The organism is Acinetobacter sp. YH12249, assembly GCF_013417475.1.
Lineage (GTDB): Bacteria > Pseudomonadota > Gammaproteobacteria > Pseudomonadales > Moraxellaceae > Acinetobacter.
The window spans coordinates 1-57,671 of record NZ_VPDX01000017.1; the positions used below are offsets into that span (position 1 = coordinate 1).

General features: G+C 42.2%; 55 protein-coding genes (1 of these 55 running past the window's edge). 28 read left to right on the forward strand and 27 right to left on the reverse strand.

Features of this window, described 5'->3' with window-relative positions:
• Positions 1–179 precede the first annotated feature (179 nt).
• The 3 genes from FTV25_RS09905 to FTV25_RS09915 are packed head-to-tail and all read right to left on the reverse strand — an operon-like array spanning position 180 to position 2,350.
• Positions 180–1,349: a cupin domain-containing protein gene (locus tag FTV25_RS09905; RefSeq protein WP_034170326.1), complete on the reverse strand. Its 1,170-nt coding sequence runs from the start codon at positions 1,347–1,349 to the stop codon at positions 180–182.
• A 24-nt stretch (positions 1,350–1,373) separates the two neighbouring features.
• On the reverse strand, positions 1,374–1,967 hold the full coding sequence (locus FTV25_RS09910) for a nucleoside triphosphate pyrophosphatase (RefSeq protein WP_180003182.1): 594 nt from the start codon (positions 1,965–1,967) through the stop codon (positions 1,374–1,376).
• Complete coding sequence (locus tag FTV25_RS09915; protein ID WP_034170328.1) at positions 1,967–2,350, reverse strand: DUF2237 family protein; 384 nt, start codon at positions 2,348–2,350, stop codon at positions 1,967–1,969. The genes FTV25_RS09910 and FTV25_RS09915 overlap by 1 nt, the downstream gene beginning before the upstream one ends.
• A gap of 141 nt (positions 2,351–2,491) precedes the next feature.
• Between FTV25_RS09915 and FTV25_RS09920 the strand changes: the two genes are divergently transcribed.
• The 4 genes from FTV25_RS09920 (at position 2,492) to FTV25_RS09935 (ending at position 6,205) form a co-directional block, all read left to right on the forward strand.
• On the forward strand, positions 2,492–3,679 hold the full coding sequence (locus tag FTV25_RS09920; RefSeq protein ID WP_034702596.1) for a phosphoglycerate kinase: 1,188 nt from the start codon (positions 2,492–2,494) through the stop codon (positions 3,677–3,679).
• 149 nt (positions 3,680–3,828) lie between these two features.
• Positions 3,829–4,107 carry a hypothetical protein gene (locus FTV25_RS09925; RefSeq protein WP_180003184.1) on the forward strand — a complete coding sequence of 93 codons (279 nt, stop codon included), beginning with the start codon at positions 3,829–3,831 and terminating at the stop codon, positions 4,105–4,107.
• Positions 4,108–4,227: 120 nt separating this feature from the next.
• Positions 4,228–5,265 carry a class II fructose-bisphosphate aldolase gene (gene fba / locus FTV25_RS09930; RefSeq protein WP_104426189.1) on the forward strand — a complete coding sequence of 346 codons (1,038 nt, stop codon included), beginning with the start codon at positions 4,228–4,230 and terminating at the stop codon, positions 5,263–5,265.
• A gap of 85 nt (positions 5,266–5,350) precedes the next feature.
• A complete protein-coding gene (locus FTV25_RS09935) occupies positions 5,351–6,205 on the forward strand; it encodes a DMT family transporter (protein WP_180003186.1) in 855 nt (284 codons plus the stop codon).
• Here the strand turns inward: FTV25_RS09935 and FTV25_RS09940 are convergent.
• The gene (locus FTV25_RS09940; RefSeq protein ID WP_004786112.1) at positions 6,168–6,395 is read right to left on the reverse strand and encodes a hypothetical protein; all 228 of its coding nucleotides are present in this window, start codon (positions 6,393–6,395) and stop codon (positions 6,168–6,170) included. The genes FTV25_RS09935 and FTV25_RS09940 overlap by 38 nt on opposite strands.
• A 107-nt stretch (positions 6,396–6,502) precedes the next feature.
• Entirely contained in the window at positions 6,503–7,156 is a 654-nt protein-coding gene (nfsB, locus tag FTV25_RS09945) for an oxygen-insensitive NAD(P)H nitroreductase (RefSeq protein WP_166136614.1), read from the reverse strand.
• A 245-nt stretch (positions 7,157–7,401) separates the two neighbouring features.
• On the opposite strand from nfsB, the gene hpaI reads away from it, so the two are divergent.
• The gene (gene hpaI / locus FTV25_RS09950; RefSeq protein WP_125278322.1) at positions 7,402–8,196 is read left to right on the forward strand and encodes a 4-hydroxy-2-oxoheptanedioate aldolase; all 795 of its coding nucleotides are present in this window, start codon (positions 7,402–7,404) and stop codon (positions 8,194–8,196) included.
• A 652-nt stretch (positions 8,197–8,848) separates the two neighbouring features.
• Positions 8,849–9,067, forward strand: a complete 219-nt coding sequence (locus tag FTV25_RS09955; RefSeq protein ID WP_004786100.1) for a hypothetical protein — start codon at positions 8,849–8,851, stop codon at positions 9,065–9,067.
• Positions 9,068–9,104: 37 nt separating this feature from the next.
• On the opposite strand, the gene FTV25_RS09960 is transcribed toward FTV25_RS09955, so the two are convergent.
• Together FTV25_RS09960 and FTV25_RS09965 are read right to left on the reverse strand one after the other, a co-directional pair.
• A complete protein-coding gene (locus FTV25_RS09960; protein ID WP_180003188.1) occupies positions 9,105–9,830 on the reverse strand; it encodes a UDP-2,3-diacylglucosamine diphosphatase in 726 nt (241 codons plus the stop codon).
• Between the two features lie 119 nt (positions 9,831–9,949).
• A complete protein-coding gene (locus FTV25_RS09965) occupies positions 9,950–10,459 on the reverse strand; it encodes a peptidylprolyl isomerase (RefSeq protein WP_004786097.1) in 510 nt (169 codons plus the stop codon).
• Between the two features lie 430 nt (positions 10,460–10,889).
• Here FTV25_RS09965 and FTV25_RS09970 point away from each other — a divergent pair, with 430 nt between their 5' ends.
• Both FTV25_RS09970 and FTV25_RS09975 read left to right on the forward strand, forming a co-directional pair.
• Positions 10,890–12,617: a glutamine--tRNA ligase/YqeY domain fusion protein gene (locus FTV25_RS09970; RefSeq protein ID WP_180003190.1), complete on the forward strand. Its 1,728-nt coding sequence runs from the start codon at positions 10,890–10,892 to the stop codon at positions 12,615–12,617.
• A gap of 66 nt (positions 12,618–12,683) precedes the next feature.
• Complete coding sequence (locus FTV25_RS09975) at positions 12,684–13,595, forward strand: bestrophin family protein (RefSeq protein ID WP_180003192.1); 912 nt, start codon at positions 12,684–12,686, stop codon at positions 13,593–13,595.
• Between the two features lie 106 nt (positions 13,596–13,701).
• Here FTV25_RS09975 and FTV25_RS09980 read toward each other — a convergent pair whose 3' ends face one another.
• From FTV25_RS09980 to putA, 4 genes are all read right to left on the reverse strand, one after another.
• Positions 13,702–14,265: a lecithin retinol acyltransferase family protein gene (locus tag FTV25_RS09980; RefSeq protein WP_125278319.1), complete on the reverse strand. Its 564-nt coding sequence runs from the start codon at positions 14,263–14,265 to the stop codon at positions 13,702–13,704.
• A 383-nt stretch (positions 14,266–14,648) separates the two neighbouring features.
• On the reverse strand, positions 14,649–14,873 hold the full coding sequence (locus FTV25_RS09985; protein ID WP_004786091.1) for a hypothetical protein: 225 nt from the start codon (positions 14,871–14,873) through the stop codon (positions 14,649–14,651).
• A 241-nt stretch (positions 14,874–15,114) separates the two neighbouring features.
• A complete protein-coding gene (gene trmA, locus FTV25_RS09990) occupies positions 15,115–16,197 on the reverse strand; it encodes a tRNA (uridine(54)-C5)-methyltransferase TrmA (protein WP_180003194.1) in 1,083 nt (360 codons plus the stop codon).
• A gap of 179 nt (positions 16,198–16,376) precedes the next feature.
• Positions 16,377–20,132: a trifunctional transcriptional regulator/proline dehydrogenase/L-glutamate gamma-semialdehyde dehydrogenase gene (putA, locus tag FTV25_RS09995; RefSeq protein ID WP_180003196.1), complete on the reverse strand. Its 3,756-nt coding sequence runs from the start codon at positions 20,130–20,132 to the stop codon at positions 16,377–16,379.
• A gap of 118 nt (positions 20,133–20,250) precedes the next feature.
• Between putA and FTV25_RS10000 the strand changes: the two genes are divergently transcribed.
• A complete protein-coding gene (locus tag FTV25_RS10000) occupies positions 20,251–20,748 on the forward strand; it encodes an Lrp/AsnC ligand binding domain-containing protein (RefSeq protein WP_004786082.1) in 498 nt (165 codons plus the stop codon).
• A gap of 54 nt (positions 20,749–20,802) precedes the next feature.
• On the opposite strand, the gene putP is transcribed toward FTV25_RS10000, so the two are convergent.
• Complete coding sequence (gene putP, locus FTV25_RS10005) at positions 20,803–22,317, reverse strand: sodium/proline symporter PutP (RefSeq protein WP_180003199.1); 1,515 nt, start codon at positions 22,315–22,317, stop codon at positions 20,803–20,805.
• A gap of 413 nt (positions 22,318–22,730) precedes the next feature.
• On the opposite strand from putP, the gene aspA reads away from it, so the two are divergent.
• From aspA to FTV25_RS10030, 5 genes are all read left to right on the forward strand, one after another.
• Entirely contained in the window at positions 22,731–24,179 is a 1,449-nt protein-coding gene (gene aspA / locus FTV25_RS10010) for an aspartate ammonia-lyase (RefSeq protein ID WP_180003201.1), read from the forward strand.
• A gap of 124 nt (positions 24,180–24,303) precedes the next feature.
• Complete coding sequence (locus tag FTV25_RS10015; RefSeq protein ID WP_034702570.1) at positions 24,304–24,663, forward strand: hypothetical protein; 360 nt, start codon at positions 24,304–24,306, stop codon at positions 24,661–24,663.
• Between the two features lie 124 nt (positions 24,664–24,787).
• Entirely contained in the window at positions 24,788–28,249 is a 3,462-nt protein-coding gene (mfd, locus tag FTV25_RS10020; RefSeq protein ID WP_180003203.1) for a transcription-repair coupling factor, read from the forward strand.
• 226 nt (positions 28,250–28,475) lie between these two features.
• Complete coding sequence (locus FTV25_RS10025; protein WP_180003205.1) at positions 28,476–28,910, forward strand: HIT domain-containing protein; 435 nt, start codon at positions 28,476–28,478, stop codon at positions 28,908–28,910.
• A gap of 57 nt (positions 28,911–28,967) precedes the next feature.
• On the forward strand, positions 28,968–30,458 hold the full coding sequence (locus FTV25_RS10030; RefSeq protein WP_159122747.1) for an adenylate/guanylate cyclase domain-containing protein: 1,491 nt from the start codon (positions 28,968–28,970) through the stop codon (positions 30,456–30,458).
• A 74-nt stretch (positions 30,459–30,532) separates the two neighbouring features.
• Here the strand turns inward: FTV25_RS10030 and fdx are convergent, their stop codons facing one another.
• The 8 genes from fdx to FTV25_RS10070 form a co-directional block, all read right to left on the reverse strand.
• A complete protein-coding gene (gene fdx / locus FTV25_RS10035; RefSeq protein WP_180003207.1) occupies positions 30,533–30,871 on the reverse strand; it encodes an ISC system 2Fe-2S type ferredoxin in 339 nt (112 codons plus the stop codon).
• Between the two features lie 15 nt (positions 30,872–30,886).
• Positions 30,887–32,746 carry a Fe-S protein assembly chaperone HscA gene (hscA, locus tag FTV25_RS10040; RefSeq protein WP_180003209.1) on the reverse strand — a complete coding sequence of 620 codons (1,860 nt, stop codon included), beginning with the start codon at positions 32,744–32,746 and terminating at the stop codon, positions 30,887–30,889.
• A 39-nt stretch (positions 32,747–32,785) separates the two neighbouring features.
• Positions 32,786–33,301, reverse strand: coding sequence for a Fe-S protein assembly co-chaperone HscB (hscB, locus tag FTV25_RS10045; RefSeq protein WP_004786065.1), 516 nt, complete (start codon positions 33,299–33,301; stop codon positions 32,786–32,788).
• A 131-nt stretch (positions 33,302–33,432) separates the two neighbouring features.
• Positions 33,433–33,753, reverse strand: a complete 321-nt coding sequence (gene iscA / locus FTV25_RS10050; protein ID WP_004786063.1) for an iron-sulfur cluster assembly protein IscA — start codon at positions 33,751–33,753, stop codon at positions 33,433–33,435.
• Positions 33,754–33,789: 36 nt separating this feature from the next.
• Positions 33,790–34,176, reverse strand: a complete 387-nt coding sequence (gene iscU, locus FTV25_RS10055) for a Fe-S cluster assembly scaffold IscU (protein ID WP_004786061.1) — start codon at positions 34,174–34,176, stop codon at positions 33,790–33,792.
• A gap of 104 nt (positions 34,177–34,280) precedes the next feature.
• Positions 34,281–35,498, reverse strand: coding sequence for an IscS subfamily cysteine desulfurase (locus FTV25_RS10060; RefSeq protein WP_180003211.1), 1,218 nt, complete (start codon positions 35,496–35,498; stop codon positions 34,281–34,283).
• A 1-nt stretch (position 35,499) separates the two neighbouring features.
• Positions 35,500–35,973 carry an Rrf2 family transcriptional regulator gene (locus tag FTV25_RS10065; RefSeq protein WP_179992330.1) on the reverse strand — a complete coding sequence of 158 codons (474 nt, stop codon included), beginning with the start codon at positions 35,971–35,973 and terminating at the stop codon, positions 35,500–35,502.
• Between the two features lie 111 nt (positions 35,974–36,084).
• Positions 36,085–36,735, reverse strand: a complete 651-nt coding sequence (locus FTV25_RS10070) for a hypothetical protein (protein ID WP_104426168.1) — start codon at positions 36,733–36,735, stop codon at positions 36,085–36,087.
• 205 nt (positions 36,736–36,940) lie between these two features.
• Between FTV25_RS10070 and FTV25_RS10075 the strand changes: the two genes are divergently transcribed.
• The 3 genes from FTV25_RS10075 (at position 36,941) to FTV25_RS10085 (ending at position 39,846) form a co-directional block, all read left to right on the forward strand.
• A complete protein-coding gene (locus FTV25_RS10075) occupies positions 36,941–37,420 on the forward strand; it encodes a phasin family protein (protein WP_179992331.1) in 480 nt (159 codons plus the stop codon).
• Between the two features lie 157 nt (positions 37,421–37,577).
• Entirely contained in the window at positions 37,578–37,850 is a 273-nt protein-coding gene (locus FTV25_RS10080; protein ID WP_004786051.1) for an HU family DNA-binding protein, read from the forward strand.
• Between the two features lie 130 nt (positions 37,851–37,980).
• On the forward strand, positions 37,981–39,846 hold the full coding sequence (locus FTV25_RS10085; RefSeq protein WP_180003213.1) for a SurA N-terminal domain-containing protein: 1,866 nt from the start codon (positions 37,981–37,983) through the stop codon (positions 39,844–39,846).
• 110 nt (positions 39,847–39,956) lie between these two features.
• Here FTV25_RS10085 and FTV25_RS10090 read toward each other — a convergent pair whose 3' ends face one another.
• The gene (locus tag FTV25_RS10090; protein WP_180003214.1) at positions 39,957–40,829 is read right to left on the reverse strand and encodes a DUF2797 domain-containing protein; all 873 of its coding nucleotides are present in this window, start codon (positions 40,827–40,829) and stop codon (positions 39,957–39,959) included.
• 35 nt (positions 40,830–40,864) lie between these two features.
• Between FTV25_RS10090 and FTV25_RS10095 the strand changes: the two genes are divergently transcribed.
• Positions 40,865–41,335, forward strand: coding sequence for a DUF6231 family protein (locus tag FTV25_RS10095; RefSeq protein WP_180003216.1), 471 nt, complete (start codon positions 40,865–40,867; stop codon positions 41,333–41,335).
• Positions 41,336–41,448: 113 nt separating this feature from the next.
• Positions 41,449–42,123 carry a YidB family protein gene (locus FTV25_RS10100; protein WP_180003218.1) on the forward strand — a complete coding sequence of 225 codons (675 nt, stop codon included), beginning with the start codon at positions 41,449–41,451 and terminating at the stop codon, positions 42,121–42,123.
• Between the two features lie 65 nt (positions 42,124–42,188).
• Here the strand turns inward: FTV25_RS10100 and FTV25_RS10105 are convergent, their stop codons facing one another.
• Genes FTV25_RS10105 through FTV25_RS10115 form a run of 3 tightly spaced genes read right to left on the reverse strand, consistent with a single transcriptional unit; the run spans position 42,189 to position 44,157 of the window.
• Positions 42,189–42,809 carry an OB-fold-containig protein gene (locus FTV25_RS10105; protein ID WP_180003221.1) on the reverse strand — a complete coding sequence of 207 codons (621 nt, stop codon included), beginning with the start codon at positions 42,807–42,809 and terminating at the stop codon, positions 42,189–42,191.
• Positions 42,810–42,829: 20 nt separating this feature from the next.
• Entirely contained in the window at positions 42,830–43,138 is a 309-nt protein-coding gene (locus FTV25_RS10110) for a Rieske (2Fe-2S) protein (RefSeq protein WP_373683627.1), read from the reverse strand.
• Between the two features lie 14 nt (positions 43,139–43,152).
• The gene (locus tag FTV25_RS10115) at positions 43,153–44,157 is read right to left on the reverse strand and encodes an adenosine kinase (RefSeq protein WP_180003225.1); all 1,005 of its coding nucleotides are present in this window, start codon (positions 44,155–44,157) and stop codon (positions 43,153–43,155) included.
• Between the two features lie 261 nt (positions 44,158–44,418).
• Here FTV25_RS10115 and FTV25_RS10120 point away from each other — a divergent pair, with 261 nt between their 5' ends.
• From FTV25_RS10120 to FTV25_RS10130, 3 genes are all read left to right on the forward strand, one after another.
• Positions 44,419–44,868, forward strand: coding sequence for a GNAT family N-acetyltransferase (locus FTV25_RS10120; RefSeq protein ID WP_034170350.1), 450 nt, complete (start codon positions 44,419–44,421; stop codon positions 44,866–44,868).
• A gap of 147 nt (positions 44,869–45,015) precedes the next feature.
• Entirely contained in the window at positions 45,016–47,955 is a 2,940-nt protein-coding gene (locus FTV25_RS10125; RefSeq protein ID WP_180003227.1) for an insulinase family protein, read from the forward strand.
• Between the two features lie 22 nt (positions 47,956–47,977).
• Positions 47,978–49,120, forward strand: a complete 1,143-nt coding sequence (locus FTV25_RS10130) for a phospholipase A (RefSeq protein WP_159122738.1) — start codon at positions 47,978–47,980, stop codon at positions 49,118–49,120.
• Positions 49,121–49,183: 63 nt separating this feature from the next.
• Here FTV25_RS10130 and FTV25_RS10135 read toward each other — a convergent pair whose 3' ends face one another.
• The 3 genes from FTV25_RS10135 to ilvA all read right to left on the reverse strand — a co-directional run bounded on the left by FTV25_RS10135 (position 49,184) and on the right by ilvA (position 52,879).
• Entirely contained in the window at positions 49,184–50,524 is a 1,341-nt protein-coding gene (locus FTV25_RS10135) for a TrkH family potassium uptake protein (RefSeq protein WP_180003229.1), read from the reverse strand.
• Complete coding sequence (locus FTV25_RS10140) at positions 50,521–51,177, reverse strand: TrkA family potassium uptake protein (protein WP_180003231.1); 657 nt, start codon at positions 51,175–51,177, stop codon at positions 50,521–50,523. The genes FTV25_RS10135 and FTV25_RS10140 overlap by 4 nt, the downstream gene beginning before the upstream one ends.
• Before the next feature lie 163 nt (positions 51,178–51,340).
• Entirely contained in the window at positions 51,341–52,879 is a 1,539-nt protein-coding gene (ilvA, locus tag FTV25_RS10145; RefSeq protein WP_180003233.1) for a threonine ammonia-lyase, biosynthetic, read from the reverse strand.
• A gap of 104 nt (positions 52,880–52,983) precedes the next feature.
• On the opposite strand from ilvA, the gene rpiA reads away from it, so the two are divergent.
• The 6 genes from rpiA to clpA form a co-directional block, all read left to right on the forward strand.
• Complete coding sequence (gene rpiA, locus FTV25_RS10150) at positions 52,984–53,655, forward strand: ribose-5-phosphate isomerase RpiA (RefSeq protein WP_159122734.1); 672 nt, start codon at positions 52,984–52,986, stop codon at positions 53,653–53,655.
• Positions 53,656–53,799: 144 nt separating this feature from the next.
• Positions 53,800–54,480, forward strand: coding sequence for a M48 family metallopeptidase (locus FTV25_RS10155; RefSeq protein WP_180003235.1), 681 nt, complete (start codon positions 53,800–53,802; stop codon positions 54,478–54,480).
• Positions 54,481–54,679: 199 nt separating this feature from the next.
• Positions 54,680–55,735, forward strand: a complete 1,056-nt coding sequence (argC, locus tag FTV25_RS10160) for an N-acetyl-gamma-glutamyl-phosphate reductase (RefSeq protein ID WP_180003247.1) — start codon at positions 54,680–54,682, stop codon at positions 55,733–55,735.
• A 76-nt stretch (positions 55,736–55,811) separates the two neighbouring features.
• The gene (locus FTV25_RS10165; protein ID WP_180003237.1) at positions 55,812–56,558 is read left to right on the forward strand and encodes a DUF6776 family protein; all 747 of its coding nucleotides are present in this window, start codon (positions 55,812–55,814) and stop codon (positions 56,556–56,558) included.
• A gap of 18 nt (positions 56,559–56,576) precedes the next feature.
• Positions 56,577–56,990: an ATP-dependent Clp protease adapter ClpS gene (clpS, locus tag FTV25_RS10170; RefSeq protein ID WP_034170359.1), complete on the forward strand. Its 414-nt coding sequence runs from the start codon at positions 56,577–56,579 to the stop codon at positions 56,988–56,990.
• A gap of 9 nt (positions 56,991–56,999) precedes the next feature.
• Positions 57,000–57,671, forward strand: partial view of an ATP-dependent Clp protease ATP-binding subunit ClpA gene (gene clpA, locus FTV25_RS10175; RefSeq protein ID WP_034702512.1) — the start only. Its footprint extends 1,605 nt past the window's final position; only the first 672 of its 2,277 coding nucleotides appear in the window; it begins with the start codon at positions 57,000–57,002; its stop codon lies off the right edge, out of view.

Here is a 57,671-nt window from a genome sequence, read left to right on the forward strand (position 1 = left end):
GAATAATTCAAGTGAATTTGTTTGAAAGAAAAACTTTAAAAGCTTTATTTTCACCCGATAAAATACCCATAAAACAAGAGGAAGCTCATTTGAGCTTCCTCTTGTGAAAAATTGTGGGACAGCAATGGATCATATGATCCTCTTTTTTTATAGACTTAAAATGACCGAGATATAAAAACTTACTCTTCTTCAGCCGGTGGCACTAGCATCAGTACAGAATCATTCAATAGCTCAGCAACATCCTCCAGTATATCTTCGTCAGCGAAATCTTCATCCAATAAGACACGCGCACCATCAGCAATCTGCTTCAGTTTTGAAGTAAATGCTTCAGAAATACAGATTCCCTCACCATTGGCCCAGAATAAGGTTTCACCATCTTCTTCTGTATAGAGTAAGCGTGAAGCGGGTTCAAGCATCAGGCTATAGCCCTGATCAAGTGCTTCTTCCAGATCACCTGTACCAATTTCTTCAGCTTCCGGAATATTCTCTTCATATTTTGGTTCTGACATCAGGCTCATGATGGCATCTTCAAGCACATTGGAGTTATGCAACTGCTCCATGATTTTGCCTTTCAGATATTCAAGTTCATTGCCTGTGACTTCACCCGCAGCACTGATATGATCGCGAATGATGTCAGTCAATGGATTGCGTAAGACTTCATTTTCCGAAAATTTATCGCCTACACGGTCCATCATGTCACTGACATTTGGCATACGGAAACCAAAAGAGAAAGTCAGACAGTCATCTTCTGCTACGCCGTAATGAGACAGACCGGGTGGAATATACAGCAAATCACCGGGTGCAAGAACTTCATCAAAATGCACATCCATTTCTGGCAATAATTTTAATGGCTGCCCCGGTACAAGTTCGGTCTCGGCATCACACATTTGCCCCAGTTGCCAGCGGCGATGACCATAGCCTTGAACCAGAAAAACATCATAAAAGTCGAAATGTTGACCGACTGAACCGCCTTGAGGTGCATAAGACACCATGATGTCATCACGACGCCATTGAGGGATAAAGGCAAACTTTTTCCAGAGTTCAGACAGGTCGAAAGAATAGTGATCCACAGCCTGAACCAGTAAAGTCCAAAGCTTAGGCATCTTCTGGAAGTCAGCTTTTAATAAAGGAGATGTCTTGACCGACCACTGATTTGGATCACGATCTTTCTGCTTGATCAGACGTGCAGTGACATTTTCTTCAAGTGCCAGCTCCATCACATCATCAGGCTCTAGCAGGCCTGCGATTTCAGGCATGGCATTACGTACCAGCAGCGGTTTTTTTTGCCAGTATTCGGCAAGGAATTGTTCAGCGGTAATACCGCCTAAAACGTCTAGAGGTAGGGACATAAATAAAGCCTAAAATAAAGGAGATTAAGGAACTAAAATCTTTAGCTCACGAAGAATATTACATAGCTGAATCATTGGCATACCCATCAGGGTAGTTTGATCCTGACCGATCATGGTTTCAAACAGACTAATCCCAAGGCTTTCACATTTAAAACTACCGGCACAATGCAGCGGCTGTTCGATCTCTACATAACGCTCAATTTCCGCTTGAGACAGTTTGCGGAATTTGACTTTATAATGTTCTACCAGCGTACGTTCAAAACCGGTAGATTTCTGCTGAACGCTGAGCGCCGTACTGAAATACACTATCTTGTCCGAATTGGCCTGTAGCTGGCGAATGGCCTTTTCTATTGTTAAAGGCTTACCCATAAAGATATCTGGTGCGCCTTCACGCCAGGCTACCTGATCAGAACCGATCACAATCGCATCAGGATGTTGCTCAGCGACATGACGAGCTTTTTCAAAAGCCAGGCGTTTGGCTAATTCATCCGCATGATTTTCACCTTGGGGTGATTCATCTATGTCCGGGACGACCGATATGTAATCAAGACGTAGACGGTTCATCAGTTCTTTACGGGTCTGGCTTGAAGAAGCCAAGATGATTTTTGCGGTATTCATTAGACAGCGTATTCTTCTAAAATATGGAGAGGAACGTAAGCAAGGACAGCTTTGTGACAGGCTTGCAGCTTGATCGGTGGTGCTTGTCCAGCTTCATAAGCTTCTACCCAGCGTGTGACGCAGATACACCAGAAATCACCAGGTTGCAGTCCAGGAAATCCCAGTTCTGGTAACGGTGTAATCAGGTCATTGCCCACTTTCTGGGAAAAATTCAGAAATTCAGAAGTCATCTGTGCACAGACAGTGTGCTGTCCCAGATCGGTAGGTGCGGTATGACAAAAGCCATTACGGAAATACCCAGTAATGGGATCAAAACAACAGCTCGCCAAAGGCTCGCCCAGAACATTAAGACGGTTAAGATTAGGATCAGGATGTATCGACATAGGTACTGAATCTGGAAGAAGCTTTTTTCTATCATAACAAAACTTTGGCATTCATAATGTTTTCTGCAAAAGATGCTAACCTTTTTCTGCATAATCATTTAAAATCGCCTCGTTTTTAATATCTATAAAGAGAGCTCTACAATGAACTTTCAGCGTATGACTGACCTTGACCTGACGGGTAAACGTGTTCTGATCCGTGAAGATTTAAATGTACCGGTTAAAAATGGTGTAATCACTAGCGATGCGCGTCTACGTGCTGCATTACCAACAATTAAAGCTGCAGTAGAAAAGGGCGCGGCTGTCATGGTGTATTCACACCTTGGTCGTCCAGTTGAAGGTGAGCCGAAGGCTGAACAGTCTCTTGCGCCTGTAGCAGCTTATCTGACTGAAGCATTGGGTCAGGAAGTAAAACTTTTCACAGACTATCTGGATGGTGTTGAAGTTCAGCCGGGTCAAGTGGTTTTACTGGAAAACTGCCGTTTCAACGTAGGTGAAAAGAAAAACAATCCTGAACTTGCAGCAAAATATGCAGCACTTTGTGACGTATTCGTGATGGATGCATTTGGTACTGCACACCGTGCAGAAGCATCAACTGAAGGTGTCGCTCGTTTAGCTAAAGTAGCAGCAGCAGGTCCTTTATTGGCAGCTGAGCTAGATGCTCTTGGCCGTGCATTGAAAACGCCTGAAAAACCAATGGTTGCGATCGTTGCAGGTTCTAAGGTTTCTACCAAGCTTGATGTTTTGACTTCATTGTCTGATATTTGTGATCAATTGATCGTCGGTGGTGGTATCGCAAATACGTTCCTTGCAGCTGCTGGCTACAATGTAGGTAAATCACTGTGTGAAAATGACCTGATCGATACAGCGAAAGCCATTGCCGCAAAAGTTTCAGTTCCACTTCCAACTGATGTTGTGGTTGCTGATGCATCTGAAATCAACTTTGATGACTTCTTGGGTTCATTGGCTGCAGCGAAAGCGACTGTAAAAAAAGTTGAAGATGTTGCTGACAATGACATGATCCTTGACGTGGGTCCAGAAACTGCAAAAGCATTTGCTGAAATCCTGAAAACGTCTAAAACAATTCTTTGGAATGGTCCAGTCGGCGTATTCGAAGTAGATCAGTTCGGTGAAGGTACTAAAGCACTGTCTTTAGCGATTGCTGAATCTGAAGGTTTCTCGATTGCTGGTGGTGGCGATACTTTAGCTGCAATCGACAAATACGAAGTTGCTGACAAAATTGGCTACATCTCGACTGGTGGCGGTGCATTCCTTGAATTCGTTGAAGGCAAAACACTTCCTGCAGTTGCGGTATTGTTAGAACGTGCTTAATCGCATGTCCTAATGTAAAAAGCTGGCTTGATGCCAGCTTTTTTATTTTTATCGCTTATTTATTCCAGATCTGTTCATCACTGATTCATTAAAGTGCAATAAAGCTGTCATAAGATGCAGACAATAGAGTATGGAGATGAGATCTTTTGATGAAACAGCACCTCACTTTAGCTGCATTGCTGGCAGCATCTTTTATTTTTACTGCCTGTACCCAGCAGGAAAATACACCAGCCGAGGACGTAGAAAATACAACAGCTGTAAATGAAGAGTTCATTAGTCCGGAACAGCAGGCCGCAATTGATGCAATTGATAAACCGGTTCTGGATGAAAAAAATACAGATGTTCCGGCTGAAATTGCCAATGCACCTGCAGATGCCGCAACTGTAGATCAATCTGTATCAGGTGCTTCTGAGCCTATGACACCATAACTCAGACTATGCAAGTAAAAATCCCTGCTTTTGCAGGGATTTTTTATAAAATATTGTATTTTTTGGCTGTATTGCAATAGTTGAACATGTAGAATATGGCCCATTACCTGGGAGGATATTATGGCTCTTATTTCGATGCGCCAGCTCTTGGATCACGCCGGCGAACATGCTTACGGCGTACCAGCGTTTAACGTAAACAACTTAGAACAAATGCGCGCAATCATGCTCGCAGCAGATGCAACGAATTCACCTGTAATCGTGCAGGCATCTGCAGGTGCTCGCAAATATGCAGGTGCACCATTCTTACGTCACCTTATCTTGGCTGCAGTTGAAGAATGGCCACATATTCCAGTGGTAATGCACCAGGATCATGGTACTAGCCCTGACGTATGTCAACGTTCAATCCAGTTAGGCTTTACTTCAGTCATGATGGACGGCTCACTGGGTGAAGACGGTAAAACACCAACTTCATATGAATACAACGTTGATGTGACTCGCCGTACTGTACAAATGGCACATGCATGTGGCGTTTCAGTAGAAGGTGAGATCGGCTGTCTGGGTAGCCTTGAAACAGGTATGGCAGGCGAAGAAGATGGTGTAGGCGCTGAAGGCGTACTTGACCATTCTCAACTGCTAACTTCAGTTGAAGAAGCTCGTCAATTCGTTGCGGATACCAATGTTGACGCATTAGCTATTGCAGTAGGTACTTCACACGGTGCGTACAAGTTTACTCGTCCACCTACAGGCGATATTCTTGCAATTGACCGCATTAAAGAAATTCATGAAGCACTGCCAAATACTCACCTTGTAATGCACGGTTCAAGCTCTGTGCCACAAGAATGGCTGGCTGTGATTAACCAGTATGGCGGCGACATCAAAGAAACTTATGGTGTTCCTGTTGAGCAACTGGTTGAAGCGATCAAGCACGGTGTTCGTAAAATCAACATCGATACTGACTTGCGTTTAGCGTCTACAGGTGCAATGCGCCGTATGATGGCTGAAAAACCAAGCGAATTCGATCCACGTAAATTCTTCAGCGCAACTGTAGATGCAATGAAGCAAATCTGTATCGACCGTTATGAAGCATTTGGTACTGCAGGTAATGCAGACAAGATTCGCCCAATCTCTTTAGAGAAAATGGTTGAGCGTTATAAATAATTCCTTGTGAATAATTTATAAGAAGAGCCCACAGCGAATGTGGGCTTTTTTATATTTAAATAAAGATGAAGAATAAGAGCAGCATATGGAACTGATTTTTATTGCAGCATTATGTAGTGTTGCAGTCTCGATACTCTTAAAAATTGCTAAAAATAGAGGCTTGAGCCCCATCCACATGATTAGCTGGAATTATGTTACAGCCAGCGTATTGTGTTTTTTCTGGTTCAAGCCAGACATCCAGCATATTTCCATGAGTCAGACTCCATGGCTACTGATTCTGGCGCTTGGCGTTTTATTGCCGAGCGTATTTCTATTTCTGGCCAAGTCATTACAGACAGCAGGAATCTTAAAAACTGAAATTGCCCAGCGATTATCGGTTGTACTATCACTGGCCGCTGCTTATTTCATTTTTCAGGAACAATTTAACCAGCTCAAGATGCTGGGTATTGTCTTAGGCATAAGTTCCGTACTGTGCATTCTATTCTCACACCGTCAGGCATCAGAAAGCTCCAGGCAGGGAATGTTTTTTCTGGGTCTGGTGTGGTTTGGTTATGCACTGATTGATGTCTTGTTGAAATATACCACCAGCCTTGGTCTACAATTTGCTGTGGCACTGAACTTGATGTTTATCTGCGCCATGATTCTGTCGATGATCTATCTGCTGCTGCAATATCGTCATCTAGGTTCTGGCAAGAATATTGGTTTCGGTCTGTTATTGGGTGCGCTGAACTTTGCCAATATCGCTTTTTACGTCAAAGCACACATGATGCTCAAAGATACGCCAGCGATTGTATTCGCGGGCATGAATATTCTGGTGGTGATTTTTGGTGTGATTGCAGGATTGCTCATCTTTAAAGAACGACTCAAACCTGCAAGTGTGATCGGGTTGATTCTAGGTGTGATTAGTGTTGTTTGCCTAGCATATGCAATGTCTGTTTAACATAGGAAGATGCAAATTCAAGCGGATAACGTAACAGGTCTTCTTTTTCAGCCCGTCCAAGCAATAAGCCTGCCTGTTTGCAGTCTGGACAATGCGGATAACGATGCTGGGCATTAGCATAGTGATGTAAATAGATCTTATCGCAGTGTTTGCATTCGAATTTTAAAGAGCTGGATGGTAAAACAGACATGGGTACCTCTAATTGTTATTCTAGTTGGATGTTTGGAGAATAAAGCAAAAATTAGGCCCAAATTGACAAGAAAAGGGGCACTAGACCCCTTTTATAACATAAAATGCTTACAGTTTGGTGAAAATATCTTCGGCTTGCAGACGAGATTTAGGCAATTTGGCATTGAAATCGTTTTCACTGCGATAACCTAAAGTAAGCAATACTGATGGAATCAGGCCTTGTTCAGCTAACTGTAATTCCTCACTCAGAATGTCTTCATCAAAACCACCGATCGGTGTGGCATCAATACCTTCACTTCCTGCAGCCAGTAAGATCTGTCCCAATGCAATAAAGGTCTGGTTTTCTGCCCAGCGCTGAATATCGCCTTTTTCATTACGATAATAATGTACATAACCGGTACGGGTATTCTTTTGACCTTCTTTGGCGCTCTCATCTTTAAAACGACCACTGAGATCATCACGATTTAACAGGTTGTCCAGATGTAACTCGTCAATATCGGCTTTGGTACAAAATAAAATAGTATGTGAAGAGTCCAGCACTTTGGGAGCATTGTAGGCATAAGTTCCAACTAGTGCTTTGGCAATACGCTGTTTAGCGGCATCATTGTCGGCAATAAAAAAATGCCAGGGCTGAATGTTAATCGAAGATGGCGTCAGGCGTAAGATTTCTAATAAACGTTCAAATTGTTCTGCTGGAACCTTCTTGTTAGGGTCATAAGCTTTAGTGGTATAACGGGTTTGAGCGATCTTGAGTAAATCCATTGATGGACTCCAATCTTTTGATAAGGCGTTTAGAAATATGCTTTAGGCATCTAGATTTTTCTGATCAAAAGATTATTACAATAAAAACATCATCGGCAAAGTTTATATTTATATAATCTTGAGTGAAATTTTATGAAAAACTAAGAGTTAAATCAGATAAAAAGCAAGCTTTTGTATATTGGCAGTTTCTGGTAACAGGAGTTTAATAAGGACTTCAGGCAATAGCATGCAAGATAGGTGGGCCGATGCAATATACCAATTACTTTAAACGTAAATTAAAGACGCAGCAGCAAATTGGCTTGTGGGTCGGACTGGCTGACGCGTATGGAACAGAAATTGCGGCAAATGCGGGCTATGACTGGCTCTTGATTGATGGTGAGCATGCCCCAAGCGATTTAAGAACAACGCTCTCTCAATTACAGAGTATCGCTGCTTATCCATCTCAAGCTGTAGTACGCCCACCAATCGGCAGTGTACAACTGATCAAGCAGTTACTCGATATTGGCGCACAGACCTTATTGATTCCTATGGTAGAAACTGTGGAGCAGGCCGAATTAATGGTCAAAGCAGTCCGTTATCCACCGGAAGGAATTCGTGGTGTGGGTGCTGCGCTGGCACGTGCGACACGCTGGAACAGTATCCCGAATTATTATCAGACTGCTCATGAAAATATCTGTTTGTTAATTCAGATTGAATCGGTGACAGGTCTGGAAAATCTGGATGAAATCCTTAAGATTGAGGGGATTGATGGTGTATTTATTGGGGCGGTAGATCTTTCAGCGACTATGGGTTATCAGGGGAATCCGAACCATCCTGAAGTACAAAAAGCAGTAGTAGACGCTATTCAGCGGATTCGTGCATCAGGTAAGGCTGCTGGGATTTTATCGACGCAGCATGAAGCTACCCAGAAATATCTGGCGCTTGGAACTGAGTTCGTTGCAGTAGGGGTTGATACCAGTGTTCTGATGAATTCGCTTCGTGAACTTTTGGCGAAATATAAACCTGATGCTGAAGTCATCAAGTCAGAAGGCGGTTATTGATTATAAAAATATCAGAGAGTCGTAAATTGTGGTTTCTCAATATTGATTACTTACATAGAAGATATTTTATAAAAGCTCTGATTTGTCAGAGCTTTTTTATTTACTTTAGCTATAGTAGTTTAAAAAATAAGATGGGTGGGATTGTAAAATGAAACCAGAAGAAATTGATATATTTTTTGAGCAGCAAAAACAGATCCATGAGCAAAAAAACAACAACGTTATCATTTAGGGCAACGTATCTTATTCGTCTTTAATGCTGACTTATACATTGCTTAGTGGATATCTGGCAGTTTTAAACTTTCTTGATTCAGGTGATTTGATCTCTGGCTTTAGTATCATGATGTTGATCGGTTTGTTTTATATGTTGAAATACTTCTTTACTGGACATTCAGATAGGCGAAAAAGCATCTGAAAAATACTACTCTTGACATATGTCATTACAATGTAATTTTGCTATTTGGTCAAAAAAGAGTTATAAGATAATTACTTTAAAGCGAATACTGTTTTCGCTGGTTTATTTTTAGCTGATTGTGATACACGAAAGACAGGTTTTCCTGTTAAAAAAACTCTAGCAAACCCAGAAATAAGATTTATTTTTAGTCTATAGCTCTCCTTGTTTAATCACAAAAAGCTCATATTATGAGTGAATATTTTGAAAAATTTAAATACATGGTCTATCGCGACCGCCATTAATGGTTGTGAAATTCAAGTTAAAGTTGTACCAATGCAACGTCAGCAAAATACCATCAATGGTATGATTATGGTCAATGTGGGCAAGATGATTGAACTTGAAAATGGTGAACAATATCCATTTAATCTGGATGGTAAAAGTTTCTATACTGGTTTTAACCAGTTATACCGTTTAAGTTAAATAAAATATAAAAAGCAACTGCTCGCAGTTGCTTTTTTTATGGGTAATACCAGATTTTTAGCTGAATGTTATGAATATCAATATCCGAGCTGCCCAGCTCTAAAATCTCAGCATAATCAGCTTTCCAATCTCCTAAAACAATTCTTTTTTTACCATTTACATCATGGATTGCAGCGCGGTGAGTATGTCCATGAATCAGCACATCTGCTTCTTTGAGTGCTGCTTCTACCGCAGATGGGTTTACATCCATAACCTCATAGCTTTTCAATTGCTGTGCTTCATGGCTTTTCTTGCGGAAACCGTTGGCGAGTCTGGCTCGAAAGCTAAGAGGCATTTTTCTTAAAAAACCTAACATCCAAGGATGGCGGATGATTTTTCTGAAACGCTGATAGGACACATCATCGGTACAGAGTGCATCACCATGTTCGATCCGATATTGGAGTGAACCTATATTTAAGCTGGTCATTTCAGGTAAAAGCTGTCCGGAAAATTGATCCAGAAAATCTTGGCCTAAGGCAAAGTCACGGTTACCGATAAGAAAATAGATCTGATTGCCGGCCTGGTTAAACTGTTTTAAAGCACTGACGATTTCATCCAGCCAGGGAGCAGTGTAGTCATCTCCAATCCAGGCATTGAACCAGTCGCCCAAAATATACAGTTGGGTATTTTTATGCTGATAAGCTGCCAATAAATCTAAAAACCCCCGAACGAGTCGAGGGTGATCAGGTGACAAATGTAAATCTGAGATAAACAGATAGGTCACAAATCTTTTCCTTATTTTTTAATCCCTCCCGACCTCCCTCTGCAAAAGAGATGAGAAAAACCATCTTTAAAAATGATGGTTCCCTCCTTTATTAAAGGAGGGGTAGGGAGGATTTAAAATTACTCAGAAATGATTTTTGCAGATTCGATCACAACGTTCTCTAGAGGAACGTCAGCGTGGTAGCCACGGTTACCAGTGCGAACGCCTTTAATTGCATCAACAACATCCATGCCTTCAACTACTTTACCAAATACGGCATAACCCCAACCTTGTGCAGTTTTACCAGTGTGGTTAAGGAAAGAGTTGTTTTTCACGTTAATGAAGAACTGAGCAGAAGCAGAGTGAGGTGCTTGAGTACGTGCCATTGCAATGGTGCCTACATCGTTGCTTAAACCGTTGTCAGCTTCGTTTTCAATCGCATCACGTGTTGCTTTTTCTTTGAAGTTTTCATCCATGCCGCCGCCCTGGATCATGAAACCATCAATAACGCGGTGGAAAATTACGCCGTCATAAAAACCGTCACGTACATATTGCAAGAAGTTAGCTACTGTTTTAGGTGCTTTTTCAGCGTTTAATTCAAGAACAATACGACCTTTATTGGTGTTTAATTCGACTTGAGGAAAACTCATTGTGTAATCTCCTAATCATGGACTAATGCCATGGTTTTTTCTGAATGAAGGAAGCATAAGCAAACTACAATCGACAAGGCAAGCAAAAACATAATTTTCTTTGTTAAAAACATAAAAATCGTATCTTATTTATGCATTGATTTACAAAGTCATTTCTTCTAGATCATGCGTCTTCATAAAGCTTGTCTGACCCTAAGAGCATGCACTGATCTGCTGGCTCAGTCAAAAGCGGATATTTTACGATTTGGTAAGCTATTGTATTTTCCAATTTGAAAATGAACGAATTGAAATCAAATACCTAAGTTAACGGTTGAGAGATCATTCACCTATAGTTAAACTAAAGAACCTTTATTTAGTGAATACAGTTAGACCGCGTGAGCTACTGCATATTCATTAATCCCTTTTTAACTTTAGAAGTGAATGATTAATCATGAAGCCAAATGATGTTGTGACGTCTCTGCCCGACAACCCGACCCAAAATAAGAATGCAGTCGATTCAGCGCAGCAGCAGGAACAACAACCAGGCTTAGACTTTGTACGTCAGGTGATTACTGATGATCTAGCAGCTGGCCGTACCCAGCAAGTGGTCACCCGTTTCCCGCCTGAACCAAATGGTTATTTGCATATTGGTCATGTTAAAGCGATCTGCTTGAACTTCGGTATTGCTGAAGAATTTGGTGGCCTGTGCAACCTGCGTTTTGATGATACCAACCCCGATGCAGAAGAGCAGGAATATGTGGATGGTATTGCCAATGATGTAAAATGGCTAGGTTTCCAGTGGAATGGTGAACCACGCTATGCATCAAGTTATTTTGACCAGTTATATGCATGGGCAATTCAACTGATTGAACAGGGCGATGCCTATGTGGATCTGCAAACTCCGGAAGAGATCAAGCTGAACCGCGGTAACTTTGTAGAGCCAGGTAAAAACTCGCCACAACGCGATGCGACTGTGGAAGAAAACCTCGAGCGTTTCGAAAAAATGCGCACTGGTGAATATGCTGAAGGCGAAGCGGTATTGCGTGCCAAGATAGATATGAACTCGCCAAATGTGCATATGCGTGATCCGATCCTGTATCGTATTCTGCATTCTGCGCATCACCAAACTGGCGATAAATGGAAAATTTATCCAATGTACGACTATGCGCATCCATTATCAGATGCGATTGAAGGCATTACGCATTCACTTTGTACACTGGAATTCCAGGATCACCGTCCATTCTACGACTGGGTGGTGGAAAAAGTTAAATCGCCATCAGTTCCACGTCAATACGAATCTAGCCGTCTGAATGTTGATTACACCATCACGTCTAAACGTAAGCTGCGCAAGCTGGTTGAAGGCGGTTATGTTAACGGGTGGGATGATCCACGTATGCCGACTGTTGTCGGTATGCGCCGTCGTGGTTTCACGCCTGAAGGTCTGCGTGATTTCTGTAAGCGTGTAGGAGTATCTAAAGTCGATGGCAGTATCGTTGATGTAGCAATGCTTGAATATTGCATCCGTCAATCTTTAGAAAATACTGCAGCTCGCGGTATGGCAGTATTGAATCCACTGAAAGTGACTTTAACCAATTTGCCAGCGGATATGGATCTGACTCATTCACGTCATCCAAACGTAGATATGGGCGAACGTATTATTCCGCTCACTTCAGAAATCTATATCGACCATAAAGACTTTGAAGAAGAGCCACCTAAAGGCTTCAAACGCCTAATTCCGGGCGGTGAAGTGCGTCTTCGTCATGCTTATGTCATCAAATGTGATGAAGTGATTAAAGATGCGAACGGTGAAGTGGTTGAATTGAAATGCTCAATCGATCCTGAAACTTTAGGTAAAAATCCTGAAGGCCGTAAAGTAAAAGGTGTAGTTCACTGGGTATCTGCAACCAAAGGTATTCCTGCCGAAGTTCGCATTTACGATCGTCTGTTCACTGAATCTGATCCAGAAACTGGGGATGACTTCCTGGCGAATCTGAACCCTGAATCATTGAAAGTGGTTCAAGCAGTTATTGAGCCTGCGCTGGCTGAGGCAAAACCGGAAGATCGTTTCCAGTTTGAACGTGAAGGCTATTTCGTAGCGGATCAATATGATCATTCAAGCGACAAACCAGTGTTCAACCGTATTCTAGATTTGAAAGACAGCTTTAAACCTGGCAAATAATTTAAGCTAAATCCCTAAAAAGCCCAACTCCGGTTGGGCTTTTTCAATCGTGGCAGGAAAGAATGAATGATTGTTCGTGATAAAAGTAATAGCTTTAGTCTGCTGTTTGCATGGCATGGCACAATTTTGCCTAAAGTTCTGCCTGCCTTGGGGCTGGTAATTTTTCTTTCAGGCTTGCTGGTCTATCTGCGTCAGGCGCATTTTTTTAGCTTTCCTGCAGTGCCGGCCATTGGCTTTACCATCTTCGGGGTGATTCTGTCAATTTTTCTCAGCTTTCGTAACACTGCCTGTTATGACCGTTGGTGGGAAGGGCGTAAGCTGTGGGGAGCGCTGATTGCTACCACACGTCATTTATGTCGTGATAGTTACGTGCTTGATGATCAGTCACGTGAAATCCTGTTGTATCGAATGATGCTCTTTACTCATTTATTACGTGACCGTTTGAGACAGCAACAGCAAAGTATTCAGCATTACCAGACCCACACTGGTTTTGAAGTTGCTGCATTTGAACAATTGCCCACGCATATCAATGCATCACAATGGGTACTGGAACAGATCCAGAAAGATTTGGTTTTGCTCTACAAACAAGGCAAGATTACAGACATTATTTATAACAATCTGAATCAGCATACAGTGGCTTTAGGCGATATACAGGCGGGTTGTGACCGGATCCTGTCGACGCCGTTACCCTTTTCTTATTCGGTGCTGTTGCATCGTGCTGTTTATTCTTTCTGCTTTATCCTGCCATTTAGTCTGGAAGCCAGTCTTGGTTTATGGACTCCGATTCTGGTCGGCCTGATTGCCTATATGCTGTTAGGGTTAGATGAGCTGAGTGCAGAACTGGAAGAGCCTTTTGGATTTCAGGATAATGATCTGCCTTTAGACTCTATTGTGAGACTGATCGAACGTGAAACCCTGAGTTCTTTAGGACAAGAATTACCTGAAGCGATTAAAGCTAAAAAAGCTTATTTAACTTAGGTTTAAATCGATTTTATCGACAAGTTAATTATTCAATAAATCAAATGAAAGTCATCTTATTTTTAAATAGCCGTCTTAAAAACTTTAATAGCAAGAAACTAAAACCTTAACGATGTTTTAAATGATTACCAAGATCTGGGCTATTGTTTTTAACCTGCTCATGTAGCTCACGATATTGCTCTAAACGTTGTTTGGCCTTGTCACGTAGCTTTTTCTTGATATAGAGAGCTAGAGCGAAACAGGTGGTCGTCAAGGTCAGGAAAAGGCTATTCATAAAGCTCATCATGGAGCTGATATAACCGATCGTCGTCAGGCGATTCATCATCTGAATGACTTGTGGGCTGCTTTCTACACCAGTGATTGCCCAGGTACAGAGATGTTCACAATTATTGATAATCAGGTGATAGTTATTTTCATGCATTCTGGAACGCATACGACGAACCACTTTACGGCCTTTGTATTTTGCTGAGGCATAATACTGGATCTGAATCGGTTTGCCGTTGCTGAATTTCTCAATTGAGGTGATTTCAATTGGATGCTTTTTAAATAAATGTGCAAAACCGGAATAGTGGATGACACGACCACGCCCGGCATAAATCCCGTGATGAGTATAACCGAAATGTTTAACCATAAGATGCGCACCTATGGGAAACCGTTTAGTTCGCTGCATGTAAAGATTAAGCCATTTAATAACAAGTGTATTTTAAACAGCAAGTGTACTGTTTTTTTGTGAATTAATCGATGTTTTAGGGTTCAATTCTATCCAGAATTCGTTGTCTAGACAGTCATCTTTAAATTTTTCGAACTTTATAAATGCTGTATGTGCACTGATTGAGGCAGATCTAAAATTATAATGTCTAAATAGTCTAAGCAAATATGATATGCAAAGTCATTTATCTGCATTGAAGAGAAATGAAGATATAGAAACCCAAGTTCAGATAGAAAGATTAGGTTCCATCTGATTAAGAGGAAATAAGGGTTGGCAAAAATCCAAATGATAGATATAAAAATGCATTTGCGTATGCAAATGCATTTTATCAAGACCTAAGCTGCTTATTGCAGCGGCAGGTGCTGAAGTTCATTGAGTTCTTTACGGCTGTAACCGCGAGAAGCTAGAACTTTTTTGATTCCGATAATGATATCTTCATCAGTTGCTTTAGACAGTGCTTCAAGGAGCTGTTCATTTGTCTTGCAAGAGCAATCATTTTCAACACAAGCAATCTGGTTCTTGTGTTCATTTTGTTGTTCATCTGAAAACAACTTCTGCCAGAAACTCATAGAGCCTTCATACACAACCTAACATAGGGTGAAATATATCCAATTTAATAAATAAAGCAATAGGACCTATGTGATAAAAGCAGCAGTCAGTATTTCAAATTTTCGATTGGAGATAAGATTTTGAACGATATTATTTGATTGAAACAAGATAATTCATGCATAAGTTACTAATTTTATGTATAAAAATGGAGCTAACAAAAGCTCCATTTATGTAACAAAAAAATAAATTGAAACAATATTTTTAGCGTTTTTCCAGCAGTACGCCTGACTCTACATGGTGGGTATAAGGAAACTGATCGAACAAGGCAAACTTGGTAATTTTATGGGTTTGGGACAATTGTTTCAGATTGTCGTGTAATGTGTCCGGATTGCAAGAAATGTAGATGATTCGTTCAAAGCGTTGCAACAGTTTCAGTGTTTCATTATTAATCCCTGCCCGTGGTGGATCGACAAATACCGTATCGAAGTCATAAGTTGACAGATCGATATTGGCTTCTTGCAGACGGCGGAAAGTACGATCACCATTAAAAGCTTGCGTAAATTCTTCAGCGGACAGACGCGCCACCTGAATATTCTCGATACCGTTCTGCTCGATATTCCATTCAGCCGCATACACAGATGACTTGGCCAATTCAGTTGCCAATGCACGACGGAAACGGGTAGACAATGGCAGGGTAAAGTTACCATTGCCACAATACAGCTCTAAGAGATCTTTGTCAGATTGCTGCGCGGCATTACATGCCCATTCCAGCATTTTCTGGCAGACTTGAGCATTCGGCTGGGTGAAGCTGCTTTCGATCTGTTTGTACTGATATTTACGGTCAAATACAGTGAGTTCTTCTACGACAAACTCATCGCTCAAGACAAATTTCTGGCCACGGCTACGACCAATCAGCTTGATCTTCAATTTTTCAGCCAGTGCTTTAGCTGCAGGTTCCCAGCTTTCATCCAGTTTACGGTGATAGATCAGGGAAACCAGTACTTCACCTTTTAGTGTTGCTAGAAAGTGGACTTCAAATAGGCGGTGGCCTAGAGTTGCATCGGCTTTGAAGGCTTCTAGCAATTGCGGCATTAAGTCATTAATACTGCGGTCAGCCACAGGGAATTCATCAATACGGATCACTTTCTTGTTATTGTTCTGATCACGTTCAAACATGGCATAGAACAGGTCATCTTCAGTATGCCAGATCCGGAATTCAGCACGCATGCGATAGTACTGTTCAGGCGACTCAAATACTTCAAGGGCAGGTGGTTGATATTCGGCAAATTGCGCGCTAATGCGTTCAACTTTGGCATCCAGTTGTTGCTGATAAGATGAGGTCATATGCAGTAAAAAATCGCAAATATTTTGAAAGCCAAGATGGTAGCAAAAATTTGCTGTTCTGACTAAGCCTATTCCCGGAAATAGGCTGGAAAAGCAATTAAAAAAAGGCCAAATCTGCAAAGGGGAGAGATTTGGCCGTAAGAGGAAAGGAATTAAAATAATCTCAGTACTAAAGCTTTTTACAGGTCTGACATGGTCATGAGGCTGGCATTGCCACCTGCAGCTGCGGTATTGATACTGATTGCACGTTCAATCACGAAACGCTCCACTGGAATATCATAATTTCCAGAGCTTAAATGCGTGATACCTACAATTGATCCTTGTCGTCTTGCAATACGTTGCTGCAAATCCATCAATGCAGATGTATCGCCATGATGCAGTACAGCCTCAAAATCACCTGATTCAATATCCTTGATGACTTTAATGGCTTTCACCACACTCGAGGGCATACTTTGCAGATACTTGAGTATAAAAGTATTGTCTGCCAGTACAGCCGGGCGGCTACCGACCGATAAAATTGCCAAGATTTGCTGAATCTGATCTACATCATTGTCTGCTAGAGAGAGCACACTCTCACGCGGCAAGATCATGTACTGATTCTCTTCACCCGTTGGACCTTGCAGGCTAAAGCTATGTCCCGTTGCAATCTGAGCTGGAGCATTCAACGAAATGCTTGAGAAAGTCTTGTTTACCCAAGTCTTAAAGTCCTGTATTACTGGATTTCCAAATGGTGCCTGAGCAGACTGCATTGCATAAGGCTGAGCCAGTTTCTTCTCAGACACCTGATGCATTAAACGGTAGATATAAAGTGGACCCCCGGCTTTAGGACCAGTTCCAGACAGACCTTCACCACCGAAGGGTTGTACACCCACCACAGCACCGACAATATTGCGGTTGATATACAAGTTCCCGACATGCGCTTTTGAAATCACGGTTTGCATGGTTTCATCGATTCGGGTATGTAGTCCCATGGTCAGGCCATAACCTTTGCTGTTGATCTGATCCAGAAGTTGTGGCAGCTCACCGGCTTTATAGCTAATCAGATGCAGCACTGGACCAAAGACTTCACGCTCAAGATCATTTAAATTCGGCAGTTCAATTAAGGTCGGTTGAATAAACGTCCCTTGAGCCAGATCAGCAGCATCTTGATTAAACATCAGCTGATGAACTTCATGACCTTTACTGCGCATCTGATCAATATGCTTCTGGATATTCTGCTGTGCTTCGGCATCAATCACTGGGCCAATATCGGTTTTGAGTAGGACTGGATTACCGACTCGCAATTGCTGCATGGCACCTTTCAACATATTACGCACGGTGTCCAGATTATCTTTCTGTACACAGAGCACACGCAGGGCAGAACAGCGCTGACCGGCACTATCAAAGGCTGAGTTAACTACATCCAGCACAACCTGTTCGGTGAGCGCTGATGAATCTACGATCATGGCATTCTGGCCACCAGTTTCGGCAATCAGCGTCACGCTTTCGCCAAACTGATTCAGTCGTTCTGCAACGGTCTTCTGTAGAATCTTCGCTACTTCGGTAGAACCGGTAAACATGATGCCTTGGATACGGGAATCTTGGCTGAGTTGAGCGCCAATGGTTTCACCACGACCCGGCAAGAGTTGCAAGACATCCTGAGGAATACCAGCTTCCCAGAGTATCTGCACAGCTTGAGCGGCAATCAATGGAGTCTGTTCAGCCGACTTGGCAATCACGGTATTACCAGCAACCAATGCCGCCGAAATCTGTCCGGTAAAGATCGCTAACGGGAAGTTCCAAGGACTAATGCAGAGTACAGTTCCTAAAGGCTGAATATGTACATCATTAGACAGGTCCAGCATCTGGCCAGCATAGTAGCGTAGGAAGTCAATTGCTTCACGGACTTCCGCAATCGCATTGGCATAAGTTTTACCGGCTTCACGAGACAGTAGAACCATCAGTGGCAGCAAACGTTGCTGCATCAGGTCAGCGGCCTTATTGAGACAGGCTGCACGTTCATCCTTCGGCAAGTTGCTCCAGAAATGTTGAGCATTCACTGCCTGAGTCAGGGCAATTTCTGTCTGTTCAGTGGTGGCTTCATATACGGTGCCGACCACATCTTGATGCTGGGCAGGGTTGATAATCTGTACAGGATGACTACTATTAATTTCTGAGAAAGCAGTACCCATTGCAGCAGCCTGGAATTGGCTATTCGCCAAGTCAGTTGCAACTTCATTTAAGGCTTGCAGGTCTGCGTCATTGGCCAGATCCAAACCAGACGAATTTGATCGTAAAGTACCATATAAATCTTTTGGATAAGGGATTTGCGGATGTTTAGCACCTAAGGCATTTTCCTGTTGAGCTGCTTTTAAAATGGTTTGACGCGGATTCTCAATCAGGTCTTCGACTTTTAAATTCTTGTCGGCAATGCGATTGACGAAAGAGGTATTCGCGCCATTTTCCAGTAGTCGACGCACCAGATAGGCCAGTAGGGTTTCATGGTTGCCGACTGGGGCATAGATCCGGCATGGAACACCGAGTTTTCCAGCAGCTTTGTCACCCACCACATTTTCGTATAGTGGTTCACCCATGCCATGCAGACACTGGAATTCATATTGACCAGCATAATAACGTTCTGGATTAGCGAGCTGATAAATCGTGGCAACAGTCTGCGCATTATGTGTCGCAAATTGCGGGTAAATATAGTCCGGCTCTGCCAGTAGTTTACGTGCGCAGGCAATATAGGATAGGTCAGTATGTACTTTACGGGTAAACACCGGATAATCAGACATACCTTCGATCTGGGCTTTCTTGATCTCGCTATCCCAATACGCACCTTTCACCAGACGAATCATCAGGCGTTTCTGGCTGCGTTTAGCCAGATCAATGATGTAATCCACGACATAGAAGCAGCGTTTCTGGTAGGCCTGAATCACAAAACCAATGCCTTTCCAGTTATTGAGTTCAGGTTCAAAACAAAGACGTTCTAAAAGCTCTAAGGAAATTTCCAGACGCTCAGTTTCTTCGGCATCAATATTCAGGCCGATATTATAGTTTTTCGCCAGAACTGCCAGATTCAGAACTTTGCTATACAGTTCATCATTGACGCGGTCCATTTGCGAGCGCTGATAACGTGGATGCAGTGCAGACAGTTTGATGGAAATACCGGGACCGTTATAAACATCCTTATCTGTTGATGCCTTGCCGATAGCATGAATGGCGTCTTGATAGTCCTGATAATAACGCTCCGCATCTGGATCGGTCAGCGCTGCTTCACCAAGCATGTCATAAGAATATTGGAAACCTTTATCTTCTAGTCGTTCTGCATTTTTCAGGGCTTCATCAATGGTTTCGCCAGTGACAAACTGCTCACCCATCATGCGCATTGCGACGTCCACCGCTTTACGGATGATGCCACGGCCACTACGTGCTAAAAGACCGGTTAATAAACTCGACAAGCTTTTCTGCTGTGGTGTTTCCATCAGTTTGCCGGTCAGCATCAAACCCCAGGCTGCAGCATTCACGAACATCAGTTGGCTTTGGCCGAGATGTTCTTTCCAGTTGCCCTGATTGATCTTGTCGCGGATCAGCAGGTCACGGGTTGCTGTATCTGGAATACGCAGTAAGGCTTCTGCCAGACACATCAAGGCAATTCCTTCCTGAGAAGAGAGCGAAAATTCCTGAAGCAATCCTTGTACGATACCGGCTTTACCACCAGAGCCTTTACGCTCGCGTAGGGAATGTGCCAGATCAAACGCTAGGCGCTGAATTTTATCCGTCAGTTCAGAAGAAATTTCACTATGTTCCAGCAGCGTTTCCACGCACTCGGACTCGGCGCGTCGCCATGCGGTATTGATGCGCTGCTCGTATTGGTTTTTATCCTTAAATTCAGCAATGTAATTCGATTGCTTCACTGCATTCGAGTGCGAATTCGGGCGTAATGTGGTGGACATAGTGACTTCCTGTACTGCGTCAATCGGTTCTTTGAGTTGAATGAGTTTTAATCTATAATCCCAAAATAATTGACGAATATCTCACTATAGTTTGTATCATTTTTAGAGAATAATTCTAATGAATAGCCCTTATTTAAGCCTTGACCGAATAGATATTCGTATCCTTGATTTGCTGCAGTCTGAATCGAAAATTTCCAATATTAAACTGGCGGAAATGGTGAATCTTTCACCAACTGCGGTGCTTGCTCGTGTACAGAAACTGACCAAGGAAGGATTTATTCTCGGTTATGAAGCGCGACTCAATCCAATCATGCTGAATAACGGTTTTGTGGTCTTTGTCGAAATTTTGCTGGATAAAACCACACCGAATGTACTGGAAGAATTTTCCGAAGCCGTGCAGCATATTCCGGATATTGTGGAATGTCATATGATTAGTGGAGGCTTTGATTTTGTTGTGAAAATTCGCTGTGCCAATATGGATGAATTCCGAAAAATCTCCGGTGATATTTTGTGGCAATTACCGGGGGTAAAGGAAACCCGTAGTTATCCGGTCATGGAAGTGATCAAGGAAACCCAGCAGATCAAGCTGAAAATGCCGGCTAAAGCCAAGGTATAAATTCAGACAAAACAAAAGGGACATAAAGTCCCTTTTTAATTTGAAATAGAAAGATTATTTATTCATTTCAGCCATTTCTTTCTGATATTCGGCTTTTGCCAGTTCAAAACGATTGACGACATCGTGGTTTGGCGCTTTATCCAATAGACTCACAATCACAATACTTAGCGCTGCCAGAATAAAACCTGGAATAATCTCATATAGACCGGTATCACCCATATAATTTTTCCAGGCAATTACGGTTACAGCACCGACAACCATTCCGACAATCGCGCCGTTGAGGGTCATGCGTTTCCAGAACAATGAGAAAATGATCAGTGGACCAAAGGCAGCACCAAAGCCAGCCCAGGCATAAGCCACCAGACCTAGAACTTTACTGTTTGGATTGATGGCCAAGGAGATTGCAATCAAGGCAATCACAATCACCATGCCACGACCCACCCAGATCAGTTCTTTTTGTGAAGCATTTTTACGTAGGAAACCCTTATATAAATCTTCAGTCAGGGTAGTCGAGCAGACCAGTAACTGGCAGCTCAATGTACTCATAATCGCAGCCAGAATTGCCGCTAATATGATGCCTGCAATCCAAGGGTTAAACAGGATTTTGGTCAATTCCATAAACACGGTTTCAGGATTCTGGTTGACGATTGCAGCAGCAGGAAGGTCAGGATTTGCTGCAAAATAAGCAATCCCGATATAGCCCGCCGACATTGCACCCACCAGACATACAATCATCCAGGTCATGCCGATCCGGCGTGCAGTAGGAATAGTTTTGACCGAATCTGCCGCCATAAAGCGCACCAGAATATGTGGCTGACCAAAATAGCCTAAGCCCCAAGCCAAGCTAGAAATAATTGCGACAAAACTTAGGCCTTCCAGCATATTGGAGGCATGTGGACGGGCAGTTTCCAGTAGGGTGCCCACCTGTTGAGCGTTATCACCCAATGCCAGATAGGTAATGATGGGTGTAATAAGCAACGCAAAGATCATTAAGCCAGCCTGAAAGGTATCGGTCCAACTGATTGCCAGGAAGCCGCCAATACACACATACAGAATCGTGGCCACTGCACCGAGCCAAAGTGCTGTCGTGTAATCCCAGCCAAACAGGCTTTCGAACAGACGCGCACCTGCGACCATGCCGGAAGCACAGTAAATTGCAAAGAATACCAGAATCACAATGGCTGATAGTAAGCGTAAGATTCGTTTCTTATCCGCAAAACGGCTGGTGAAATAATCAGGCAGGGTCAGAGCATTGTTCTGAAATTCAGTATGGGCACGCAGACGGCCAGCTACCAGTAACCAGTTCAGCCAGGCGCCAATAATCAGGCCAATCGCAATCCAGACTTCTGACAGACCGGAAAAATAGATGGCTCCGGGTAAGCCCATCAGCAGCCAGCCACTCATGTCGGATGCACCTGCGGAAAGCGCAGTCACGACACTGCCCAGACTTCGCCCACCCAGAATATATTCATCAAAATTGGATGTCGCACGATAGGCATATAAACCGATCCCAATCATGGCGACGATATAAAACATAAAAGTAATCAGTGTCGGGTTAAGCGAGCTCATAGGCAAAGTATCCTTAAATTTTAAACATCATCATCCGGGATGATTTTTGAACTGCATTCACAGGGCAGTGATTCAAACATGGTTTAAAAATTACACTCTGTAACAGTTGATCAGATTTTATGTATATTTTGTGTAAATTAAGAATTTTCTTATAAAAATGAAGAATTAGGAAAGGGTTGTAAAATGCAAACTTACACATGGTTTTGAAGAAAAATAAATAATTTTAATAAACAGTTAAATTCATTGAATTTTTGTATTTTAATTACACAATTTTACAAAAATAACAACAATCTCGAATTAGACATATTTTGTTTCAAATCCTGCTTAAATCACTTCTATTTGTTTTTACACCCTCTCTTCATAGTGGAGTAACGCCATTCTGAATGGTGCATCATCGCTAAGAGTAATATGACATGGACAATATGTTGCAAATAGAATCAAGCCGAATTGAACAGGATTTATTGGGTAAGAAGCAGATTCCCCAGCACAGCTATTATGGTATTCATACTTTGCGTGCGATTGAGAATTTTCAGATTTCAGGTCTGGCAGTAGGCCAGCAAGCACACTTCATTCGCGCATTGGCACAAGTTAAAAAAGCAGCAGCACAAACGAATTTATATTTTCAGAAAATATCAGAACAACAAAGTACTGCTATTCAACAAGCCTGTGATGAATTGATTCATCAACCTCAAGATTGGCAGGAAGCATTTCCGCTTGATCCTTATCAGGGTGGAGCCGGTACTTCTATTAATATGAATGCGAATGAGGTCATTGCAAATCGGGCGCTAGAATTGCTCGGGCATCGTAAAGGCGATTACCATATCTTGCATCCAAATGATCATGTGAATACTTCGCAATCGACTAATGATGTTTATCCCACGGCACTACGTCTAGCGACTTATACACGTCTGGATGAACTACTTCATGTACAAAAATCGTTGATTGATACTTTATATAGCAAGGCATCAGAGTTTCAATATGTGATCAAGATGGGGCGTACCCAGTTACAGGATGCAGTCCCAATGACTCTGGAACAGGAATTCCGTGCTTTCGCAACCTTATTAAAAGAAGACCTGAAGCTGATTGAGCAAATGCGTCAGTTATTGCTGGAAGTGAATCTGGGTGCGACCGCCATTGGAACCGGCGTGAATACTCCAGATGGTTATGCCAAACATGCAGTACAAACTTTAACGAAAATTACTGGCCTACCTTTAAAAGGCGCGGAAGATTATGTCGAAGCGACCAGCGATTGTGGCGTGTTTATTATTCTGTCCAGTAGTCTGAAACGTCTGGCTGTTAAGTTGTCCAAAATCTGTAATGACTTGCGTCTTTTAAGTTCTGGCCCGCGTACCGGTCTAGCGGAAATCCGTTTGCCAGAATTACAGGCGGGTTCTTCTATCATGCCAGCTAAGGTCAATCCGGTTATTCCAGAAGTAGTGAATCAGATTGCGTTTCGTGTGATTGGTAATGACCTGACTGTGACAATGGCAGCAGAAGCAGGGCAATTACAGCTTAATGTTATGGAGCCGGTCATTGCAGTATCCTTAAATGAATCCATCCAATTATTAACTCAAGGTATGCAGACCCTACAACAAAAATGTATCGCTGGAATTCAGGCCAACGAACAGAACTGTTTAAATGCAGTGATGCGTAGTATCGGGATTATCACCTTACTGGAGCCACTTTTGGGTCATGCCACTTGTGATGAAATTGGCAAGCAATGTATTCGTGAAAATAAAACTGTACCCGAAGTGGTGTTGGAGCTGGGTTTGTTGAGTGAAATTCAGCTGGATGAAATCTTTGCCTTTGAAAATCTGGTTTCAGAAGTCCCAATGATGAACCAATGGGAACAGGTATCCTGAAAGTTTAAGGATGAGTCCAATATAGACTCGTACTGATTTTAACCATTTGCCTCAAATCCCGTCTGTGGGTTTGGGGTATTTTCATCTAGACTATATCGATGACACAATGAATTGAGTGCATAGCATGTTTGATAAAATCAGCAACTTATTTAAATCAAATAAACCTGATCCGGCTCAGATTTTTCTGGAAGAGAATCATATCCAATATGTAGAAGGGATCGGCTATATTGTGGATGGGATTAATTTAAATGAGGAGCTGGGCGAGCGGCTGGAATATTTGTCTAACCGACGCATGAAAACTTTTGATGATTTAAAAGCGCTATATTCAACTGCAATGATCATTAATGAAAAAATTGATCTGGAAATTGCCAATCAGCGTTTTAATGCAAGATTAGGAAATACTGAAGAAAACCTGCTGCAATTCAAAGCAATTGTGAAAAAGTTGAATGACTATTATCGTAACTTTTTACGTGATAAAAAATAACTGAATCATAGGCTGATTTTATCCTATGCAGTCAATCTGTAACGACTGCATAAAAATAACGAAATAGCACCAGATCATCGTGATAGTATAAGCTTCATGTTGTTTAGACTTTAAAGCTATATACATGTTCCAACAAGAAATTTCCCAACTTAATTTAACAAAGTTCAAGGCAGGCGAGAAACGCTGGTTAGGCAATCTGCAAGGCTCGTCTACTGCATTATTGCTGAAAGAAATTATCAAGCAGCAACAATCGCGTCTATTTGTTATTGTTGCGCGTAATAACCAGCATTTGGGTCAACTGGAAAGTGAACTGGAATTTTATGGGATTAAACCGACCATATTTCCAGACTGGGAAATTTTGCCTTACGACCGTCTGTCACCGCATCAGGATATCGTTTCTGAACGTCTGGCAATTTTATCTAATATGCCCCAAGGTGGCGTATTGTTGCTGGCAGCTTCTACATTGGCACAGCGTGTTGCACCTACTTCATGGGTGCTGGGTGAACACTTCGATATTCGAGTCGGGCAAAAGCTGGATCTGGAACAGCAAAAGAAAAAACTGATTCAGGCTGGTTATCATCTGGTCGACACCGTTTATGACCATGGTGAATTTGCAGTTCGCGGTAGCATTATCGATATATATGCTTCAGGTCAGGATGCACCAATCCGGATTGACCTGTTCGATGATGAAATTGAAACCCTGAAATTTTTTGATCCGGAAACGCAACGTACTACGCAAACTCTAGAACAATTTACGGTATTACCTGCACAAGAATTTCCACTGAAGGAGGGTCGTGCTACTTTCCGTGACCGTTATGCAGAATTTTTCCCCACAGCTAATCCAAAGAAAAATCCAATTTATCAGGATGTAATGGATGGCATTGCTTCACCGGGAATTGAGTTCTACCTGCCTTTATTCTTTAGTCATGAAGCGATGCAAGGGCAAAGTACCTTAATTTCATACTTACCAAAGAATGGCATTGTCATTACAGATAAGGCGTTGGAGCAGAGTTTAGAACAGTTCTGGCAGGACGTAACTCGCCGTTATGAAGATCGCCGCCATAATATTGATCAGCCGATTCTGCCGCCTGAAGCACTGTTCTGTCCGACCAATCAGCTTTTAGAACAGCTAAATCAGTTTAGTCGCATCATTGCGGCACAAGAAGCTTTTGATGAGAAAGCCGGCGTGATTAATCTGGATACCCAGTTACCACCACGCTTGCCTGTTGATCCAAAACGTGAAAAGCCCTTTACCGAAGTCAAAAAATATATTGATGCGGCCGATCATCCGGTTTTACTGGTTGCTGAAAGTGCCGGTCGTCGTGAAACCTTAAAAGATGCGCTGCGCCCAAGTCTGGGCGATATTCCGACCGTAGAAAACTTTGATGCTTTTGTCGATTCTCTGCATGCGATTGCGATTACCAGTGCACCATTGGAACGTGGTCTGGTTCTGACAAATCGGATCAGTGTGATCTCGGAAAATCAGCTTTACGAACATCGTGTGGTCCAACGTCGTCGCAAGCGTCAGCAGGAAGTATCAGAAGAATTCCTGATCCGCAGTCTGACCGAGCTAAGCATTGGTGCACCAGTGGTACACATTGATTATGGTGTAGGACGTTATGCAGGCTTAATTACTTTAAGTATCGATGATCAGGACCATGAATTTCTGCAACTGGATTATGCTGAAGGCGCTAAAGTCTATGTGCCGGTGACTAACCTGCATCTGATCAGCCGCTATAGTGGTGGCGATCCAGATCTGGCACCTTTACATAAACTGGGTACAGATGCTTGGAATAAAGCCAAGCGTAAAGCTTTGGAACAGATTCATGATGTCGCAGCCGAGTTATTACATATTCAGGCACGTCGTTCATCTAAGCCGGGGATCAGTTTTGAGGTTGATCAAAGTCTGTATATGCAGTTTGCTAGCGGCTTTGCTTATGAAGAAACACCGGATCAGGCCAATGCGATTGAAGCCACACTATATGATATGCAACTGGCAAAACCAATGGACCGTCTGGTCTGTGGTGATGTCGGTTTTGGTAAAACTGAAGTCGCCATGCGGGCAGCCTTTGTCGCAGTTCAAAATAACCGTCAGGTTGCGGTATTAGTGCCTACCACTTTGCTGGCACAACAGCATTATGAATCTTTTAAAGACCGTTTTGCGGACTGGCCAGTTCGGATTGAGGTGCTTTCCCGTTTCGGTTCATCTAAAGCGCATACCAAAACGATTGAGGATTTAGCGGATGGCAAAGTCGATATTGTCATCGGCACCCATAAGCTTTTACAGGAAAATGTCCAGTTCCATAATCTGGGACTGATGATTGTCGATGAAGAACATCGTTTCGGGGTACGTGATAAAGAACGTATTAAGGCCCTGCGTGCCGATGTGGATATGCTGACCCTAACTGCAACGCCAATTCCACGTACCTTAAATATGGCCTTTAGCGGAATGCGTGATCTGTCCATTATTGCAACACCACCAGCACGCCGTCTGGCTGTAAAAACTTTTGTGCAGGAACATACCAGCGACACTATTCGAGAGGCGATTCTGCGTGAATTACTGCGTGGTGGTCAGGTCTATTTCCTGCATAATGAAGTGGATACCATTGAACGTGCTGCAGAAAATATCCGAAATCTGGTGCCTGAAGCACGTGTCATTGTGGCACATGGTCAGATGCGTGAACGTGAGCTGGAGCAGGTAATGCAACAGTTCTACCACAAGGAATACAATGTCCTGGTGTGCTCGACCATTATTGAGACCGGGATTGATGTGCCGAATGCCAATACCATTATTATTGAGCGGGCAGATAAGCTTGGTCTTGCACAGTTACACCAGTTGCGGGGGCGTGTTGGTCGTTCTCATCACCAGGCTTATGCTTATCTCTTGGTTCCATCGATCAAAGGCTTAAAAGGCGATGCAGAAAAACGTCTGGAAGCGATTCAACGTGCCTCGACTTTGGGTGCAGGCTTTATGCTGGCCACCGAAGATCTGGAAATTCGCGGTGCAGGTGAACTTTTAGGCGAGCAGCAAAGTGGTTCGATGCAGGCGATCGGTTATAGCCTGTATATGGAAATGCTAGAAAAAGCGACTAAAGCCATTCAAAAAGGTAAAACGCCGAATTATGATGCGCCACTGTCTTTAACTGCAGAAATCAACCTGCATATGCCAGCCTTGATTCCGGACGATTATCTGGGTGATGTACATCAGCGCTTGCTGTTCTATAAACGCATCAGTAATACCGATACTCAGGAAAAACTCGATAATATCCGTATGGAACTGATTGACCGTTTTGGCATTCCGCCGCAACCGGTGAAACAGTTATTTGCTGTGCATCAGCTACGTCTTAAAGCCGAGCTATTGGGCATCACCAAAATTGACATTGGTGGGCAGGGCGGCCATATCGAATTTGCACCAGATACGCCAGTTCAGGCCATGAGTATTATCCAGATGATGCAGAAACATCCGACCTATTTCAGGATGGAAGGCGGCCAGCGATTAAAAGTGATGGTAATGCTGGAAGACTATCAGAAACGAATCCAGTTCATCAGTGATTTACTGGATAGCCTATTAAAAGAGCTAAATTAATAGTTTTAGATTTTATAGAATATGAATATTCACGCTATATTTCATTTTTATAAATATAGTGTGAATATCAGCTTGTTTTCATATGAAATTATTTAAGCTAATAGTTTGCCGTTTTGTCCTTCACAATTCATACAAAATTGCCCTAAAGCACCCGCTTACAATACTCAGCCGCAATTGTATATGGTAGTATTAGCCATCATTCTAATTTTGCATCATTTATAAAGATATGTTTAGTTTGCATCCACAACTTGCTCAAGATACGTTTTTTGTAGGCGACTTTCCTTTATCAACATGTCGTTTGATGAATGATATGCAATTTCCGTGGTTGATTCTGGTTCCGCGTGTACCAGGCGTTACCGAATTATATGAATTGAGCCAAGCTGACCAAGAGCAGTTTTTACGTGAATCAAGCTGGTTATCTAGCCAGTTAGCGCGTGTATTCCGTGCCGACAAAATGAATGTCGCAGCTTTGGGCAATATGGTGCCGCAACTGCATTTTCATCATGTGGTTCGTTATCAAAATGATGTGGCATGGCCTAAGCCGGTATGGGGCACTCCAGCAGTTCCTTATAGCAGTGAAGTATTGGCACATATGCGTCAAACCTTGATGCTGGCTTTACGCGGTCAAGGGGATATGCCATTTGACTGGCGTATGGACTAAGCGTTGACATACATTTTATGGTCCATTCAGGATTTTGGACTTTAAGAGAGTAATTGAGTGCAATTAGACGACTGGATTCATCAGGAACCAAAACAGTTTGAATATTTCCATCGGATGATGGGATATATCATGCTGTCTCTGGTTCTGATCGTCTATCACTACACGGAACCGGACACCAATTACCAGATTTTTGTTCCGTTATTTCTGGCACTGGTTTTGGTGATCACACCGAAATTATCCCGGTGGATGATTTATAAATACGACTATAATTTAAAACGTAATTTCTTCTTTGTTCTAGATGTGATTATCGTATCGGTTGTACTTGCAGCTGTGCATCTGGATCTGGTGTTGTCTCTACTGGCAGTGGTCACATTGCTATATACCGCCATTAATAACAAGATTTCGTTCATGATGGTGTCACTGGCTGGCCTGATTGGCACCATGATCTTTTATCTGTCTACCATTGGCATTTTTGGGTTTACCAGCTATTTCAGTCCCACCAGTACCGAACTCACCGTACTAGGTTTCATCTGTTTGATTACTTATTTTGGTGTCGGAAATTTCTATCAAAGCGGTCGTATGCAATATATGACCCAAAAGAAAAATCATTATTTTGACCAGATGAACCGTTATATGGAATTTGCTAACCAGCTCAGCCGTTATGCGCCAGTGCAGTTATGGCAATCCATCATGAAAGGCGAGTCTGAAGCTAAGATCGAATACAAACGTAAAAAACTCACGATTTTCTTTTCGGATATTCAGGGATTTACAGAGCTTTCTGAAACTCTGATTCCGGATGACTTAGCTTTCCTGTTGAATGACTACTTAAGCCATATGACTGAAATCGCCAAGAAATATGAAGCAACGGTCGATAAGTTCATGGGGGATGCCATCCTGATCTTCTTTGGCGATCCGCACTCTGATGGTGTAGAGCAGGATGCTAAAAATTGTCTGGAAATGGCGATTTCAATGCGTCAGCAAATGAAATTACTACGCGAACGCTGGATTAAAATGGGTTATCCGCCATTACATATCCGTATGGGGATTTCAACCGGTTATTGTCACGTGGGGAACTATGGTGCCAATCACCGTATGGCCTATACCATTGTTGGTCGTGATGCTAATTTGGCTGCACGCTTACAAAGTGCTGCGGAAGTTGATGAAATCCTGATTTCTGAAGATACCCATAACCTGATCAAAAATGACTATCTATGTGCACCTAAAAAGCCAATTTTCCTGAAAGGGATTAAGGCACCGGTTCGCACTTGGCAAGTGATGGAAAAATATGCCTTCCAGAAAGTTGAATATCAGCGCTGGTTTGATTATGAATATAAAGGTTTCCATTTACTGTTAAATCTGGATGAAGTGCAAAACTATGATTATCCAGAGTTGCTGCATGTGCTGGAGAAAATGATTAAACGCATTCAAACCCAACAGCAACTGACCAACTCTCAAGGAATTGTGAAATTAAAACTTGAAGATGAAGTCATTGAACCTTTGTCTGCTGAAGAAGCATTTCGAGCAGCTGAACGATCAAAAGTCATCTAATTTTTATGATTCAAATAAATGATAAAGACCATAAAAAAAACCACGCCTAAGCGTGGTTTTTTGATTGCAGAATCTTAGTGATTTTCTGAAGCATGGTTGATGGTATATTTTGGAATTTCAACTTCCAGATCTTCATCCACAATCTTCACTTGGCAAGACAGACGAGAGTCGGGTTCTAATCCCCAAGCACGATCGAGCAAGTCAGCTTCGACATCATTCATTTCTTCAAGACTGTCAAAACCGTGACGGACAATTACGTGGCAAGTGGTACATGCACATGACATATCACACGCATGTTCAATCTTGATTCCGTTTTTTAGCATGCTTTCACATAGATTGGCATCTTGTTCAACTTCAAACTCAGCGCCTTCAGGGCAAATTTGCGCATGTGGAAGAACTTTAATACGTGGCATAGTCTTTACCTTAAATTAGTTTGAATTTGACCAATCGTCGAGTTTAGTACCTTTAAGGGCAGCATCAATATGTTGATTCATGCGCAGAGCAGCAAATGCATCACTATGTATTTTAAGCTGTTCTACTGCAGATTCAATGGCTTTGATATCTGTACCTTGTAGCTCGGACTCAAGTCGTGCTTGCGCAGCAGTCAGTTCTGCCAATTGCTTTTCATTCATCAATTGAGCATCTACTTTCAGTGCCTGAACCAGTGCTTCAAGTTCACGTTGTGCTTCCACCTTGGTTTCCTGTAGATGACGAAGATTTTTATCTTCTTCAGCAAACTGATAACCTTCTAACAGCAGACGTTCAGTATCTTCACTCGACAAGCCATAAGATGGTTTGATATCGATTTGTGCAGTCACACCTGAAGTCATTTCTTTGGCAGAAACGGTTAATAAGCCATCTGCATCCACTTGGAAAGTCACTTCAATGCGTGCCTGACCTGCGGTCATTGGAGGAATGCCATGCAGGACAAAACGGCCCAAGCTGCGGCAATGTTCTACCAGATCACGTTCACCTTGTACCACATGAATCAGCATAGCGGTTTGGCCATCCTGATACGTCGTAAATTCCTGGCGACGTGCGACTGGAATCGCGGTATTACGTGAAATCAGACGCTCAACCAGACCGCCCATGGTTTCCAGACCAAGAGAAAGTGGAGTCACATCTAATAATAATGATCCATCTTTGCTGTTACCAATGAGCTGATTCGCTGTAATTGAAGCACCAATCGCAACCACTTCATCCGGGTTAATGGTGCATAGAGGCTCTTGGTTAAACACATCACGTACTGCTTTTTGCACGGCGTACGAGCGGGTAGAACCACCTACAAGCACCACATTCTGAATATCATCAAGTTCCAGCTTGGCATCACGCATGACACGCTTACAAACGCTGATGGTTTTATCCAAAGCAACCTTGATGATTTCTTCAAAAGTCGGGCGATCTAAAGTCAGGCTTTGATCAAGCAGCTTTAATTCAACTGAGTCTGCATCAGATAATGCTTCTTTAGCTTTACGCGCAGCAGTAATGAAATGCGCATATTCAGCATCATCTAGGGTTTCGATATTAAGCTGTTTTTTAGCCCATTTTAAAATCAGACGATCCAGATCGTCACCACCTAGAGCAGTATGGCCACCAGTCGCTAATACTTCGAACACACCTTGAGAGAAACGCAGAATGGATACGTCAAAGGTACCGCCGCCCAAGTCATAAATCACATAGTTGCGATCTGTGCTCAAGTTGGTTTCCTGATCCAATCCATAAGCCACCGCAGCAGCTGTTGGTTCATTCAATAAACGCAGAACGTTTAAACCGGCCAGTTGCGCGGCATCACGTGTTGCCTGGCGTTGTGCTTCATCAAAGTATGCAGGAACCGTAATCACGGCACCATTAATCTCATTTTTTAAGCTGGCTTCAGCACGTTCTTTAAGCTGCTTTAAAATTTCCGCAGAAATCTCAACTGGCGTTTTACGTCCTTGCGCAGTTTCAAATGCCGGCATTTCATTCGCTTCGCCCACCAAGGCATAAGGATGCTGGAATTTAATATCTGCTTGGGAGCGACCCATAAAACGTTTTACGGATACAATCGTATTTTTAGGATCGGTGGTAATAAAAGGTTTGGCATCATCGCCATATTCAGTGCTTTGTGCTGCATAATGAACGATAGAAGGAAGTAACACACGACCTTGTTCATCTTTGAGTACTTTGGCTTGACCTGAAAGAACCGTGGCAACCAAAGAGTGGGTGGTGCCTAAATCGATACCAATCGCAATGCGGTGTTCATGTGGTGCACTTGATTGACCTGGTTCTGCAATCTGCAAGAGAGCCATAGTGTTACATCCTTTGCACGTTAAAATTAAATAGAAAAATTAAAATTCATCATCAAGATCAAAGCTGTCATCATCTAGGAAACGGTCTTCCGCTTTGTCGATGTCCGCCATGACTTTAACAAAGAAACGCAGTTTACGCACGGTATCGCGAGCTTCGCCCCAGTCTTCATCTTCATAGTCGATTTTGAACTCACGAACTAGACCATCAATCCATTGCTGAACTTCAACTTTCAGAGAAGAAAGATCTTCAGCCGATGAGGCTTCATCTAATTGCTCGCGAATTTCCAGCGCATCCTGAAGAAATTCAAAATCGCTAATAGACTGATCCAGATGATAGTCCTGTTTTTTTAAAGACAGTAAATAAGCTGCACGGCTATCAACCGCTGACAAAGCCTTGAATGCCTGATTGATCTCGCTTGATTTAATCAAAGCCTGATCTTTATCTTCAGCTTTATCGGGGTGATATTGTTGCTGCAACTTTAAAAACTCTGCTTTTAAAGTGGCTAAATCAATATCGAGTGCTACAGGAAGATTGAACAACTCAAAATGATTCATGGGAGATAGAGTCCGCGATTAATATGCAAAAATGATTAAGCTTGATGACAATTAAAATAACTGCCTAAATGCAATTAAAACAGTGTATTTCACACTGTTTTAATGCTGAAAAAAGAGAATTATTGCTGCAATCAGACAGTGAATGACTCACCACAACCACATTCGCCTTTTTTATTTGGATTGTTAAATTCGAAGCCTTCGTTCAAGCCGTTTTTTACGTAGTCCATTTCTAGACCTTCGAGATAAACCAGACTTTTTGGATCTACGAAAACTTTAACACCAAACTGTTCAAAGACCTGGTCATGAGTATCGACTTCGTCGACAAACTCAAGAACATAAGCAAGACCAGAACAGCCTGAAGTTTTCACACCAACACGAATGCCTTCACCCTTACCGCGACTTTTGAGGTAATTGCTGATATGAGTTGCTGCATTTTCAGTTAAGTGGATCATGAAAACTCCGTGAATCTTTCTTCAAAAAACGAATGATTAAGCTTTAGACTTCTTGTTGCGGTAGTCTTCAACAGCCGCTTTAATTGCATCTTCAGCCAGTACAGAGCAGTGTACTTTTACTGGTGGAAGAGCCAATTCATTTGCGATATCAATGTTTTTGATCGCTTGTGCTTGGTCTAAGGTTTTACCTTTTAACCATTCAGTCACTAATGAACTTGATGCAATTGCAGAACCGCAACCATAAGTTTTAAAACGTGCTTCTTCAATCACGCCTTCATCATTTACTTGGATCTGTAAACGCATTACGTCACCACAAGCAGGTGCACCGACCATACCAGTACCAACGTTTTCTGCATTTTTGTCTAAAACACCAACGTTACGTGGGTTTTCGTAATGATCAATTACTTTTTCGCTATAAGCCATGTTGCTTCTCCAAAACTCGGGGTCAGCCTTAATATAAATATGGGGATTAAAAATTTTTTATCAATGAGATAGCGGTATAAATACAGCTATCTCAGAGTCAAAAATTAGTGCTCAGCCCATTCAACTGTAGAAAGGTCGATACCTTCTTTGTACATATCCCAAAGCGGAGAAAGTTCACGTAATTTCTCAACAGCAGCTTTAGTGATATTTAAAACGTGATCGATATCTTCTTCAGTGGTGTACTTACCAAAGCTGAAGCGGATCGAACTGTGTGCAAGTTCATCAGAAAGACCTAATGCACGAAGTACATAAGATGGTTCAAGTGTTGCAGATGTACATGCTGAACCTGAAGATACGGCTGCATCTTTCAGTGCCATCATCAATGATTCACCTTCAACAAAGTTGAAACTTACGTTTAAGTAGTTTGCAACGTTTTGAGTTGGGTGACCGTTCAAGAATACCTGTTCAAGATCTTGTAAGCCATTCCAAAGCTTGTCACGAAGTACACGTAAACGAGCTTGTTCAGACTGTAAATTTTTGCCTGCAAGTTCAAATGCTTCACCCATACCAACGATCTGGTGAGTTGCAAGAGTACCTGAACGCATACCACGTTCATGACCGCCACCATGCATTTGTGCTTTTAGACGTACACGTGGTGAACGACGTACGAACAGGGCACCAATACCTTTAGGACCATAGATTTTATGTGCAGAGAAGCTCATCAAATCGACTTTCAATTGAGAAAGATCGATTTCAACTTTACCCGCAGCCTGTGCAGCATCAACGTGGAAGAAAATCTTTTTCGCGCGGGTGATTTCACCAATCGCAGCAACATCAGTTATCGTACCGATTTCGTTGTTTACCATCATCAGGGAAACAAGAATGGTATCCGGACGAATCGCTGCTTCAACCATTTCTGGGGTAATTAAACCAGTTTTTGGTTGCGGCTCAAGATAAGTAATCTCAAAACCTTCAGACTCTAGCTCACGACAAGTATCCAAAATTGCTTTATGTTCAATTTTAGAAGTGATGAGGTGTTTGCCTTTAGATGCATAGAACTGAGCCACACCTTTCAATGCAAGGTTGTCAGATTCAGTTGCACCTGAAGTCCATACGATTTCACGCGGATCAGCTTTTACTAAATTCGCCACTTGTTCACGGGCGTATTCAACTTTTTCTTCCGCTTGCCAGCCATAAGCATGTGAACGAGATGCTGCATTACCGAAGGTGCCTTCGAAAGTTAAGCATTCCATCATACGTTCTGCAACTTGAGGATCTACCGGAGTTGTTGCTGCATAGTCAAGATAAATCGGACGTTTCATGTCAAATACCTGTAACCGATAAAAGGGCTGAATCAATGTTTGCTGAATTTTGGCGTAATGACACGGTTTGTACGTTGTCACGGGCTACAAGGTCAGCAAGGGTGATTTTTGCGAGATAATCGGCAATGTGGTGGGAGAGTTCTTGCCATAAATCATGAGTCAAGCACATCGCGCCATTTTGGCAGTTGCCTTTATGGTCACAGCGAGTCGCATCAACTGTTTCGTTTACAGCTTCAATAATTGCTAACACAGTAATTTCATCTGCGCTGCGTGCTAAATGATATCCACCATTGGCACCGCGAACACTCGAAACTAGACCATAACGTTTTAGTTTCGCAAATAACTGCTCGAGATAGGCAACAGAAATAGTTTGACGTGCTGCAATTTCAGCAAGCGTGATCGTTTGTTCAGATGGCTGCAAAGCTAAATCAAGTAGAGCAGTCACTGCGTAGCGACCGCGAGTGGTTAGGCGCATGATTCGATACACATGGTTAGACTAGATGTGTAGATTTTATGAATCCCGACTAAATTAGTCAAGTTATTTTTGTGAATGGCGAGCGTATTTAATTTTCTGAAAATGAAAGAATTACGCGCTGATCCAATTATACACTAATAACGCAATCAAAAGTACTGTGATTATACTAAAGACCATATTGATCCGCTTTTGACGGCGTTCCATACGTTTAATGCGGTTGCGATACTGTTTAACTTCAACTTGCAGGCTATTAATTTTAGAACGCTGATCTTCAATTTTCTTTAATAAAGGCGCAATACGTTTTCTTGATGAAACAATATCGGTCTCATCTGCCGGTGGTTCAGATAACCAGTGTTTCCAGTCGGACAATACTTTAGGTAAGGCAAATAAAGTCAGTAAATCACGGAACTCGTCTTTTAAAACCTGATTGCCATCAATACGCATCGCACGAATGCTTCTGCGATTGCCAAAGATAAAGATCTTAATCAGATCCATTAAAGTAGTGCGAACATCCAGATCAATAACTCTGCCTGGTGCTTTATAGTCAAATAACAGCCCGTCTTTGGTAAACTGAACATAGAAATCAAAATATGGAATATAACTATTGATTTTTATTGTAATATTCTCATCTACAAACTTCTTCGCCTGAAGAGCAACAACACGGTCATGTTTGAGAATGAACGTGAATATTGTTTCTAAAACGATTAAAGTCATCGTAAGCAACAAATGTGGTTGATTTTGACTTTGTTGCGATTCACTCATATATACAACCAATCCTTACCTGAAAATTAAAATGAAAAAGCATCCTGCTGAGTAAAAGATTTCAGGGTTAAATCAAATTAGACTTGAAATAAAGTGCTTTGTAGAACAGTTTAGCAAATCTATCAAGCCCTAAATTTGCTATTATGCGGTGATTTTGTAGATAATTTTATGATATTTGCATAGAAAATAAGCAGGAGTCGTGTACATGGATAAAACAAAAACGACACAAGATACAGATCAGGAATTGATTGAAAAACCAGTGAAGAGTAAGTCAAAGTCTGCTTCAGAGCGACGTTCAATGCTGGACTTTCGTAAATATACCAAGCAGATCTGGTTGGCTGGCCTTGGGGCATTTTCCCGGGCAGAGGAAGAAGGCAATAAACTGTTTGACTCGCTGGTCAAGGTCGGAGAAGAGCTAGAATCCAAAACAGTCGATATTGCAGATCAAACTGTGGAAAAAGTCTCCGAAAAAGCACGCGAATCTGTGACAGATACCAAAGATAAGGTTGAAAAACTGATCGACAACTCTGTTCATCATTCCTTGAATCGTATAGGATTAGTCACACTGAAGGATGTACAACATCTGGAGCGTTTAATTCTTCAGTTGCATGCCAAGGTTGATGAATTGACCTTGCAGCAAGAAAAAATACAGAAAGAATTATCGAAAAAAATACACACAAAATGATTTTCTTCATAATTCAATGTTTTTTTCGCATATATTTTGAAAAAAAAGAGGTTTATAAGTATTGCGTTTATACCTAAAGCATTGCTATAAAGGCGTTATGGTAGTTTAAACAAATTCTTGGACCTTAAATAAACGATATTAAGAGGACGTAGTTTTCATGAATAAATCAGAATTAATTGATGCAATTGCAGAGAAAGGGGGATTATCTAAGGCTGACGCAGGTAAAGCTTTAGATGCTACAATTGCTTCTGTTACTGAAGCTTTAAAAGCGGGTGATACAGTAACTCTAGTTGGTTTTGGTACTTTCGGCGTTAAAGAGCGTGCTGCACGTACTGGCCGTAATCCACAAACTGGTGCTACTCTTGAAATTAAAGCAAGCAAAGTACCTAGCTTCAAAGCAGGTAAAGGCTTAAAAGACGCTGTTGCTTAAGCTGCTTCAATCCTAAAACGCGCCTTCTTTGGCGCGTTTTTTATTGATAGATTTAATTGTTTTGATTAACACATTCATTCAATGGGTTTTTTCGGTTAAAATCCTCTGCAAATAAAATATTGGAATACTTATGGAATCTTTTCGTAAAGTTATTAAGGGTTGGTTGGGCAAGGTCTTGCTCGTTCTGTTTTTAACCCCTTTAGCGCTTGTAGGTATTGAAGGATATTTTAGCGGCGGGAATTCTGATGCAGCAAAATCAGTCAATGGAACTGATATCTCTAAACAAGAATTAGAGTCACTGACAAAATCATTCAAACAACAATACTTAAGTTATGCCAATGGTGATGAAACCTTATTAAATCAAAGCTTCATCGATCAAAAAGCGATGGATACCCTGGTTGCGCGTACCTTGCTTTTGCAACAGGCTGAAAAACTGGGGATTAGCCTGAGTGACCAGCAAATTGCACAGATGATTTCTCAGCAGCCTTCTTTCCAGGAGAATGGCAAATTTTCTAATGCTTTATATGAAAATTACCTGAAATCAATCGGCATGACTAACAATGCTTTAGTAGAAAGTTTACGTAAAGACCATGCACTGAAAATGCTGTCTTCTACTTTTATGGATTATCCATTGGTCAGTCCGGTTGAAATGCAGCAAATTGCAGATCTGCAAACTGAACAGCGTCATATTCATATCGCTAGCGTGAATCTGGACAGCTATAAAAAAGCAGTAAAAGTATCAGAAGCTGATATTGCAGCATATTATGAAAAGCACAAATCCCAATTCAAGCAACCGACTAGCGTTGATGTGGATTATGTGGTGATCAAGCCGAGCAATATTGATACTGCCAATGTAGCGGTTACTGATGCAGAATTGCAGGAAGCTTATAATAAATTTGTGGCTGACCAGAAGCAGAATGTAAAACCAGAGGTTAAACATATTCTGGTGACTGCAGATAGTCGTAGCGATGCTGAGGCCAAAAAATTGGCAAGCGAAATTGCAGCTAAAATCAAAGCTGGTAGTACTTTTGCACAAGCAGCAGCTCAATATTCTGAGGATCCTGAATCTAAGTCTAAAGGCGGTGCTATTGCTGTCTATGAAAAAGGCGTGTTCGGTACTACCTTTGATCAGACTGTTGCATCTTTAAAATCTGGTCAAGTTTCAGCGCCTGTTAAAACGGATTATGGCTACCATATTATTTCAGTCCAATTACCTGATGTAGCAGTTCCATCGTTTGAATCTCAAAAAGCACGTTTATCTGAAGAAGTATTGGCAGCGAAAAAATCTAATGCATTCTCTGATACGGTAAACAGTCTGAATGACATGGTCGTAAGTGCGGACTCGCTAGATGTTGTTGCTCAGGAAGTGAAGGGTGTTCAGGTTCAGAAAGCAAATAGTGTGACACTTGCGACACGTGATCCATTGCTAAGTGATGCGGCTGTCAAAGTTAAACTGTTTAATGATGACGTGAAAAATGGCGACCGTAATGCATCTTCAAGCATTCAGTTAGCCAATGGTGATGTGGCTTGGGTAAAAGTTCGCAATTATCATGCAGCGGGTGAGCAGACACTGGCAGAAGCTAAACCAGCAGTAAAAGCAAAACTGATTCAAGATAAAGCATTTGTTGCGGCTAAAGCTGAAGTTCAAACTGCATTGAATGAATTTAAAACCAAGCCTGCAGCATCAGTTGCGAAAGGTAAACTGGTATTCGAAGATGCAGGCATTTATACACGCGCAGAAGGTCTGCTTAAGCGTGATGTACAACGTGCAGCATTTAGCGTACCAGCGCCTAAAGCAGGTCACTGGTCAGTAACGACAGCAAATATGCCAAATGAATTGGTGGTTGTGGCAGTTTCTGAAGTGAAGAAAAATCCGATCGATGTTTTAAGTGCAGAGCAACGTAGTGAGCTGGTGAAATTGTATCAACAGCTTCGTGGTCAACAAGAATTTGATGATTATACGCGTTACTTAAAATCTCACGCAAAAATCAAATAAGATTCGCTTTTAAAAAACCAGCCTACGGGCTGGTTTTTTATTTTCTTAAGTAAGAAATAATATCCAAAATAAGAAGAGAGCATATAACTCTCTTCTGAAATCCGGTCATTTTATTCCGCTCTAAAAATTAGCTCATAACCTGTATATTTACGGATATTAATCACACCAGTATCCAGAATCAGATATTGGCCTTTAATCCCTTGTAGTTTGCCTCGGATCACTGGAGTTTTATCTAAATTGTGAGATTTGATTTTTTCTGGATATTGCTCTACCGGATAGATGAACTCACGTGGTAATTCCTTATCCAAAACTTCAATATTCTCATTAAACTGCAAATTCTGATTAAACTCTTCACGGATAGTTTGGATTTTCGGTGCAAATTCTTCAATCAGCTGATCGCGAACCTCAATCAGATTTAAAGGTTCCGCTTCACCTTTGAGTAATTTACGCCAGTCGGTTTTATCTGCGACCTGAGTACCAAACATCACTTCCAGTTTACCGGAAAGACGGCGAGAACCCACTTTCATGATAGGAAGGGCTTGAGTTGCACCTTGATCCAGCCAACGAGTCGGCATTTGATTGATACGGGTAATTCCAACTTTCAATGCACTAGAATTGGCCAGATAAACAATATGGGGCTGGAAGCAGACATTCTGTGCAAACTCATCTTCCCGGCAAGTGCCTAAATGATAATGGCAGGTTTCCGGTTTCATGATACACATATCACATGAAGCTTTAGTTTTAAAACATTTAAAACAGTGGCCTTGTGAGAATGATTTAGAAGTTTTCTTGCCACAAGAAACACAATAGATATTTCCAGTCCATTCAATCTCGATTTCCTGACCTAACTGGAATGGAAGGTTAATTTCTGATCCATCTAATATTAATTTATATTCAACATTTGCCCGCTGGGTATTTTGATCAGTTACACTAAGGTCTGTAAGATCGACGTGCATTTTATGGCAAATGCCCTGAAGTTCCATAAAAAATTACTCACTTAAATCATAAGGATGCAGTCATGGTTGAACAGAATGTCATCACTTCAATGCTAGACGATTTCGCCAAGGAACAGCCAATTCATACTGCTATTTGTATCGGGCAGGATTTGACCCGATCTCAATTTCAGCAATCTATTCAATGGCACTATTTTAACGTATCTGAGGTTTTAAATCTGCCTTTTCAACAGCGTTATGACCTAGCAGTAGTGATGCTGGACACTCCTGAAACCTTAGCATTGTCAGAACAGCAGAAGAGTCAAATTCTGGTTAAAATGCGTGATTTATTTGCAAAACGTCTGGTAGTAGTGAGTCGCTTGCAGGATGAAAAACTGCTCAGGTCTCTAGGTCTGACCCAGCTGATTGACAAGACGGTTCATGAGGCAGATTTTGCACTCTGGCAATTCAATATTTTGACTTATAAACATGTGCCAGACTGGTTTAACTCTAAATTCTGGGCTAACCCTGAAAACTGGGATAAATATCGCTGGTAAAATTGGAAAGCTAGGAAGGACTTATATCAGTATTGCAAATATTAACAAAATCCTGCATGGAAAATATGAGCCCAGACTCTATTCTGTAGAGAAGGTGTATACAGGAATGAGTTATGACCAATCTTAGTAGTATTGTGGAAATGCTGGCCAAGCAAGCTTTAGGAAATAACCAAGCCCAATCCCAGCAGCGTTCATCCCAGCAAGGGGGATTGGCAGATATTCTTGGATCAGTATTGGGTCATATCAATAATGCCAATCAGCAAAACCAGAACCCAAATCAGCAGCATCAAAACTCACAACAGCAAAACAAGCAAAATGGCCTAGGTGCAATTTTAGGTTCTGTACTCAGCCAGCTCGGCGGTGGGAGCCAATCTTCCGCTCGACCAAGTTCTGGACTGGGTGGCAGTTCAACAACAAAGACTTTATTGATTGCTGTCTTGCCACTGGTCTTGGCCTGGATTCAGAAACAGGGCGGTTTGCAAGGAGCATTGGATAAGCTCAAAGGACAAGGTTTAAATAGCCAGGTTGATGACTGGGTCTCTACTGGCCCGGGTGAAAATGCCAATGTCGATCCGCAGCAGGTACAAAACCTGTTTGATGACCAGGAAGTAGAACAGGTCGCAGAACAGACCCATGTGCCTAAACAGGATGTCTATAGCGCCATTTCTCAGGTCTTGCCGCAGATTATTGATTCACTGACACCACAAGGTGAGCAAACCAGCAAGCAGGAAGCCAATAATGATATTCAGAATGTATTGAATATGGTCTCAGGCTTGTTTAAAAAATAAATCTATCTATCCAATAAAAAATCCCGACTTTTAGCCGGGATTTTTTCTATTGAACTGTATGAACTTTAAGCTTCTTCCAAATTCAGGCTAAAGAGTCGGTTGGATTTACAGATCTTCTTGGCCACATAGTGCGATTTTCTAAGACGGATTAAAATAATCTGAGACTGAAATTCCAGTTCGCCAAATTCAGGTTCAACCTGAACATAGTGCAACTGACCATACTCATCCCGAACTCGCGCTTGGGCAGAAAAGCCAGGACGGGCATTACCGCTCGAAATCGTGGCTAAACGGCCTAACAGGTTTACATCATTCTTTTTATATTTAGGTGGAATGACCTGATCCAGACAATGAATCATAAATACGGTAAAGAAAATCGCAATGATCAATGCCGGTAGAATGATGTAATAGGCAGGTAAGAAATGATATTCCTGTGAGTAGATCAGAAACTGAAGCAAATAGCCGGCAAAGCTAAAATTCATCAGGAAGAAAAATACAATCAGGGTTTTGGAAAATTTGACATTTAGCCATTCAACATTCTGAAAGTCATATGGGGAAATGCGTTTCAGGAGTTGACTGAGTTTAAGCTTAAAATAGAAGGCAACTGTTTTTGCCATGCCAAGCAGAATGATGAACAATAAACTGAGATGAAATGGCATCAGGTTATAGTCAAGTAAAAACTCAGGCATGGCAAAATCCGTTTTAGCTATTATTCTGAAAGATAAATTCCGCCATCAGAATGCACGGTAATATCAACTTTTTCAAGTAATTGACCTTGGCAAGGTCCAGAAATACATTCACCGCTTTCTACTACGAATAGCGCACCATGAGTAGAGCATTCAATAAACTCCTGATCACGGTCTAGAAATTGGTTTTCCAAAAATTCCAGTTCTACCTGTAAATGTGGACAAATATTCTGGTAAGCATAAAACGAACCATCACGCTGGGTGATAAAAATTGTATCCCCATTCGGAAGTTCAAAAGAGCGCGCTTCACGCTCTGGAATATCGTCAGTCATGCAAATTTTAAACATTAAGCACATTCCTTAAGAACATCTTTTAATAATGCTGCGTATTCTGAAACAGCCAGACGTGGACCAAATTGCGCTACCACTTGACTAGACACCAAAATTGCCAGTTCTGCTGCTGTTTTTAAACCAAGACCCGCATTAAGTGCATATAAAAAAGCACCCGCAAACGCATCGCCAGCACCATTGGCATCCACTGCAGTTACAGCACGACCCGGTACAGTGAAGGTTTCACCATTATTGGAAATAAGCGCACCCTCAGCTGACATTGTAATGACAACGTATTGACTTAATTCTTTAAGTTTAGCCAGAGCGGCTTCGATGGTATCTGTTTCGGTATACATCAATGCTTCTTGCTGGTTGCAGAACAAGAGATCTACACCATCTGCAATCATTTCATCCAGACCGGCACGGGCATATTGCACCATCGCAGGATCAGAAAGGGTAAATGCGATTTTAACCCTATTGGCTTTGGCAATTTCACGCGCCTGTTTTACGGCCTGACGTGCTGTTTCGGAAGTGGATAGATAACCTTCGATATAGAGCCATTTAGCAGTTGTTAAAGGCTGGAAGTCAATCTGTTCATCTGTGAGTTCAGCAGTAATACCTAAATAGGTATGCATGGTACGTTCAGAATCTGGGCTGACCAGAACCATACAGGTACCTGTTACGCCTTCACTAATCGATTGGGTTGTAGTTTTAATGCCAGCTTCATTTAAGCCATGCAGATAGATATGACCCAAATCATCATTACCGACACGGCAGGCATAGAATGCAGAGCCGCCCAAAGCTGCAAATGCAACTGTAGTATTGGCTGCTGAACCGCCTGAAGCCTGACCTTTATAAGTTTGAGTTGCTTTTAAGTTTTGATACAGAGTAGCCTGAGCTTCACCATCCGCAAGTTGCATGGTGCCTTTTTGCAAGTGATGTGCAGTTAAAAACTCATCAGAAACTTTAAATTCCTGGTCAATCAGCGCATTGCCAATCGCAAAAAGGTCAACAGTAGACATATCCAAATATCACATTAAAAATGAAAGTGCTAAGTTTACACGATTGCTCGGGTTTGCTGTAGTTCACTGAAACATTTTCAGAATACTTTAAAAAATACTGTAACTTATTCAGCTTGAATCTTTGGTCTAAGAATTGGTTTATTTTTAAACGGTAGCGAGTGCAGCCATTGATTTAAAGGTTGGATTTTATTTATAAGATTAGAGTACCAAGCAGTTATACTGGTGCGACATTTGAACAATCATCTAAAACAGTGTGGGTATATGGATATTAAGATTGTAACAGCCGAGCAGCTCCCTGATCAGATTGACACTTTAGCGACACTGGCGCGTAAAGAAGGTTATGACCTGATTGATAAGTTAATTGAAGAATACCGCACTGGAAAAAACTGTTTCAGTCAAAATAATGAATTTCTGGCCTGTGCCTATGATGGCAATAAACTGATTGCCTGTGGCGGCTTAAACCAGCAATGGGGCGATAACGGCATTGAAGAAAGAATTGGCCGGGTACGTCGCTTCTATGTGCATCCAAAATATCGTCAACATGGTGTAGGTAAGCAGCTTCTAGCTTATCTGGAGCAGTTGGCACGACCATTTTATTCAGCACTTTGTTTACAGACCGATACCAAACTGGCCGCCAGTTTCTATCAAAAACAGAACTATGTCTTTGTTGAAAACCACCCGAGTTATAACTATTTCAAGTATATGATCTAGAGATCATTGCCAAACCTGATCATTTAAAAATCAGATGATCAGGTTTACTTAATTCGATCAAAATCCTCGGTTTTCTGCGTGAATAATTCAAACAACTACAGCTATAATGCGAATAATAATTTTTTAATTTAAGCATTAGGAGATCGCATGACTGTAGATGTCACTGAAACCATTTCTCAAACTGTACATCCTGCGTTTCAGTTGGTACGTCAACAACATGTTGAAGCTTTAGACATTTTAGTGTCTGAATATAAGCATAAAGTGACTGGCGCCACCCATTATCATCTGGCGGCCAATCATGATGAAAATGTTTTTCTGGTTGCGTTTCGCACTCAGCCAATGGATTCGAAAGGTGAAGCGCACATTCTGGAACATACTGCACTGTGCGGCTCAGAAAAATTCCCGGTACGTGATCCGTTCTTCTTGATGATTCGCCGTTCGCTTAATACTTTTATGAATGCCTTTACAGCGGCAGACTGGACGGCTTATCCATTCGCAACTCAAAATGATAAAGACTTCCAGAACTTATTAGAAGTTTATATGGATGCGGCCTTTGCTGCGAACCTGAATCCGCTGGATTTTGCTCAGGAAGGTATCCGTATTGAGCTGGAAAATGGCGAACCGGTATATAAAGGCGTGGTATTTAATGAAATGAAAGGTGCAATGAGTTCACCTTCAGATCAGCTTTATCATACTTTGGCGCATCACTTATTCCCGGACACTACCTATCACTACAACTCAGGCGGCGATCCTAAAGATATTCCAAACCTGACTTATGAAGAGTTGGTGAATTTCTATAAAACGCATTATCACCCAAGTAATGCAGTATTTATGACCTTTGGTAATAAATCTGCTGCTGAGTTACAGGAACAGTTTGAAAATCTGGCACTGTCTAAATTTGGAAAAGGTGAAACACTTTATTCAACGCCAGAAACCCGTTTAACTGCGCCACTCAATGTAACAGAAACCTATGCAGTTGATGGGGAAGATCTGAAGGACAAGACTTATCACGTATTGTCATGGTTATTGCCAGAAGCGAGTGATATCAAGTTACGTTTAGGCTTGCGTCTGGTAGAAGGGATTTTGCTGGAAGATTCAGCATCTCCCTTACGTCATTACTTGGAAACCTGTGGTTATGCACAGTCAACTGGCCCATTCATGGGCGTAGATGATTCCAACTTTGAAATGACCTTCTACTGCGCGGTTCAAGGTTCAAACCCGGAACATGCTGAAGAATTCAAAAACGGAGTTTTCAAAGTTCTGGAAGATGTTGCCTCTAAACCTGTTGATCAACAGGCAGTAGATGCGATCCTGCATCAGATCGAATTGCATCAGCGTGAAATCAATGGTGATGGTACACCTTATGGCCTAAGCCTGATCTTGAGCGGTTTAAGCAGTGCAATTCACCATCGTGATCCGGTTGAAGTCTGGGATGTGGATTCTGCGATTGCTTCAGTAAAAGAAGAGTTGCAAGATCCAATGTGGCTGTCGAATCTGATTAAAGAGCATCTACTGGATAATCCGCACCGTGTTCAACTGACTTTAGTTCCAGATGCAACTAAATCTGCCAAAGAAGTGGAAGAAGAAAAAGCACGTCTGGCTGAAATTGGTAAAGCTTTAACTGAAGAGCAAAAAGCAGAGATCAATGCTCAAACTGAAGCGTTAAATATCCGCCAAGATACTCCAGATGATTTGAATCTGTTACCTAAGGTGGGTCTGGAAGATGTGCCTGCGGAATTGCAGATTGTTCAAGGCCAGTTGCGTGAGATTATCTGTAACCGCGTAGATACGCCGTTGAATCTTTATCATGCAGGTACCAATGGGATTTATTACCAACAGGTATTGGTGAAAATTCCAGATGAAGTGGTGCAATCACCGTATTTCAACCTGTTGTCTATTTTAATGGGTGAAGTTGGTGCGGGTGAATATGATTACCTGCAATTCCAGCAACTGCAAACAGCAGTCAGTGGTGGTCTGGGCATGGGCGCTTCATTGCGTTCTAAAGTGGATGACAAAAACAAGATCAGTGCGTGGTTAACTTTAACGACTAAATCTTTGGCTAGCCATCTGGATGCGATCCGTCTGTTAAAGATCGGTTTTGAGCAGCTACGCTTTGATGAAAAAGGCCGTATTATTGAGTTATTACAACAGCGTAAAACTCGCTGGCAATCACGTATTTCCGGTTCGGGTCATAGCTATGCGATGCAAGTGGCATCACGTCAGCATAGCGCTCTAGCCTTGCGTGATTATCATAATACCGGTCTGGGTGCTTTGAACTGGCTGATTAACTTGGTCAATCAGGCTGAAAAAGATCCAGCAGCTTATGATGCCATGATTGAGGAATTAAAACGCATTCATACAGTCTTGCTACAAGCACCAAAACAATTCCTGTTGGTGTGTGAAGAACAGCAGTCTGAGCGTCTGATTGAAGAAATTCAAAACGTGTGGGACAAACTGGAAGTGAATACTGCACCTGCAGAATTGACTCAGGTTGAAAAAGTTAATCATAGCAATGATGAAGCCTGGTTGATTCAGACTAATGTGCAGTTCTGTGCAGCAGCTTATCCTGCGGTAGAAGTTTCACATCCTGATGCTGCTGCCTTGATGGTATTGGCAGGCTACTTGCGTAATGGTTATCTGCATAGCGCAATCCGTGAAAAAGGCGGTGCTTATGGTGGTGGCGCAAGCTATGACGGAAATGCATGTTCTTTCCGCTTCTATAGTTATCGCGATCCACGCTTAGCAGAGACTTTCCAGGACTTTGATGCAAGTATCCAATGGTTGCTTAACGCACCTCAACAACCGCATCAGCTGGAAGAAGCCATCTTGGGTTTAATTGCCAGTATGGACAAACCGGGGTCACCAGCAGGTGAAGCGATTACTGCCTGTTATGCCTACCTGCATCAACGTACGCCAGCATTCCGTAAACAGCTTCGGGAACGTTTGTTGCATGTCACTTTAGATGATTTGAAACGTGTCGCACAGACTTATCTGGTTGAACAGCAAGCTTCAAAAGCGGTGGTTGCGCCATTTGCCAAACGAGAAACTTTAGAACAACTCGGCTTTACAATTCAGCAAGTTCAATAAATAAAAACAATGAGGATAGAGGATGGCGCTTAATTCTATTAAGCGCTCAACTTTGCAGCTGGGCGTTTTGCTTGGCTGTGTAGTTGGGACGCAAGTTAATGCGGAAGATAAAACTGTAGCGAGTAGTCCGATGCCGGCAACGGCGGAGGCTTGCTCTGCGGTTGAAACCAATTCAGAACGCTTGGCCTGTTATGATGCGGTATTTAAAATACCGGCCGATAGTAAGCCAGATATTGTTTCTGAACGGCGTGCAGCCATAGAAATTGCGCCCGAACCTGATAACCTCAAAGCAAAAATTGAACAAACCGTTTCCAATATCTATGCTTCAGAAGGATCAAAGCTGACTCCGACTTTATCCTTGCTGGATAGTCGTTGGGAATTGTCGCCGGAAAGTAAACTGGGTACCTGGAATATCCGTTCCTATCAGCCGATTTATCTGATGCCAGGATTCTGGACTTCCAAGAAAAACGAGTTTCCGCAAAGCGAAAACCCAAATAACACGGTTGAAGAAGACCAGAATTTGACCTCGATTGAGGGGAAATTCCAGTTATCTTTAAAAACCAAGGCGGTTGAAAATATTCTGGGTGATAACGGTGATCTTTGGCTGGGTTATACCCAGTCTTCACGCTGGCAGGTATATAACTCGGAAGAGTCCCGACCATTTCGTGAGACCAATTATGAGCCTGAAGCAAGCCTGATCTTCCGTACTAATTATGATCTGTTTGGTTTAAACTGGCGTATGCTGGGATTGACGCTTAATCACCAGTCTAATGGCCGTTCCGATCCATTATCTCGTAGCTGGAACCGGGTAATGCTGAATCTCGGTTTTGAAAAAGACAACTTCGCCATGATGCTACGCCCTTGGTATCGTATCGAAGAAGACCGGGCTGATGACAATAATCCCGAGATTAAAAACTATATCGGACGTGGGGATTTAACTGCATTTTATCGTCATAATGCCCACGATTTTTCCCTGATGTTGCGTCATACACTTAAAGGTGGTGATGATAACCGTGGTGCGGTACAGTTCGACTGGTCATTTCCGATCAGTGGGCGTCTACGCGGTCAATTCCAGCTCTTTGATGGTTATGGTGAAAGTCTGATTGATTATAATCACCGTGCAACTTATGTGGGCTTGGGTGTATCCTTAATGAATTGGTACTAATCTGTTTCATGTAAAAAACCACGCTTATGCGTGGTTTTTTGCTTATGTGAATTCATTTAAATCTTAACCAATCTGAATTTCTGAAGGCGGATGTTTAAGACGGCTCTTTTTCGGTGTTGCAATTAAATAGGCAAGGGTCAAAGGTCCTAGACGACCCGCATACATCATCAGCATCAGAATGATTAAACTCGCTGGTTGCAATTCTCCAGTAACACCACGCGTTAATCCGACCGTACAGGCGGCAGAAACCGCCTCAAACAGTAAATCTAAAAAATCATGATCGGGTTCTAGAATGAGTAAACTCATAAAACCGGTCATGACCAGACCTGCGGTAATACACACAACCGCTAAAGCCTTAAAAGTGGTTTTTTCAGAAATAGAATGATTGAACAAGCGAATTTCATCTTCACGGCGTAGAAAACTGATTACGCTGATCACCACAATAATAAAGGTGCCAACTTTAATTCCACCCGCCGTACTTAAGGAGCCGCCACCAATAAACATTAAAAAAATGGTGACTAGACTTGAGGCATCGCTCATCTGGTCCATGGGCAGACTATAAAAACCCGAAGAGCGGGGAACAGTGGCATGGAACCAGGCATTGAGTGCCTGATCACCTACACTCATCAGCGCTAAAGTCTGTGGATTAGAGGCTTCTAATAGCCAGAGTACAATAAAAGCACTCAGGTTAAGGCCCATAATCGTCGTTAGAATCAGCTTGCTATTCGGACTGAGCTTGCGCCAGCTTTTATTCTGTTTTACATCCATCAGAACCAGAAATCCGATCCCGCCAATGATATATAGCATACTGATCGTAAAGGTCACGAAATACTGGCCGGAAAAGCTCATTAAACTATTTGGGAAAAGAGAAAACCCGCCATTATTAAACGCAGAAACACTATAAAAAGCCGCATAAAACAGTGCTTCACCAAAAGGATAATCTTCCAGCCACGCCATGGTTAAAATTAGGGTGCCAATGGCTTCGAAAAACAGGGAATATAGAAATACCGCTTTAATGGTAAAACTGACTTTCTTCAAACTGGTCTGGCCAATAGATTCCTGTGCCATCACTTGCTGTCTTAAACCAAGTTTAGGTGACAGGCTCATAAAAGCGAGTATGGCAAAGGTCATAAAGCCGAGGCCACCACATTGCAGCAGGAACATAATCACGACCTGCCCAAAGGGTGTATAAGCTTCACCAACATTAACCACAGATAGCCCGGTAATCGTTACTGCAGAAGTCGCTGTAAAAATCGCCTCTAACCAGCTGATTTCAGTTTGATGGGCAAAGGGCAGCATCAGTAATAAAGAGCCAATAAAAATCAGTCCGAGAAAACCTAAGGCCAGCAGACTCGGTGGACTGAGATTGACAATCCTGTTCTGGTTTAAATGTGAACTTTTCATATGGCCTTAAAATGCTTGGATAAACGGCGTAAAGGTTCCAGCAATCCTTCAACTACCAGAATGTCACCTTCCTTAAGTAATAGTCCAAGATCTACGATATGTTGTATTTCAGTGCCACGTTTATGCAAAAGAACTTTAATTTCGGGAACCTGACTCATTAACTGGTGTAAGGGAGTGTCATGATGATCGGCATGAATCTCGATCTTGACAATATAATGATCATCTTCAAGTGACATATAACGGCTAACCATCGGGTAGCTGAGTGATTGTGCCACACGAACGCCCATATCTTCTTCTGGGTGAATAATTTTTTCGACATTCAGATGAGTCAAAATCATATGGTGGGCTTTGGATTTGGCTTTGGCCCAAATTTTCTTTACACCCATATTTTTTAGATGCAGTACACACAGAATGCTGGCTTCAATATCTTCACCAATCGCGACTACGACTGCTTCACAGCGCTGGATATCCAGTTCATCCAGGACATGCTCATCGGTTGCATCGGCAATCACCGCATGGGTAAGCTGATCGGAAATATTTTCCACATATTTTTTGTCGAGATCGATTCCAATCACATCATGTTTCAGGCTGATCAGTTGAGTCGCCACTGTTGCACCGAAGCTGCCCAGCCCAATGACTGCAAATAATGCCATGCATATTTCCCTAAATCTTTTTTATTTCAAATCAGTTCATGTCTAAGTACGTATCTTAAAGATTTTTATAGTTTTCAGCTATCTGGCCTTACATAAATACTTCATACATTTTTTTAGCTGGACATAAAAAAACCGCCTCGAAAGGCGGTTTATATCAAACTGATTATTTCAAGAAACGCTGATAACCTAGGTTGTTGGTGATTTCTTCATATGGATAAGTAATGCTTTCCAATGTCTCAATCAAACCATCTGGATTTTGCTGTGCATCTTCTGCTTCTAGGCCGACCAGTACGCGACCTTCTGCAGCGCCGTGGTTACGGTAATGGAACAGGGTGATGTTATGCGTTGGGCCAAGACGTTCTAGGAACATTAGCAGGGCACCTGGACGTTCCGGGAATTCCACGCGGAACAGGCGTTCATTTTCAATATCGGCATGACCGCCAATCAGGTAACGGATATGTAGTTTTGCGACTTCGTCATCAGACAGATCATCAACATCGTAGTCGAATTTCAGGTTTTCATAGATTTCCTGACGTTCTTTTTCACCATTTTTCAGGCTGATACCGACAAAGACCTGAGCTGCAGAAGCATCACTTGAACGGTAGTTAAACTCTGTGATATTACGGCCTTGTAGTGCACGGCAGAATTTCAGGAATGAACCTTTTTCTTCTGGAATAGTTACGGCAAAGATAGCTTCTTTGCGTTCGCCGAGTTCTGTACGTTCGGCAATATAGCGCAGACGGTCGAAGTTCATGTTCGCACCGCAAACAATCGATACGATGTTTTTGCCTTTAATGCCGTGTTCTGCTACATATTTTTTGATACCGGCCAATGCCATTGCACCTGACGGTTCTACGATGCTACGGCATTCATCATAAGTATCTTTAATTGCTGCACAGACTTCATCGGTATTGACCAGTACCACATTAGGTTCAACAATTGGGCCAGAATTATCTGATTTTTGCAGACGGATCACATCAAATGGTTTTTCACCAATTTGTGCCACCGCAGTACCATCGGCAAATAAACCGACAGATGGAAGAATCACACGTTCATTGGCTTCTAAGGCCGCTTTTAAGCACGCGGATTCATCATATTCCACAGGAATCACTTTGACATGCGGAGCCACATCTCCCAAGTACGCTGCAACACCGGCAATCAGGCCACCACCGCCAACTGCAACAAAAACATATTCTACATCACGCCATTGGCGCAGGATTTCATTGGCAATCGTACCTTGACCTGCCATCACCAGTTCGTCGTCATAAGGCGGAATGAACGTCATGCCATCTTCTTGGGCACGCTGAATGGCATATTTGTTGGCAACGTCAAATGAATCGCCATGTAATACTACTTCACCGCCTAAACGTTTTACCGCTTGGACTTTAATGTCGGGCGTGGTCTTTGGCATCACAATAATCGCGCGAATACCCAGCTTTTTCCCTGACAGTGCCACGCCTTGTGCATGGTTGCCTGCTGAAGCTGTGATAACGCCACGTTCGAGTTGTGATTTCGGTAATTGACTAATACGGTTATAGGCACCGCGTAGTTTAAATGAAAAGACCGGTTGTAAATCTTCACGTTTAAAGCGAATGTTATTATTTAAGCGTTCGCTAATTCGTGGCGCTGCTTCGAGTGGGGTTTCGATTGCAACATCGTAGACCGTTGCTTGTAAAATTTGTCGAACCAAACGAGACAGCATGTTAATTTTCCATCTAACAGTTTAAAATAAGACTCTATTGTAACAAACCACACGGCTTTGCGGTTTAAAATTACTGCAAAAGTCCAAATTAGTTGAGTGATGTCATGAGTCTATATGCAACCCAAGATGAGAAAAAACAAGCTGCAGCCAAAGCGGCTTTAAAACACTTACCGAAAGGGGGCATTTTAGGCGTAGGTACAGGTAGTACCGTTAACTTTTTAATTGACCTTTTACCAGAACTGCAATTGGAAGCTGCTGTTGCAAGTTCTGAAGCGACTGCACAGCGTCTGAAAAAATTAGGCATTGAAGTGGTTGATATGAATAGCGTGGGCGGTTTAGATGCCTATGTCGATGGTGCTGATGAAATTGACCGTCATATGCACATGATCAAAGGTGGTGGTGCTGCGCTTACACGTGAAAAAATCGTGGCGTCGATTGCGAAAAAATTCGTATGTATCGTCGATGATTCGAAATGGGTAGAGCAGTTGGGTCGTGATTTCCCATTACCTGTTGAAGTGATTCCAATGGCACGTTCAGCAGTCGCACGTAAGTTGGTGGCGTTAGGTGGTGATCCTGCTTACCGTGAAGGTGTAGTAACTGACAACGGTAACGTGATTTTAGACGTTCATAACCTGAATATTCTGAATGCGCTTGAGCTGGAAAAAACCATTAACGACATCCCTGGTGTAGTCTGTAACGGTATTTTTGCGATCAATAAAGCTGATATTGCGATTGTTGCGACCAATAACGGTATTGAAGAGCGTACAGCGATTTAAGAAATCCTCCCTGACCCTCCTTTTTCAAAGGAGGGAAAAGTCTTTAATTTGATAAAGCTCCTCGAAACTTCTATAAGTTTGAACTTCCCCCTTTATTAAAGGGGGATCGAGGGGGATTAGTAAAATAACGATTAAATATAAAAAATGACCCTAAACGACCTGCCCGAAATTCAAATCACCCGAAATGTTCGTTCAACACGCCTTAGACTGCGTGTAGAGTGTGATCAAATCCGTTTAACCGCACCTGTATTTTGTAGCAAAAAACAGATTCGGAATTTTATTGACCAAGCGGAAAGCTGGCTACTAAAAACATGGAAATTGCAGCAGGAAAAAAATCAAAGTATTGATAGATCTTTACCAGCAGAATTGCAGCTTTTTAATCAGACTTCACCCATTCAGATTGTTTATCAAAGTCAGAAGCAGAACTTCCTTTTTGATGCTAAATTATTACAGCTATCGATCAGTGACCGTCATCCTGAAACCTATTTAAAAGCCTTTGCCATTTCTTATGCTAAAGAACAGTTGCCTGTTTATCTGGACAAAGTAAGCCAAGAAACAGGATTATCATTTAACATTTGTAATGTTCGCCAACCGAAAACACGATGGGGCAGTTGTTCTGCCAAACATGACATCATGCTAAATAGCGGCATCATTCTGTTTCCTGAAAATATCGTGCGTTATTTATGTGTGCATGAACTGGCCCATACCCGGCATTTTGACCATAGTCCTCGTTTCTGGGCGGAAGTGGCAAAGCATGATCCAAACTATTTAACTCACCGCAAAATTCTGAAAAATACCGTAATACCATATTGGTGGACAGCTTAAGAATATCTTTAGAGGAACTCGGATAGTATTTATTCACTTCCAAATAGCCTAAGCAATAGACATAATTCTCTTAAAGTTCTTAAAATCTCTCAAAATAAAAGGGGTAAATAAAAAACCATCAATCCCTAGTGAAACAGTTTAGAAAACCTCAAGTTCCTGTCATACTACAGCCCATAAAGGAAACATCTAGTTTGAGGTAATCATCGTGATTTCAGTGGGTATTGTGGGTGGTACAGGTTATACAGGCGTTGAACTTTTACGTCTATTACTGCGACATCCGAATGTAGAGGTTAAAGCACTGACATCACGTACTGAAGCAGGCCGCCGTGTCGATGACATGTTCCCGAGTCTGCGTGGACATACGGATCTTCAGTTTTCTGACCTCAGCCTTGATCTTTTAAAAGCATGTGATGTGGTATTTTTCGCGACACCACATGGGGTTGCCATGAAACATGCTGAAGAACTTGTCGCAGCCAATACCAAGGTAATTGACCTTGCAGCTGATTTCCGTTTGCAAAATCTGGCACAGTTCGAAAAATGGTATGGCATGGAACATGCTTGCCCAGAAGTGTTAAAAGATTCTGTTTATGGTCTGTCTGAACTTAACCGTGACCAGATCAAACAGGCGAGTGTGATTGGTAATCCGGGCTGTTATCCAACGACGGTTCAGCTTGGTCTGGCACCAGTATTAAAATCAAGTGAGGCCTTGGTAAAACCAGAAAGTATTATTATCGATGCAAAATCAGGTGTATCAGGTGCAGGTCGTAAAGCCAGCCTGGGCATGATCTATTCTGAAAATGCTGATAACTTTAAGGCTTATGGCGTTGCGGGCCACCGTCACCATCCTGAAATCGTAGAAGCATTAGAAAACATTTCAGGTCAAAAAGGCGTGTTTGACCATATCCTGTTTGTGCCGCATCTGGTGCCGATGATTCGTGGGATGTTATCAACGATTTATATCGATTTGACTGAAGCAGGTCAGGCAGCTGACTTGCAGTCACTGTACGAGCAGTTCTATGCCAATGAACAGTTTGTTGATGTAATGCCAGCAGGCAGTTCACCAGAAACCCGTTCGGTGCGTGGTGCTAACCAGTTGCGTATTGCACTATACAAACCACAACCAACCAAGCTGGTGATTCTGGTGGCTCAGGACAATCTAGTCAAAGGTGCAGCTGGTCAGGCAGTACAGAACATGAACCTGATGTTTGGCTTTGCAGAAAATGCAGGCTTGAATAATATTGGTTTATTACCATAAAAAACGTATTAGAACTTCACACACATTTAGATTTGGATTTAAATGTGTGTCTTGAACAAAGTATACAGAGATCAAAATGCCGAATAATGAGTCAAACATGACGATCCAGGAACCCTCTACAAAGAAACCATTGATGAAAGGCAATACACCTTTGGTAATCGGTGCTGCTGTGTTGATTCTGGGTAGTGGCTTGCTGGGCTATACGGTCGGGCATCGGCAAGGTTTGACTGCGGTGGGCTTTGAGGCGGATGCAGAACAATTGGTTGAAGTAGTACAAAAACAGAAAACCAGTCTGGAAACACTGAATAAATCTCTGAATACAGCGGTACAGGAACGTGATCTGGCCGTTAGCAATGCTAATGATCTTTATCTGGCTGCAAATAAGGCGCGTGATGCCCAGGAGCAGGCTGAAAGCGTTGGTACGATCTACCGCGAGATCTTGCGTCAACGCGGTGGTTTAGCACTAACAGTTCAACATCTGGGGATTAAGGCATTGCCTGATAATGCCTTTGAATACCAGATTGATCTGGTTCAGGTCAGCCCGGGCAAAAATCGTGCTTCTGGTACAGTGGAACTGCGCTTGATTAAGGGTACTGAAATTCTGGTCGTGCCGCTTGAAGATAAAAACTTTAATTTTGACAATTACGAACGTTTGACTGGTCGCTGGACCATGCCTAAAGGTTTTAAACCAGAATTTATTGAAGTGCGCCTCTCAGGGACTAAGCCTGTGATTCGCCGTTTTAGCTGGGATCAGGGGAATGCTGTTGAAAGCCAGTCAACAGTCCTGTCAGAGATTCCAAAAACTGAAGCAAATGCAAATTAAGTGTGAAATAGAAATCGTATGCCAAGCAATAAACGTCCAAAATGTTTAAGTGAGATCAAAAATTCTTTTTACGAGTCCGGCATGGTTGATTGGCATATTAGCCCGCGTTTAACAGACGAGCCTTTTCACGATGATGACGCTGACCTTGCAGTCCAGACTGCACCTCCTGAACTGAAGCGTCCACCGATGTATGCAGTGGTATTATTGAATGACGACTACACTCCAATGGAGTTTGTAATTGAAATTTTACAACAATACTTTGCAATGAATCTTGACCAAGCTACACAAGTAATGCTAACTGTACATTATGAAGGAAAAGGTGTAGCTGGGGTCTATCCTCGAGACATTGCGGAAACCAAAGCGAACCAAGTCAATAATTACGCTCGATCTCAAGGTCATCCTTTACTTTGCCAGATTGAGCCGAAAGATTAAGGGGGTTGCATGCTCAGTCGTCAATTAGAAGTATCACTACGTTTGGCTGTCAGCATGGCTCGTCAAAAGAGACATGAGTTCCTGACCGTAGAACATTTATTATTAGCTTTACTCGACAATGATTCTGCCGTGAATGCCTTAAAAGCATGTGGTGCAGATATTATCGTTTTGCGTAAAGAATTAGAAGAGTACGTAGAACAACATACCCCTAAACTCGGTGAAAATAGTGATCAGGCACCTCATCCTACAGAAAGTTTTGACCGGATTTTGCAACGTGCAATTTTCCATGTTCAATCCAGTGGCGGTGATCGTACTGTAGAAGGCGCCGATATTCTGGTTGCGATGTATTCTGAGCGTGATTCTTTTGCAGTTTATCTGCTTAAACGTCATCAGATTAACCGTCTGACTTTAACCCAGTATCTTTCTCATGGTACACGTAAAGACGAAGTGCAGTCTGAAGAAGAAATTGAAGAACTGGACGGTGAATCGGCCTCTTCCAATAATTCTGGTCCGCTAGAGTTATATACGACAAACCTGAATCAGGAAGCTCAACGCGGCAAGACAGATCCATTGATTGGCCGTGAAAAAGAAATTGAGCGGGCAGCGCAAATTTTATGCCGCCGTCGTAAAAATAATCCCTTACTTGTTGGTGATCCAGGTGTAGGTAAAACTTCAATTGCT

Coding starts and splice junctions, on each gene's coding strand:
- FTV25_RS09905 (WP_034170326.1), bottom strand. CDS start 1,349: ATGTCCCTACCTCTAGACGTTTTAGGCGGTATTACCGCTGAACAATTC.
- FTV25_RS09910 (WP_180003182.1), bottom strand. CDS start 1,967: ATGAATACCGCAAAAATCATCTTGGCTTCTTCAAGCCAGACCCGTAAA.
- FTV25_RS09915 (WP_034170328.1), bottom strand. CDS start 2,350: ATGTCGATACATCCTGATCCTAATCTTAACCGTCTTAATGTTCTGGGC.
- FTV25_RS09920 (WP_034702596.1), top strand. CDS start 2,492: ATGAACTTTCAGCGTATGACTGACCTTGACCTGACGGGTAAACGTGTT.
- FTV25_RS09925 (WP_180003184.1), top strand. CDS start 3,829: ATGAAACAGCACCTCACTTTAGCTGCATTGCTGGCAGCATCTTTTATT.
- fba (WP_104426189.1), top strand. CDS start 4,228: ATGGCTCTTATTTCGATGCGCCAGCTCTTGGATCACGCCGGCGAACAT.
- FTV25_RS09935 (WP_180003186.1), top strand. CDS start 5,351: ATGGAACTGATTTTTATTGCAGCATTATGTAGTGTTGCAGTCTCGATA.
- FTV25_RS09940 (WP_004786112.1), bottom strand. CDS start 6,395: ATGTCTGTTTTACCATCCAGCTCTTTAAAATTCGAATGCAAACACTGC.
- nfsB (WP_166136614.1), bottom strand. CDS start 7,156: ATGGATTTACTCAAGATCGCTCAAACCCGTTATACCACTAAAGCTTAT.
- hpaI (WP_125278322.1), top strand. CDS start 7,402: ATGCAATATACCAATTACTTTAAACGTAAATTAAAGACGCAGCAGCAA.
- FTV25_RS09965 (WP_004786097.1), bottom strand. CDS start 10,459: ATGAGTTTTCCTCAAGTCGAATTAAACACCAATAAAGGTCGTATTGTT.
- FTV25_RS09970 (WP_180003190.1), top strand. CDS start 10,890: ATGAAGCCAAATGATGTTGTGACGTCTCTGCCCGACAACCCGACCCAA.
- FTV25_RS09975 (WP_180003192.1), top strand. CDS start 12,684: ATGATTGTTCGTGATAAAAGTAATAGCTTTAGTCTGCTGTTTGCATGG.
- FTV25_RS09980 (WP_125278319.1), bottom strand. CDS start 14,265: ATGCAGCGAACTAAACGGTTTCCCATAGGTGCGCATCTTATGGTTAAA.
- FTV25_RS09985 (WP_004786091.1), bottom strand. CDS start 14,873: ATGAGTTTCTGGCAGAAGTTGTTTTCAGATGAACAACAAAATGAACAC.
- trmA (WP_180003194.1), bottom strand. CDS start 16,197: ATGACCTCATCTTATCAGCAACAACTGGATGCCAAAGTTGAACGCATT.
- putA (WP_180003196.1), bottom strand. CDS start 20,132: ATGTCCACCACATTACGCCCGAATTCGCACTCGAATGCAGTGAAGCAA.
- FTV25_RS10000 (WP_004786082.1), top strand. CDS start 20,251: ATGAATAGCCCTTATTTAAGCCTTGACCGAATAGATATTCGTATCCTT.
- putP (WP_180003199.1), bottom strand. CDS start 22,317: ATGAGCTCGCTTAACCCGACACTGATTACTTTTATGTTTTATATCGTC.
- aspA (WP_180003201.1), top strand. CDS start 22,731: ATGGACAATATGTTGCAAATAGAATCAAGCCGAATTGAACAGGATTTA.
- FTV25_RS10015 (WP_034702570.1), top strand. CDS start 24,304: ATGTTTGATAAAATCAGCAACTTATTTAAATCAAATAAACCTGATCCG.
- mfd (WP_180003203.1), top strand. CDS start 24,788: ATGTTCCAACAAGAAATTTCCCAACTTAATTTAACAAAGTTCAAGGCA.
- FTV25_RS10025 (WP_180003205.1), top strand. CDS start 28,476: ATGTTTAGTTTGCATCCACAACTTGCTCAAGATACGTTTTTTGTAGGC.
- fdx (WP_180003207.1), bottom strand. CDS start 30,871: ATGCCACGTATTAAAGTTCTTCCACATGCGCAAATTTGCCCTGAAGGC.
- hscA (WP_180003209.1), bottom strand. CDS start 32,746: ATGGCTCTCTTGCAGATTGCAGAACCAGGTCAATCAAGTGCACCACAT.
- hscB (WP_004786065.1), bottom strand. CDS start 33,301: ATGAATCATTTTGAGTTGTTCAATCTTCCTGTAGCACTCGATATTGAT.
- iscA (WP_004786063.1), bottom strand. CDS start 33,753: ATGATCCACTTAACTGAAAATGCAGCAACTCATATCAGCAATTACCTC.
- iscU (WP_004786061.1), bottom strand. CDS start 34,176: ATGGCTTATAGCGAAAAAGTAATTGATCATTACGAAAACCCACGTAAC.
- FTV25_RS10060 (WP_180003211.1), bottom strand. CDS start 35,498: ATGAAACGTCCGATTTATCTTGACTATGCAGCAACAACTCCGGTAGAT.
- FTV25_RS10065 (WP_179992330.1), bottom strand. CDS start 35,973: ATGCGCCTAACCACTCGCGGTCGCTACGCAGTGACTGCTCTACTTGAT.
- FTV25_RS10070 (WP_104426168.1), bottom strand. CDS start 36,735: ATGAGTGAATCGCAACAAAGTCAAAATCAACCACATTTGTTGCTTACG.
- FTV25_RS10075 (WP_179992331.1), top strand. CDS start 36,941: ATGGATAAAACAAAAACGACACAAGATACAGATCAGGAATTGATTGAA.
- FTV25_RS10080 (WP_004786051.1), top strand. CDS start 37,578: ATGAATAAATCAGAATTAATTGATGCAATTGCAGAGAAAGGGGGATTA.
- FTV25_RS10085 (WP_180003213.1), top strand. CDS start 37,981: ATGGAATCTTTTCGTAAAGTTATTAAGGGTTGGTTGGGCAAGGTCTTG.
- FTV25_RS10090 (WP_180003214.1), bottom strand. CDS start 40,829: ATGGAACTTCAGGGCATTTGCCATAAAATGCACGTCGATCTTACAGAC.
- FTV25_RS10095 (WP_180003216.1), top strand. CDS start 40,865: ATGGTTGAACAGAATGTCATCACTTCAATGCTAGACGATTTCGCCAAG.
- FTV25_RS10100 (WP_180003218.1), top strand. CDS start 41,449: ATGACCAATCTTAGTAGTATTGTGGAAATGCTGGCCAAGCAAGCTTTA.
- FTV25_RS10105 (WP_180003221.1), bottom strand. CDS start 42,809: ATGCCTGAGTTTTTACTTGACTATAACCTGATGCCATTTCATCTCAGT.
- FTV25_RS10110 (WP_373683627.1), bottom strand. CDS start 43,138: ATGACTGACGATATTCCAGAGCGTGAAGCGCGCTCTTTTGAACTTCCG.
- FTV25_RS10115 (WP_180003225.1), bottom strand. CDS start 44,157: ATGTCTACTGTTGACCTTTTTGCGATTGGCAATGCGCTGATTGACCAG.
- FTV25_RS10120 (WP_034170350.1), top strand. CDS start 44,419: ATGGATATTAAGATTGTAACAGCCGAGCAGCTCCCTGATCAGATTGAC.
- FTV25_RS10125 (WP_180003227.1), top strand. CDS start 45,016: ATGACTGTAGATGTCACTGAAACCATTTCTCAAACTGTACATCCTGCG.
- FTV25_RS10130 (WP_159122738.1), top strand. CDS start 47,978: ATGGCGCTTAATTCTATTAAGCGCTCAACTTTGCAGCTGGGCGTTTTG.
- FTV25_RS10135 (WP_180003229.1), bottom strand. CDS start 50,524: ATGAAAAGTTCACATTTAAACCAGAACAGGATTGTCAATCTCAGTCCA.
- FTV25_RS10140 (WP_180003231.1), bottom strand. CDS start 51,177: ATGGCATTATTTGCAGTCATTGGGCTGGGCAGCTTCGGTGCAACAGTG.
- ilvA (WP_180003233.1), bottom strand. CDS start 52,879: ATGCTGTCTCGTTTGGTTCGACAAATTTTACAAGCAACGGTCTACGAT.
- rpiA (WP_159122734.1), top strand. CDS start 52,984: ATGAGTCTATATGCAACCCAAGATGAGAAAAAACAAGCTGCAGCCAAA.
- FTV25_RS10155 (WP_180003235.1), top strand. CDS start 53,800: ATGACCCTAAACGACCTGCCCGAAATTCAAATCACCCGAAATGTTCGT.
- FTV25_RS10165 (WP_180003237.1), top strand. CDS start 55,812: ATGCCGAATAATGAGTCAAACATGACGATCCAGGAACCCTCTACAAAG.
- clpS (WP_034170359.1), top strand. CDS start 56,577: ATGCCAAGCAATAAACGTCCAAAATGTTTAAGTGAGATCAAAAATTCT.